Source organism: Candidatus Saccharibacteria bacterium oral taxon 488, from assembly GCA_010202465.1.
Taxonomy (GTDB): domain Bacteria; phylum Patescibacteriota; class Saccharimonadia; order Saccharimonadales; family Saccharimonadaceae; genus Nanosynbacter.
Genome location: CP047919.1, coordinates 57,672 through 115,342, shown reverse-complemented (window position 1 = coordinate 115,342; position 57,671 = coordinate 57,672). Strand labels below are relative to the sequence as shown.

The window sequence follows — 57,671 nt, the reverse complement described above, 5'->3', positions numbered from 1 at the left end:
GCGCCTAACAAAACCATCAGTTTCTGGCGATTATCGTCGGCTGGGTGCTCGCTCAATCCAGCGAATGGTGTCGCACTACGCCCGACTTGCTGGCATCACCAAGCACGTTAGCCCGCACACTATGCGTCATAGCTTTGCCACCGACCTTCTGATGAATGGAGCGGACCTACGGGCGGTACAATCGATGCTCGGTCATAGCAATATCGCCACGACCCAGATTTACACACACGTCACCGACCAGCACCTCAAAGACGTCCACGAGCGCTTTCACAGTGATACGAGATAGACCCCTAAGACACTACGGCCGACAGCTACCCGGCGTTACACTACCCTCAGTCACCGAAAAGTCTTTACAGAGGCTATTCTCAAGATCGATAGCATTTTCAGGATACGGGAAATCGTCACCTATCTGCAGGCGCGCCTCAACCCGCCGAAACACATTACTAGCACGACCAGTCGCATCAACCGCTGGCTGAACACCATCAAACTTGACCGGTTCTGCGCCATTATATAGGGCAATTCGTACGTGTGACATGCGATATAGCGGCGTCAGACGCAAGAATGAATTAACACTGGCGGCAGCCGTAACAGGCGATACATCAATTGTGGCTCGGCACGAATAGCCACTATTCGCAAAATCTGGAGAACAGCTCACCGGTGTCGGAGCATTGTTAAACTGCCCACCACCGCCCGCTCGTGGTAGATTAATTGCCGATACACCTCCGTTCGTCGGCCCGGGGACACTCAGCGTCCGTGGATAGAGGAACATCGTCGCAACGCGAGAGCTATCGAGACTAGCAAGGTCGAATGTATCGCCTGGAAAAATCATCTGAGTGCGTAGTAGCGCGGGTGCGGGACGAGACGGCGACTCATCCCAGTCACCGTACGCTGGCAGCGAGGTTGACGCCGAGGCAGCATTTTTTACTCGCCCAGCGGCCACATTGCCATTCGCATCCTCTTTAGTAAACCACTCGAGGACAATTTTATTAAATTCAGCTTTGGCTTTCAGTGGTACGAGACGAGATGATCCTTCGGGTATGCTAACCAGGAAATCTTCCGTATCCATCGTAATATTGACACAGGTATAGGCTTGGTTGAACTCTTTACCGTCCCCTGAGCGACGCGACTGAATCAGTGTCTCGTTAGCGGCCACATTGCCAGCGACACCTGCGCGTGCGACTACTTTGCAATCATTAGGCAATCGTAACTGCTCGCAAGCCTTACCGCCGTTATCTCCTTTTTGACAGGCACGCACGACTCGCTTGGCGTCTTCAACACCGGACAGGGCCGCATCGTACGCACTTTGTGACAGCTCATTATTCAGGGCCTGTCGCTGATCAACCATTATGAGCCGCATGAAGCCGAGCATCAAAACCGTTAGTAGCAGTGTCGCAAAGATCACTGCAAATAACGACACTGCACCTAATTGATTATTTCTCGCTATTTTATCCATTTGTCCTCACAATCATCTCAAAGCTATTTATTGCGCAAAAGTCGAGATTCTCACTGTTATCCGCCGGCGGCTTACAGGTACCGTTAGCTGTATTGACCGCCTCAAGCTGACTGGTTCCAAGGACAAATTCCAAACGATACAGACTGTCTGCCCCGCTATCACCCGCCACTCGCGCTGCCTTCATTTGATGAATTGCCAGCACCACATCATTCGACCCGGCTGGCTTGAGAAGATGCGTCACTTTATCCGTCGCGACCGTTGACATATACGCCCCCGTTGTTTCATTTTTTTGGCACAGCATGCCATCTGGGTCAATCACTCGAGCAAAATTAATCGGACGACCAGAATGCGGCCCGCCAACTTCGGTAATAATACCCGCACCGGCCTTCACTTCTCCAGAGACAACCTTTGGCACATTCCAGACATATGAATAGTCACCGAGGCAGAGTCGGCCGCTCCGATCAGCACCACCCGCCTGCACCATGACAACGGCCAAATTAGCATTACCACTTATCTTGCCAGCATTAGCCTGCAAAAAGTCGCGCCGCAAGCTATCGCTAATTTCGCGGCCGGACTGATTGATACTTTTGAGCGTGAGGCCTCGATTATACAGCTTGCCGGCCTGGATTGCTATCGTAGCAATCGCCAGTAGCAACACCGACACAAATGCCATCGCCAGCATCAGTTCAACCAAGGTAAATCCATATTGTCTATACCGCCGTGTCATACATCCTCACAATCGTCCCCGTGGTCATCGGCCGGTCAGTCCCCACACTCATCCAGCAGGCCTGAATATACGCATCATAAGCGCGGCCGCCTTCAACACGCACCAGCTGAATTGAAATGCCCTGAGAAATTGGATTCCGGGCAGTTGAAATCTTGGCATATGTCGGCGATAATTCATACTTATTAGTAATCAACTGAAAGGTATTTTTGCTGGGCGCTAGGGCAAATCCCCCACTCGGCATTGCCTCTGGACATCGATTAACATTCAGTAGCGAATTAGCGTGGTCAATAGTCCGACCTTTCATTGCGCCCCAGAGGGTAGCAAATGAGCTACCGGCCTGAGACGACTTGTCGTGAATGTAGCGCAGCATTTCTGCTTGACTATCAATCTGTTGCCGCACAAGCGTCAACTCTAATGATCGCTGCGCCATAGCAATACCGCTATTCATAAGTGCCATGATACCAATCGCCAACATGCTAAACATCGCTACCGCCATCACCACTTCAATGATCGTGTCGCCCCGCGCGCTATGCTGTCGCTTCATTATCGCACCCCTTTGTCGCATGACCAACCGTCACTGCCTCGCTCGAGCCGGCCTTTGCTCCCAAAAAGACTGACAGCCTCTGGCCAACTGACCAGCCAGTATCATAGATACAAAACTCTCGCTGCCGCAGCTGTAAATCAGCCGTATACATACCGCCATTCGGCTGCATATTGCGAATAAAATTATTAATATTAGCTGGTGAATACGGTGCATCATTCGTGCGTACGATAACCTGCCCGCTATCTGGGTCGCGGTATATTAATAAAGCTAATTCTCTACCAATGGTATTGGTTGCCGTGAGCGAGCGTACCTGTGCGCCCCAGCCAACCGTATAGGTATTTGCCTCACTCTCACTATAGCTATACGTCCACACTCCCGAGCGTTTCAGGGCGTACAGCGGATAGGCGGTAAATGAACGTGCCTCGGAATTCGTCGACTTGATATAACGACCAACGACAACGCAATTCGACTGGCCCCGAGCCCCATCGTTTGTTGCACCCTTAACAGGACACGTGTCGCGATCGCCCCGATCATTCTCGATACTAATCACTCGGCTATACTGATCACGAATAAAACCGGCGAACGATTGAACAGCGTCATGATACTGCTGTTGACGCAGCGCAGCGCTCACGCCAGCTAACAAGCCAACGGTCAATAGGCCGGTGATCGCCAAGAACAACACCACTTCAACGATTGTAAACCCGGATTGCCACCGCTTCATATGCTCATTATTATAGCATAAGCACTATCAAATCACGATAAGCCAATCCACGATCCTCACGCCGAAAAACCACGAAATAAGAAAGCCAACGATTAGTAGCGGCCCAAATGGGATTCGCGCTCCACGCTGCACTGTACCCCGAAGCATCCCCGGTAGTACCAGTAGCGTGCCGAGTAAATTCGCTAAAAACAGCGCGAGAAATGCTAGCCGCCAATCCATTAAAAAGAGGGCGAGGCCGAGTGTCAGCTTGACATCACCGAACCCTATCCAGCGACCACTCGACACGACGTAGAGCAATGCGTACATGCCACTGAGGATAACAACCGCCGCTATCAACCCCAGCACTCCGCCCGGCAGCTGGCCAGTTGCTACGTGAATCCCAGCAAATAGCGCCCCCAACATCACGAACGGCCAATTCGCCACGTCCGGAAGCAAAAACCACCGCTTGTCATACACGAACAGGAACGCTAGATACGATAGCCCCATCAACATAATCGCAACCTTCGTTATCACTAGTGGCGCCGTAAACGTCATCATGCCATGCCACGTCACTGCCATAAACAACCCGGCCATCGCCACTTCGAGCCCCAGTTCCATCCAGCCAATCGGTGCCTGGCAGTACCGACAGCGACCTCTAGCAGCCAGCCAGCTCACCACCGGCAACAAATCATACCAGCATAGCTCGTGCCCGCAGGAAAGACACTGCGATCGATCGTCCTTGAGAGGCTTAAGCAGCGGCTTCAGGCGGCGGAGCTCCAGCGTATCAACTGGTTCGCCGGCCTGCTTGTCTTCAACGAGCTGCCGAGCACGGACTCGCCACACCTGAGCACCGATAAAACTTCCCGCCACCGCGCCAAGGATCGCCACGCCCACCAGTATTGCCACTATCATCATACTGTTAATGGTAACAAGAAATTATGAAAAAAGCAGCCCCCTGATAGCAGGAGGCTGCCAACAACGTGTCGTCTCTGGTTAGTTTTGGTTGTCTTTACAAAACGCACCGCTTCCTTCCAACTGCACCTTGACGGCGAACGAGCGCGGCGAACCACTTTTGGCAACAATATTTTCGCCATCACATTGAGCGCTCGTGGCATATACCATCTTCTCGGTCGTTGCCGAACCCTGTTGGGCGACGCCAGTTACCACGCTGTAATTGTTGCCTGTCTGCGGGTCCTTGAATTCACCGTTGCCACGCTTCATATACGAATCGAGGAAGCTATTAATCGACCCCGTATCGGTTTTCGGGATACTTCCTTTGTTGTTCGTCGCGTAACTATTCACCTGCGAGACGAACCGAGTCACGTCACTGCGTCGTTGTGTGTCGCGCTGGCTGCGCTGCAGGGCCGGCCATGCCAAGAATACCATCAAGAATATCAGCCCAGCGATTGCCAGCACCAACACGACCTCGATGATTGTGAATCCTTTATTTGCTTTTTGCTGAGCCATGAAGTTGCCCACCTTTCTGTGACTTAACTTTCTCTTGCTATTATACTGTACTGCTTATGGATTGTCTAGAGGCTAATGTCTCCGACCAGATTATAAATTGGAAAGATTATCGCACCCACCATCACGCCGGCCACGACCGCCAAGACCACCATCAGCACTGGTTCAATGGTCGTCGTGATCGCCTTGATCTCTTCATCCAGCTCATCTTCGTAAATCTGCGCGCACTTGCCCATCATCTCGTCGATTTTACCCGACTGTTCGCCAATCTTGATCATCTGCGGCACCATCGGCAAGATATAATCCTCATTTTTTAAGGACACCGACAGCGCCTTGCCACCCTTCACCTTCTCGCTAGCATGCTCAATGCCTTGACGGATAACTGAATTATTGACCGCCCGAGCGGTAATACGCAGCATGTCCAACATCGCCACCCCGCTATTAAGGAGCGTTTGACCGGTACGAGTAAAACGAGCCATGTACAGCTTGCGGAACATGGCGTCAAACACTGGTATGTTCAGCTTGAACGTATCTTTAGCGCGAATACCAGCCTCGGTTTTGAGATACTGCTGAAAGAAATATAAACCGATGCCAAGTAAAATCACCAACGCCCACCAAAACTGCGCCAAAAAACCAGCGACGCTGACCATGGCCTTCGTTGTAAACGGTAGCTCTTTATGTAAGCTACCATACAGTCCTTCGACCTGCGGCACTACCATCACGAGCATGAATACCACCACCGCGATGATCACTAACAGCACAATCGCCGGATAGACCATGGCGCCACGCACTTTGCTAAGCATCGCTGTATCTTTTTCTTGTTGTGACGCGATGCGCTTAAGCGCTTCATCCAACGTTCCTGATACCTCACCGGCCGCCACCAATGCTACATACACATTGTCAAATACTTCTGGATGCTTCTCGAACGCACTTGATAATTGCCGACCGCCTTCGATATCGGAAATTATCTCCTGAATGATACTCTGCATCCGCTTGTTTTGCGTCTGCTCCAGTACCGTATGCATGCTCTGCGCCAGCGGCAACCCCGCACCAATCAACGTCGCTAGTTGCCGCGTAAAGACGATCTTGTCCTTGGACGATATTTTATTTGACAATCGCTGAAAGAAGCCCTCACGCTCATCCTGCAGCTCAATTTTCAGCGGCACGAAACCCTGAGCGCTCAGCAATTTCGCCGCGGCGACCTCGCTCTCAGCCTGCACAACCGACTTGGTAATCTTTTGCGTGGCTGAATCCCTGGCCTCATAGTAATATTTTTTCATGCGCTATCCCCTGATAAGCCGCTCAAACTCCGCTAGATCGACCGCAAACTCACGAGCACTATCATAGGTAATCGTACCGTTTTGTACCAGATTTACCAGCGTCCGATCCATGGTCTGCATACCCTGATCAGCACCCGTCTGAATGACGGCATCCAGCTGATGGCTCTTGCCTTCGCGAATAATGTTACGCACCGCTGGATTAGCAATCATGATCTCGGCCGCCACCACCCGACCGCCACCGATAGACGGCACCAGCCGCTGCGAACAAATTGCCATCAGGATGTTTGATAGCTGCGCCCGGATTTGCGGCTGTTGATGCGGCGGGAAGACGTCGATCATACGGTCAATCGACTGCGCCGCCGAGTTGGTGTGTAGCGTCGCAAACACCAAGTGCCCGGTCTCGGCAATGGTAATCGCCGCCGAGATTGTCTCGAGGTCGCGCATCTCACCGATCAGCACCACGTCTGGGTCTTGGCGCAGGCTCGAGCGCAGCGCCGCTGAGAACGAATAGGTGTCATAATGAACCTCACGCTGCACCACCACTGATTTTTTTGACTTGTGCGTGAACTCAATCGGGTCTTCGATAGTAATGATGTGCTGCGACTTTTCGGCGTTAATTTTGTCGACCAGCGCCGCCAGCGTCGTCGATTTACCAGAACCAGTCGGCCCCGTCACCAACACCAAACCGCGTGGGAAATCGGCAAATGTATTGACAATTGGCGGCATGCCCAGCTCCTGCGCAGTCTTGATCTCGTTTGGAATTAAGCGCAGCGCCGCTGCCAAATTACCCCTCTCATGAAAGGCATTCACCCGGAATCGTCCCAGTGTACCGAACGCAAACGAAAAGTCAAACTCCTTATCTTTGAGCAAAATTTGCCGCTGATCCTCATCAAGAATCTGAAATACCAGCCGCTCCACGGTTGCCTCATCAAGCGGCTGCGTGCCCGTTGCTGCGACCAACGTTCCGTCAATACGCAGCATCGGTGGCAGGCCCACTTGAATGTGAAGGTCTGAGGCCCGCTTTTTAACCACCTCTTCGAGTAAAATTTCGATGCGTAATTCTTGATTGTTCATAATCGTCCCCCTTTTCTTTTATGCTGTATCGGCTGCTACCCGATTTACTTCTTCTAATGTTGTCACGCCACTGAGCGCCTTGAGATAACCATCTTGACGCATCGTTATCATGCCTTGCTGAATGGCGAGCCGCTGAATCTCGGCGCTCGTTGCCCGCTTGACGATCAGGTTTTGAACCTCCTCAGTGACGTCCATCACCTCGTACAAACCACATCGTCCTGAGTAACCTTGCGGCGTCTGCGGCATATCGCGGCCCCTGACTAAAGTATAAGCGGCTTGACCAGATAATGGCAAGGCCTTGTAGCCCAAATCCTGCGAAACGGTCGGTATATCAGCCTGGGTTTTCGGCAGGAGGTGACCGACCGTTGACTGAATAGTCTCCGTTTCAAGTGGTGACGATTGATATGAGTCATATTTTGGTGCCACCCGCCTGACTAACCGCTGACCAATGATGGTGTTCACGGTACTAGCGATCAAAAACGGTTCAATCCCCATATCCAGCAACCGCGGTAGCACACCCGCTGCCGAATTAGTGTGCAGCGTCGAAAATACTAAATGTCCGGTCAATGCCGCTTGCACCGCCAAGTTCGCTGTCTCGGTATCGCGGATCTCACCGACCATCACCACGTCGGGATCCTGCCGGAGGATTGACCGTAAGCCCGATGCAAACGTCAGTCCAACATCAGCATGCACCTGGATCTGATTAACGCCGTCAATCTTGTACTCCACCGGATCCTCCAGCGTCACAATATTGATCGAGTCGTCCTTAATTTCCTTGATCAGCGCATATAGACTAGTCGACTTACCTGAGCCGGTCGGCCCAGACGTCAAAATCATTCCGCTCGGCCGCTTGATGCCTTTTTGGATAGCCCTCAGTGCCCGCCCAGCATACCCCATATCAGTCAGATCAAACGAGTTACCTGTCTTATCAAGCAGACGAATCACCACCTGCTCTCCCCATACCACCGGCGAAATCGCAATACGCAGGTCAACGTCCTTGCCAGCCACATTGACTGCAAACTGGCCATCCTGCGGAATTCGATGCTCATCAATTTTGAGATTTGATAGAATTTTAATGCGGCTAACCAGCGCTGGTTCGATACTTTTTGGTAGCTGCATAATTTCCCGCAACACGCCATCAACACGGCAGCGAATTTTCAACGCCTTTTCTAACGGCTCAATGTGCACGTCCGAGGCATGGCTCTTTACTGCATACTCTAGGATTGTACTAAGCGCCCGCGAGATCGGCGAATCTTGAACGATCGTCACAATGTTCTGCGACGACTCATCCAGTGCTTCGCGCTGCGAGTCTTCCGCTGCCTCATTGACCGATGATAAGTCTGTTCTGTACTGGCCAAGGACATGACGGATGCTTTCTTCGGAGGCCATAAATACCTTGAGCGGTCGCTGGATACGATTTGCTAGGTAATCAACCGCCTGGACATTATTAGCATCAATCATCGCCACCGCCAAGCGCCCCTGCACCTCGGCCAGCGGTACCGCCATAAATCGCTCGGCAACATCCTCCGGCAGCAGGTTCAAGATGTGCTGCTCAATCACGCTGCTTGCGAGATTAACATACGGCACACCAGACAATTGCGCCACCGCATGCACCAATAATTCATTCTCCAAAAGGTGCTCCTCGGTCAACAGCGACAGTAACGGCTTACCCAACTCGCTGGCACGCTTTTGCGCCTCCTTAACAACCGACCGCTCAATCAAGCCCTCGCTCGTCAGCAAGCCAATCAATTTTCCCTGCATATCATCCGTCAGTAGCGCCATATCACCTCCGCGCTAACTACCAGTCGCTTTACCAACAATTGCTTCCACCGTTGGGTTAATAGCATCGCGATGAAACACTGCCTTATCCGGCTGCTCAATATCTGGACTAATTTTTGATATCGTCTGTACTTCTACACCCGATGATGGTACGCGCAAGAACGGAATACTACTGGCAACGAAATATGCCACTACAACGCCGAGACTGGCTATCAACACAATCATTGCTATATCGCTCTTCTTCATGGCTTGATCACCTTCTTTCCTAATCCAACTTTTTGCGCCGGCTCAAAATAAGCCTTGCCAGAGATATCCATCGTCATCTTGCCGTCCTCGCTGGCCTGCATCTCGATCTCGGTAATATTGATAACCCGAATTGATTTTTCAAAGCGCGTCAATAGCTCCTTGAGGCTCGATGACGTGCCGCTCACTGTCATGGTAAAACTCACCGCCGAGCGACCATCACCAGCGTCCTCTTGCTCCGCACCCGACTCATTAGCCGTATAGTGGACCGAGATACTTTCTAGTGACAGACCGGCGATGCCATTAACGAACTTCTTCTGGATGGATGCACCAAGCGCATCGGCATTCGCACTAGCCGGCAGTGCATCAAGAATCGTCTGCAATGGACTACTACTATCCTTTAACTTCACTGAGTTAAGCGCCTCATTCGCCTCTAGTGAACGCACATTATCTTTGAGCGACTCGGCCGCCTTTTTATTATTCTCCAGTGTGTTGATGGTGTCTTGCTTCGCAAGGACAACTGCGCCATGAAACAAAATCTGCCGCACGAGGAAGAACGACACCACAATCGCTACCCCGCTAACAAATGCCGCACCCGCCACGAACAGAAACATGGTTTTCTTTGATGAATCAATCTGCTGGCGCTTACGGATGGCAACGTCTTTATTTTCAGGCATTAGTTTTTCTCCTTATTTGAAGCGTCTTTTGGCTTCTTGGCAAATAGGCTCTCTGGTACCCCCAGCCGCGAATCAGTCACATCAACTTTACCGTTTGGCGTCGCAATCACCACTGAGCCACTCGTTTTCGAAAACAATTCTGCCGGATAGGTAAACGTGAACGAGAAGCGCAACACCTTCTTACCGTTGGCATCTTCACCAAAGCTGGCCTCACCCGCCTGCAAATTCTCAGCCAGCGGCTGTTTAACCTCTTGCCCATTTTGTGTTGTCTGCACAGTCGTATTAGTAATCGTCTTCTTAAATATCTCCAGCGCAATATAGCCATTCTCAGCTGATCCCTCAATAGTAATTGTCCGTGACTCTGGCTTGAGTTTTAGCGTCGCAATTTTAATACTATTTGGCGCCACCGGATTGACCGCCGTCATCACGTCAAATAGCCGCGAATCGGCCTGACGCTCACTTGATAGTTTGTTAATTGTCGCCAGCTGATGCTGAATGGTCACTAACTTATCGAGATCTTCAATCGACGTCAGCTCGCGCGTCTTACTCTTAATTGTTCCATCATGCAGCGCCTCCAAGGCTATCTGACCACCAAAGATTAAGCCGAGAGCAACCGCCACTCCGACCGCGATCATGCTGACGGTTATCGACATCGCTGTCACGGTGTTGCGCATCATTTTTGCCCGAAGCAGCTCGCGCTTGACATCGGGAATCAAGTTAATCTCAATCACGACCCACTCCTCCGCTGCGCTAGACCAACAACCGTCGCAAACTCCGAGGCAATTGGTGCTAATTTTTGCTGATCGGCCTGCCCAAGACTAACATGCTGCCACGGATCAGCCGTAGTCGCCGGTATACCAGTCTTGTTAGTAATATAATTATCCATCATCGGTATCGCCGCGCCAAAGCCCGATAGTAGAATTCCTGACACGGAAATACTCGGATAGCGCGTCTGAAAGAACTTAATTGATTTGGTCAGCTCGGTCGCAAAGTTATCCAGCACGCCGTCAATCGCCCTGAGGACTTGCCCTTCAAGCCGGTCAGGCGCCAGACCAAACTTGATAATAAACTGGCGAGCCTGATCATCCTGCACGTTGAGATTTTGCACCGCCGCTCGCACCAACGTCTGCAATCCGCTCGGCACCGTGCGCACTAACCGCGGCATATCGCCATAAATGACCGCCAAATCGGTCGAGTGTTCGCCCATATCTAGTACTAACTTTGCGGTCGCTCCATCAGTCGGCGCTAATGCCCGAAGCATCGCGATCGGATCCGGCTCCTCAGCAACCACATTAAAGCCAAGACCTTCGATGAACTCAAGCCGCTCCTCGACATAGCTAATCGCTGCACTCGTCAATAACACCTCATACTGGCCTTGCTCGCGCAAACTGTCACCGAGCAGCGCCCAATCAACCTTGGCATCCTCAATCGCCATAGGAATGTACTGATCGACCTGGTATTTCATGGTCGCCTTTAGCTCTTGGTCTGACACTTTTGGCACATCAATAATCGCCGTAAAGGTCTTGCTCGACGGTAGTCCAATCGCTACATTTTGCGTCTTGATACCGCTCTGTCCGACAGCAGTCATGATCACTTCACCAAGCTTACGCTGCGCCTCTGGCGAATCACTACCCGTAACCTTCGGGTCAACAGGTGCATAACCATAGTGCAGCAGATTCCATCCGTTGCTCGTTCGTGCCAACTGAACGACACGCACCGCATTCGTCCCGATGTCTAATCCGAAAAAGTCGCCCAGCCCTTTAGCTAATTTCATACTATTCTATTATACATAAGCATATCGAAATGTAAAACCCTTAAAATCGTGGCGGTAGCTCTTTTAGATGCATCGTTTTGATAGCCCCCGATTCTTTCGACCGCTCATTTCCCCACAAATATGCATCAGCACGCAAATTCAATATTTCCGCTGGCTCGCCCGGATTATTGCCAGAGGTATCGCCACCCTTGGTAAAGGTACGACGCAAAAAGAGGTGCTTCGCGATAATCGGACCGTTGATCCGCAGCTGTTTTTCACACGTTTTCGCATCCAGCCCCGACAGCCACTGACGACTATCACGAACTATGGTATCACAGGTATTGATTGTACCATTCTTGGCCACCAGCCAAGCATCAAGCTGCGTGACATTCGGCTCAATGATAATATGCCGAGCGCTGATAATCAACTGCGGCAGATCCCGAGCCGCCGAATAGTTACCGCCCTCCTGCTTTACGTCACCCTTGATAGTCACCACGCCGCCCGATTTGATAACAATTTGCCGGCCACGCTTAATTTCTCCACCGGTAATCGTCAGGTTGCCAGCCTGATACACACCACCGGCCACGTCACTCATAGACACCGCCCCGGATAAATTTCCCGTGTTCGTAAAATAGGCATCAGGTGTGCGTACGGTCGGCATCTTGTCGCGAAAATTACCAAACGGGATGTTAGTGTTCTGAAACGTCAGATCATTATATTGCCGTGCCTCAATCGCCCCCGTTCGCCCTGTCGGCGTAGACGATAGTCCTGCTCCCGAAGAGGAAATAATTTGTCCAGGTGCACTAATGGCATATTCCGCCCACGATCCGTACAGCCGCGGCTCCCCCGGTACCGGCTGCCACCCCTTTGGCGCATACACACCGAGCAGCCACCGAGCAGCCGCATTAGCATTGGCGAGGCTAGTTGGAGCAATCGCATCTTGCACCTCTAGAGCAATCACATTATCACCAGCCCGTAAATAATCCGCGATGATTCTCTTCATCTCGACACCAGATGACGCTTTCGGATTGGCAAAGACTGGCTTACCATTAATGTACACCGCAGCATAATCATCAACCGCCAAACGCAAGTATAGTCCTGATCGTCCGTCGTTCAACAAATCCAGCTGACGAATCTCTTCGAGCTGCTGGCTCGTCAGCCGGAATTTCTGCCGAAATAGCGTTACGCCAGACGACTTCACGTAATTTTCACCATTGGTATCAGTTTGCGGCGCATTGTGACGCCGGGTCAGTGTCTCTTTCAACTTTGTCTCGTCCTTACAACGCGCACCCCAGAGCGGCTTCGACTGGCCGCCTTGATCATATAACGGCTGCCGAAACGCTCCATCAGTTGCCCACGTAGATGTTCCTGACTCTTTGATGACCCCGCCGCATTCGGCAAACTCAGCCGCCCCAGCCGCGCCTGATCGCTGGGCAGGTATACCAAACGGCACTTTCGTCGTGGCATTAGCATCCGTCGCCCAGCCACCATACGCTCGTGGATTAACATATGCTCCGCCCGCTAGACCACCGCTATTGGCCGCTACCACGTCGTCAAACCAACTCGGTGCTGGCGTTGCCGAAGATGTGCTATTTTCACCGTCCGGTGCCGTCCATGTTGACACCGATCCGCTACACTTATCCTGACCGACTGTCCGATTACCAGACATCGGTGATGGCATCATCGTAAACCCACCATAATTAAATGTCCCGCCAACACCATCGACCACTGTCGTGGCATTTGCGTTCACACGACAGTCAGATCCACCATCCCCGGCCGTTGGCCAACTACTAATCCGTTCTGGCGTCCCGCCGATCTGCTCTCTCTCGCCAACCGGATATTTCTCCCACGGCATGTGATACGACGTGGCTGGGTCATAACTACTGCCGCCCGGTGGCGTTGTCGTACTTGCTGCTAGCACCGCCCTCTCGACGTGAGTTACGTCAGGTGCTACTTGCGCCGTTACGCTGATATAATGACGCCAGATATACACTCCAAGGCTTCCGAATACCACTAGCCCAACGGCACCGACTCCGATCCACCACCTTTGGGTTTTTAACTGCAGCGCCATCTATCGCCTCACCCTCGTCAGTGATGTCCTGACTTCCGCATTATTATTACCCGCACTACCGTCTATCCCGACACCAACTCGCACATCCGCCCCCCAGAACTGAACTTTTGGCCGTCCAGCGACTCTTGCACAATCTACCGCATAGCGAAACGTACTGGTATTCACATGTTGGTTATATGTACTCACAATAGTCATATAGCACAACTGGTCACCAGTCGTCATTGTCACTCCACTCAAATTATCCTTGCCAAGCGGAATTTCCAGCCCACCTCGCTGGATAATTGTTCCCGCGCCATTACGTGCCAAATTATTTGATGTGCAATCTGCCACCTGCAAACCCGGTCGACTATTTTTAATCGTGTTCTTGGCGATATAACAATCCCAATCGCCCACTAAATTACCCGGCGAACGTCTATCATACGGCACAACAGCTCCCTCACCGCCCGGCACGGTATAATTTCCACCGCCCCTTAACACAAACCGCACCACAGCATAATTTGCCCGATTTGACCGTGTCGATCCTGTATGATTAATCCGCGCGGTCACGCCACTCACCTCAATCGTTCCTTCATTAATATAATCTGGCGCCTGCACCTCCGGCCGCAACTCATAATCATACGGCACCGATGCACAGGCATTCGATGAGACCCCCCAGCCATCAGTATTCCACGCACCCGGCAGCCATAAAATCTTTTGACACACTGTTTTACCGACATCATCCTGCGTCACGATCCCCTCAGCCCCAAAGACATTATTATATGGCTTAACGTCGCTCGGCTCATAAAACGTATTCCACGGGCTAGCACTACGCGTATACGGCGACGCCCACGCATGATGCGTTGTCGTACCATTAACATCCTGATTAATACCTATGCGCTTTAGAGTATAGGGAGGAATTGTATATGAAGAATTATTTCTCAAGTAATGAAAAAATCGTACACGCTGTCCTGGTGCAGCAGTCGTGTTTTGCACTAAACTGCCACCATTGATTGACACTCGCGATTGCCCTTCAACAGTCCATTGGTTTGGCGCCTGCTCACGCTTAATCCACACCTCGACATCTTGTGTCGCACAAGCACCGCTACCGCCTGGACTACTATAGAAACAGCGCCGCACCTGCAAAATGATACGGCCGGAACTTCCTGGCGCAACTACACCAGATATGTCAATTCCATTTACTCGAATGCTGCTACCGCCATCAACCCAGTGGTACGCGCCTGATGGATGCGTCCCCCGATCAAGCGTACCGCCAGACAGTAATGTCCGACCATTCTGACTAACCGTTACATTTGTCGCCCAAACCCGTGCTCGCGACTGACCGTTGCCGTTCACCGACCCCCTCAAGTCAAGTGATAATGACGTCGCATTCCAGCTAACGGTGTTAATAACATCATTCGTATACGACGTCCCAGGCGACGACATCCACATCGCACCGCACCGCGTTCCACCGCCCTTACAGATATATTGCACCGCAAACCGTTCACCATCATTGCGTGCATTAATACACATCAAACGTCGTCGACCGCTCAAACCGCTACAGTCCACCGCCTCTGCTCTATCCGCACCAATAATCGCCAACGTCGATGCGACAATCACAAGTGCCAGCATATAGCCAATAATGAGCCGCAGTCCGACCCTAGCCCTGACCCGGTGTACCATCCTTATTCCCCGCACCCGCATCAGCCTTACCGATCTCGACCAGTGCTTTTACCGTATCCTGATTAATACCCAGTCGATAAAACGGCTCGACCGCCTGGCGCATCTTCATTGAGTTGATCAACCCTTGATGAATCTGATCAATCCGCTGGCGATCATTCCGTAGTGATGCATCGTGAAGCACAACATAGTGACACACCGTATCGTCACCCGGGCCGCCACGCTCTGAAATCTTCTTCACCAGCCCCTCAAGCGCTGTCGGACCATACCCATTCGGTGCAGCGATAATTGATTGATATTCTTTTATCATATCCTCGCCACATATCATCTTAGCGGTTGGCGCGATATCTTGGCTCGGCTCTTTTAATCCAACATGCAATCGCCCCATCACCATCATGATAACGGCGACTATCGCCCCGACACTCAACACGATACCCACTATCATAAATATTCGCGAGACAATAACCTTATTCATACTGCTTATTCTAATACATATTATATACTGAGGCAAGTTTGTATAATTTGTTATAATACACGATATGAGTCTATCAATCGGAATCGTCGGCCTGCCAAATGTCGGTAAGTCGACCATATTTAATGCACTTACTAACAATAATATTCTAGCGGCTAATTACCCGTTTACCACCATTGAACCGAATACTGGCATCGTACCGGTTCCCGATGAGCGGCTCGATGTACTCGCAAAACTGTATGATACGCAAAAAATTATCCCCGCGACCGTAACGTTCGTCGACATCGCTGGATTGGTAGCTGGCGCCTCAAAAGGAGAAGGGCTTGGCAATAAATTCCTGCACAATATTCGCGAATGCGACGCCATTATCCACATCGTTCGCGCCTTTGAAAACTCAGATATATTACGACACGACAATACCCCGATTAACCCTCAAGCCGACATTGATATCATCAATACCGAACTTATCCTTGCCGACATCCAAACCATAGAACATCGTCTGCCTCGTCTCCAAAAAGAAGCCAAAGCCAAGCCGGAGGCACGACAGGTCGCTACACACCTTGAAACACTCCTGACATCACTTAATTCAGGTACGCCGATAGCATCCATAGAAAATATCAAATATGAGATAATTAATGATCTTCATTTACTCACTGCCAAGCCAATTATTTATACATTTAATGTTGACGAGGCGGGGCTCGGCGACCATGCCCTGCAGGAAAAGCTTACCAAACTCGTCGCGCCAGCCCGAGTATTATTTATTTGTGCCAAGCTTGAAGAAGAGCTCAGAGAATTATCAAATAATGACGCATTGGAACTGCTTGATAGCTACGGAGCTTCCGAAACTGGATTGTCGCAGCTTATCCATGCCGCGTACGACACACTTGGTCTACAGAGCTATCTCACGGCAGGTCAGAAGGAAGTTAGAGCATGGACAATACATAAAGGCTGGACGGCGCCACAGGCTGCTGGCGTCATCCACTCAGACTTTGAGCGCGGATTCATCGCTGCACAAGTCATTAGCTACCACGACCTTGTTGCCGCAGGTTCAGAAGCTAAGGCCCGTGAAGCGGGTAAAATACGTACTGAGGGTAAAAATTACATCATGCAACCTAACGATGTCGTCGAATTTCGGTTCAATGTCTAACCTTATTGTATAGTATACTACGTTGCCATAAATACAACGATGCTATTTTTACTACAGTTATTACCTCTGTTATTTTTTCAGTTGTAGCTTATAGAAGCGCTCAACGTTACCCTTACTGCCAGCGACGGTGCTATCCTTTTTATCAAGAACTACAAAATACTGTTTTGCCCATTGCTCAAAATCGGTCAGGATCTTTCGTCGTATAGCAGCATTTTTTACAACACCCTTTTGTACCAAATGACGCCCTGCCTCAAACTGCGGTTTTACCATTGCTACAAGCACCGTCGCACTGCCCATCAGCCGTTTTGCAACGTGTGGTAGAATGTCGCGCAGACTAATAAATGACACGTCTCCCACGATAATGTCTGGTGGACAATCAAGCTCAAAGTCACGAATGTCTGTCTTTTCGTGTAATATTATACGCCGATCGTCACGCAGTCGATGATGCAACTGATTCGTGCCCACATCAACAGCATACACGCGTCGGGCGCCATGACGCAGCGCAAAATCAGTAAATCCACCAGTACTCGACCCTATGTCCAGCACTGTTTTCCCCTGAAAGTCCAACCGAAAACTATCCGCCACACTCGCTAGTTTGAGGCCTGCACGCGAAACGTACCGCTCACGAGTCAGCAATGTAATGTCTGCTGTATCATTAACGAAACATCCGGGACGCGTCGCCACCCTACCATTGACCATGACTTGCCCTAAGCCTATCCAATTCTCTGCTTCTGAACGCGATTCAACCAACCCACGTTCTAGTATCATTTTATCTAATCGCTGCTTCATGTCACTTCTCATTGTAGCCTGAATACATATTTTTCTCAATCACTAGTGACCTATTGTGATAGTAGAACTGCTGTTATAAATACATCAATAATTATTCTTACTTTTACCTATAGGCCGATCTTCGCTATCGTTAATTCTACGTTAACTAAAATACAACGTTGTATACTACACACCAGTGTAATTTATACATCAATAGTTATATTTACCTCTGTAGTGGCCAAGGATACTCTCACCATTATCGCAAATAGACCCATAATTTTCATGAAAACAGTTGTCGTATGTATCACCAAAAACACCCCACCAGCTATACATATATTACGTTGTATTTTTAGCATCAATACCTAAACTCTTGCTCCACTCTTTATCGTTATTTGATGTATTAACAACAACAAAAAGCATCGCCCGAACACCCTGGGCGACGCTTCCGACAAGAAGACCCCTTTGTTATTTTTTGCGCTCTCGATATTCACCCGTCGCTGTGTCAACACTGACAATATCGCCCTGTTTAATGAATGCTGGTACCTTAATAATAAGGCCCGTCTCAAGCGTTGCATCCTTAAGTACGCTTGAGGTTGTATCGCCCTTTACGACATCTTCAGTATATGTAACTTCGAGATAGAGATTTTTTGGTAATTCAACATTAATCACTCGCCCATCAAACACCTGGAGATTCAGCTCACAACCCTCTTTCAAATAATCTTTCGCCTCATCTACCACATCATTAGACAATTCAAATTGTTCAAAATTTTCTGGATCCATGAAGCAGAACATATCTCCGTCATGATATAAATATTGAACAGTCTTGCTAGCCACTTCAGCTGGCTCAATTTTGTCTTGACCCTTAAAGGTCTTCGGGATGACACTTCCATCCAGTAAGTTTTTCAATTTAACGTTCACAATAGAACCTCCACGCCCCATAACCTTCTGTCCATATTCAATGACGCGATATGGCTTACCGTCAATCTGACAAACCGTACCCTTTTTAAGATCTGTCGGCTGATACATATTGTTTTTCCTTTCCTATAACTATTAAGCTACCGTACCTAATTCTAACATTCTTTCGGACGGTAGAGTATTTCTCGCTGACTGAACATATTTTTTACTCAAATACCCCACGGTGGTCTTAGTAACATCATAATACTATCTTGTATCAAAAATAAAAATACGCTGTACAGCCGCCCACAAACAACAGTGGCCCGTGCCTTACCCTGCACAGACCACTCGACTCTCTTTCTTATCTATAAATACGTTCGGGGGCTAGAGAGTTCCCTCAATGTATACTTTTATTGCCCTTGCGATACAAACGGCAGCAATGCTAAGTGCCGAGCACGCTTGATTGCCACTGCCAAGCTACGCTGCTGCTTGACACTGAGACCCGTCTTCGCTATCGGCTCAATTTGACCATACGCATTAACATAGCGCATTAATGTTTTAACATCCTTATAGTCAAAAACCGTTGGGGTGTCCTTCTTTAATCGTTTTGCCATTTTGTTCTCCTTTAGAACGGTATCTCGCTAAGATCGATCGGCTTATCGTCAATATCCGCTACGGTCTCAGCCTGCTTAGTATTAGTATTACGTGGTGCGGTTGTATTCGCGCTATCGCCGCTCGGAGCGTCAAGGAATGTTACATCGGTCGCCGTCACTTCAATACGCGAGCGGCGCTTGCCGGTTTCTTTATCATCCCAGCTGTCCTGTCGCAACCGACCCTGCACCAACACGCGGCGGCCCTTTGACAGGTACTGCATCACCAGTTCGCCCAATTTTTCCCACGCGGTAACGTCGAAGAAATCAGCTTGATCATCCTGTCCGGCACGATCAACCGCGATACTAAAGCTAACAACTGTCCGACCTGATGGCGTTGTCCGCTGCTCTGGATCGCGCGTTAACCGCCCTAGTAAAATAACTTGGTTGATACTTCGTGCCATGATGACCCTCCTTTTTTATTATGTATCGCGTCGAATATTAGGCTTCTTTATCAGCCGCCTCGGTAGCGACCTTAGCTTCGCGCTCTTTCTGCTCAGCAAGCGCTCGACGTGTCTTCTCGTCGGTCTTAACCAACAAATAACGAAGCACCTCGTCGGTGATATTCAGAACATTTGATATCTTGAGCGGCGCACTGCTTGGCAACTTCACCTCAAAGTAAACATACACCGCAAAGTCTTCACGACGAATTGCATAGGCTAGCTTTTTCTTGCCCCAATTGTCTTCTTTAGTAATTTCGCCACCATTGGTAGTGACAAGCGACCGGACCTTGTCTAGGGCCGTATCCAAATTTGCTTCCAAATCTGGGTGAATAAGAACAGTCAGTTCGTATTCGTTCATGTTTCCTCCTTTGGAATCCATTACGGATGGTTATGTTATCGCACATAACCTTAGGTTATTATTCCTCCGTATTATACGGTAATCTAATGCAAAAGTCCAGTGATGCACCCCGCCAGACCATGCTACAATAGGGTCCATGCGTATCGCCATTCAAGGACAAGCTGGGTCATTTCACGAACAAGCGGCAAAACAATGGTATGGATCTGACATCACCATTGTTCCGTGCATGACCTTTGGCGATGTCTTTCAAACCTATGCTCGCAGTAAGGCCGACGCCGTTGTCGTGGCAGTGGAAAATACCATTTACGGCACCATCAACGAAACTTACCGTCACATTGAATCCTGCAGTGCTCCCATCGTCGGGGAAGTAACACTTACCATTCAACAAACACTCATCACCAATCTGGGCACAAAACTTGAAGACATTACCGCTGTCTATTCACATCCTGTCGCCTTGTCACAATGTCAGCGTTTTCTCCAAGAACGCCTACCGCAAGCTGCACAAATTGAATATTTTGATACCGCTGGCGCTGTCGAATTCATCAAGCAACAGGGTTCACCACACCTGGCAGCCATCGCCGGTGAAACCGCTGCCCAACTATACAATATGCCAATTCTCAGGCGGCACATCCAAGACGGTCAGGACAACATCACTCGTTTCCTCGTCCTTGATCCAACCGCCACAGTGACTAACGCTAATCGAGCAACGCTTGTGGTGACCACTGCCCATCAACCAGGCAGCCTCCTTGAAATACTCCGCACATTCGCCGATCAGTCCATTAACCTCACCAGCCTCCAGTCCCAACCCATCATCGGCCAACCATGGAACTACAAATTCTTCATGACCGTTGACGCTGCCGGCCCGTCATTGCATCACGCCATCAATAAAATTACCTCAACTGGTCACAAAGTAACATTACTCGGTGAATATCTGGCGGCACGTTAGTTTACTGAGAAGGCAAGATATCGGATATATCACCATCGGTCGCGAGCCGATCAAATAGGCTTTTTGCCGCATCATATACCTTAGCACTCTCCACGGCCCGACCATTAATCTCTCCCTTAGCCGGTACCGCCGCTATGCTCCATAATCTGGTCTCGATGGCGAGACAGACTTTGGTGAAACGATTGTAATTTCCTTAGTCTCCGACCAACCATCAGCAGTCTGTCTGTGCGACCATTCCACTTTCGTCGGTAACACGCCTTCTAGAGCCGGCAGTAGTGCTTCTGGAGATTCGATATGCTGATGTGCCATAGGTTCTGGAGACAAAAAATCCAACCGCCACGTTATCCGATCCGTCTGTCTACTCTTTGCGCCGACCTCAATTATATCAGTGGTAACTTCTACTGCGATCTCACTTCCACCAAACCTTTTGTCGCCTTGAGCAACATCAACCGATACCACGTGTCCCTTATCATCTGTAATTGTTATTGACTGCTGTTTAGGCCTATTGTGATCATCATAATAATCTTGGCGAACGAGTCGAGCAGCATTACTATCAACCGACTTCCCTGCAGCAGTAAGAACTCGTCCAGCAACATCGCGCGCAGACTGGACTATATTGGGATCCTTTAAAAAGCCCTCTGCTTCTTGACGGCCTTCGGTCTCCGGCAGGGTAAAGGTGATTTCTTCCGCTCTTGAATTATCATTGGACTCTTTGGATGTTCCACCATCGGTATTTTCTACTGATGGTGCGGGCGGAACATCGTGTGACCGACCAAGACTATACCCAAGTATGCCCGATACGGCTAACGTGACCGCGGCAACCCCAGCACAAGAGGCTTTCTTAACTTGTCGCCTCTACTATCAGGAGATAATTCTCCATTATTTCTACAACTTATGTGCGCCATGTAGCCATCCTTCCACATACAAATCAATTTCTCACTTAGAATATTATAACCTATAAAAATAATTATGTCAAGCTAGCTATTGCCCTAGCTCGTCGACACTTGAAACCAAAACATCACGAGCTTTTGAGCCGTTCGCTGGACCGACAATGCCACGCTCTTCCATCTCTTCAATCAGTCGCGCTGCCTTGCCGTAGCCAATCCGTAGCCGTCGCTGCAGATAGCTAGTAGAGGCCTTGCCACCCTCGATCACCACTCGCACCGCGTCCATAAATGCTTCGTCTTCACCACCACCGCCGCTAAAGTCAACTGCCAGGCCGCCCTTGCCATTTAGTTGTACTGGCTGCGCCACCACCTCATCATTGTACTGCGGCGCCGACTGCATCCGCAGGTGATCAGTAATTTTATTGACCTCGTCATCGGTCACCCACGCGCCCTGGATACGTTTTGGCTTACTCATGCTCGGCGTATACAGCAGCATATCACCCTGACCAAGCAGCTTCTCAGCACCAATTTGATCAAGAATGGTCCGCGAGTCAACCTGCGACGCCACGGTAAAGCCGATACGCGCCGGTACATTCGCCTTGATCAATCCGGTAATTACGTCAACACTTGGCCGCTGCGTTGCCAAGACCAGGTGGATGCCCACCGCCCGCGCTTTCTGCGCCAAGCGAACGATCAGCGCCTCGACGTCGCGTGCCGCCACCATCATCAAATCGGCTAGCTCATCAATTACAATAACGATGTACGGCATCGCCCCGTCTTCGTGCTGTTGAATATTGCCATCGGCGTCCGCTACCGGGATTTTTTTAGCTCGCGTAGCTAGCCGTTGATTATACCCTTTAATATCGCGGATCTTCTCCGCCGCCAGTAATTTATAGCGCCGCTCCATCTCATTGACCGCCCATTTCAAGGCCGAAATAGTCTTTTCTGGCTCAGTAATCACCGGGGTCAGCAAATGTGGAATGTCTTCATACGGCGCCATTTCCACCTGCTTTGGGTCAACCAAAATCAACTTCATATCGCTCGGGCTGTTGCGATATAGCAAACTGGTCAGTAGGGTATTAATCATCACCGACTTACCAGAACCAGTCTGTCCAGCGATCAACATATGTGGCATTTTGTTGAGCTCACCGACCACTGCTTCACCAGAGATGTCCTTACCAATCGCAAAGCTCAGCGGCTCGCGAGCATTCTTCCACTGCTTAGAATCCAACACGCCATACAGCCGCACATCAGCGGCCCGGCGGTTCGGCACCTCAATACCAACGGCTTTCTGTCCAGGAATTGGCGCTTCAATCCGCAGGCTCTGCGCCGCCAAATTCAAAGCAATATTCGTCTCCAGCGCCGTGATGCGTGTCAACTTCACACCACTCGGCGGTCGCAAGGTATACTGCGTCACTTTCGGCCCAATATTTGCGTCTTCCATCTCCACATCAATATTGAACTCTGCCAGGGTATCGTGAATAATCTGTGCGTTTTGCCGAATATCACCAGCGTCAGCTGGACTTTGCTTTTTCTCTAGCAGATCAAGGCTCGGCGCCTGCCAGTTCGGGTCGTGTGCCGCCACTAGTGCTGCTTGCTCCTCAGCTGCCTTATCCCGCGCCACGCTACCGCGCAGACTACTCAGCGGTGACGTCCTTCTATCTTTTGGTGTGACGGGATCAACGGTCGGGACGCCAGCATTCAACTTGATGTCGCTCGATGATTTGGCGCTGGCCGCATCCTCGCGAGCCGCCTTCTTCATCACCGCCGCATTGTTATCCTCCTCGGAGTGGTCGCGCTTGAGCGCCTCGGCGATTTTCTTGATCACCATAAACGGCGACGTCTGAGTAATAAATAGCGCCGTGATGATGATGAGGACCACATATATCAAAGCAGCGATGCCCGGGTCGACCATGGCGCTCATCGCCCGATTGGCCGTATCACCGATAAATCCACCAGCATTTGGGCGGGTTGGTGTCTTTAATAATCCAAACAAACCAGACAACCACACCACCTCGAGGATGGCTGCTAATTTCATCGCCAGCGGCAACCGATTATTCTCCGCCCGGAAAATCTCCACAGCAATATATATCAGCAAAATCGGCAGCCCATACATCGCGTAACCAAGCATGCTCAGAGTCGCCTTATGTAGCCACTCCAGCACCGGGCCACCAACACCAAACCACGCCACCATCAGAAGAAGCGACAACACAACGAGCAGTACCGCGCCGACTTGCGCCCAAAAGCCGCTCGGCACATCATGCTTTGGAGCTGTGGAAACTGATTTCTTGCGGGTAGATTTTCGTTTTTTTGGCATACCTGTTTTTATTATATCACTTTACCGACATCCACATTGTAGCATATTTTACAACAAATAGCAAGCGTGAGCTAGTACGCACGCACTCGACCGACCTCCCGAGCCTTGGTGTCATTCGCCTCGGTGTCTGGCACCTGGCGGCGCGGGAAGCGGCGGCGCGGCATAGTTGGCAGAGTCATTTTCGGTTCCGTCGCTGAAGCGGTGGCAGGTTTTCTGCTACGCACCGGTGTCTTTACAGTAGAAGCATTCGAAGCAGTAGTCGATTTTACCGTTTTCAAACCGCCGACTTCGTTAATTACCGGAATAACAATCGGCGTCCGGCGCGTCTGGTCGTACAAAATATGTGTAACTTCGTCCTTGATTTCCTTTTTCACCACGTCAAGGTCGTACTTACCAGCAAAACTGCGCGCTGCCTTCTGTTTCAAATACTGACGAATCATATTCATCAATTCCTCGGAATCACGCAGATAGATGAAACCGCGGGAAATAATGTCTGGGCTGGTCAGTAACCGACCGGTGCCGCGTTGCACCGTCAATACCACCACGAACATTCCCTCTTGAGACATATGAATGCGGTCTTTCAGTACCACCTCGGATACAATAGCACCCGTATCATCATACATCACGCCGCCAACTTGAATTCGACCGGCTTTCTTGGCTTGGCGTTCAATATCAATTTCAATAATGTCACCAGCGTCACACACAAAGATATTCTTCCTCGGAATACCACACTCTTTCTCTGCCAGCCGCGCATTGTGCACCAGCATGTGGAATTCACCGTGAATTGGCATATAGTATGTTGGGTTCAAGGCATTAATCAGCTTAATGTGATCGTCGTAGTAACCATGACCCGACAAGTGCAGCGGCCCGATCCCCGTCAAGTGCGTCTTGCCATTCTGAATCACATCAGAGCCCTCGCGCATTAAGCCATCGACTGTTCGCACCACGTTTTTCTCATTGCCCGGAATCGGATTAGAGCTAAACACCACCACGTCAGAGCCTTTGATCTTCATGTATTTATGCGCGCCAGTCGCCATACGGCTTAGCACGGCATTAAACTCACCCTGCGAGCCAGTACAAACCACGGTAATCTGGCTATCCGGCAGCTTGATGATATCTTCCATCTTCATGACGGTATTTTTCGGGATCTTAATGGTTCCTGAGCGCAGCGCCACTTCCAAGTTCTGAATCATCGAAAATCCGGCAAACGCCACCTTACGCCCATGCTTATGCGCTTCTTCCAAAATTAATTGCAAACGGTGTACCTGTGATGAGAAACAACTTAAAATCACTCGACTATTACTAAATTTATCCATCACCTGACCAATGGAATATTGAATATCAAACTCAGTGTGGGTATGTGTACCGGCCGATTCACAGTTGGTCGATTCGTTCATGAACATCAACACGCCTTCTTTGGACGCCACTTCAGTCATCCGTTTGAGGTCGAACTTCTGACCATCAACCGGACTTTCCTCAAATCGCCAGTCACCAGAGTCAATCACCACGCCCAGCGGCGTCCGAATCACCACCGCCGTTGAATCTGGAATCGAGTGATTCACCCGCACCAATTCTACCGAAAAGTGCTTCGACACCTGAACAACTTCGTGGCTCAATGGGTCCATCACCCGAAAGTCCGGCTGGAAATCAGTATCCGCGTCAGCCAGCGACTTATCTAGCATGCCGATGGTAAATTTCGATGCATAGACCGGTGCTGGAATCCGGTGGATAAAGTGCCGGAATGAACCAATGTGATCAAGGTGCCCGTGGGTGAACACATGCGCCTTGATCTTATGCTTATTTTCTTCTAGCCACGTGATATCTGGCGTGATGTAATTAATACCTGGATAATCGCTCCCCGGAAACAGGAAACCCATGTCCACAATGATAATCTCATCGTCATACTCAATGGCGTTCATGTTTTTACCGATACCCATTTCGCCGACACCGCCGATTGGGATAATCCTCAACTTCGGTTTGCCGCCGCGAGTGCGTTTTGGCTGCATTTTGGCGCTAAATTGCTCGCCGCCATAGCCGTTGTAAACTGATTTGTTGACCGGAATATCGATCACGTGCTGCGACGCCCTGAGATTAACGTTCTCACTCGTGCGCCGCTGCGCCCGAAACACCTCACCCTTGCGAGTAGTAGTGCTATTCATCACCGCTGTGTTACTTTTTTTTGTAGCTGGTCGTTTTGACTGATCATCGCCCTTCGGCGTCGCAAGTCGTCTCTGGCCCATGCGTATTGTTCTCCTTTTATAAAAATAAATACCTTGCAAAATTAGAATGACAGGCGATAGACATGGGGGCAACGTACGACAAATCTATCCCCTAACAATTGCGTTCATTATAGCACGGGGTGCCAGCTCTTGTCAAAAATAGCTCAGGCGCTCGCCTGGACGGCCAATTGCGCCGCCCGCACAAAATCGTCAATTAACGTCTGCCGCAACGCCCCGTTATATAGCGCCGCTGCCGGATGATACAGCGGAATCACCAAGAACTTCAAACCGTTGAACTGTGCCCAGCGCGGATTGCCATGATCACGCGAGATCGCCAAGTCAGGAATAAATGCCATGCCGCTATGCCGACCCAGTGTGATGACTACCTTTGGTTGAATAATTTGCAATTGGCGCATCAAATACGGCCAAAAAGCGCGCTTCTCCTCCGGCAGCGGGTCACGATTGTTTGGCGGCCGATATTTAACGATATTGGTGATATAGACATCTTGACGACGTAACTGGGCTGCGGCTAACATCTCGTCAAGAAATGTACCAGCTGCCCCAACGAATGGTTTGCCCTGAAGATCTTCGTTTTTTCCTGGCGCTTCACCGATAAATACAATGTCTGCGTCAGCCCGACCATCACCTATCACCAGCTGCGTCGCCTGCAGCGCCAAGTCATGACAAATATCACCAGCGATAATCTCTGCCGCCAAAACCTCCAGTTGCGCTGCCTCATCCATATTTCTATTATACAAAACACCTCGTCACTATGCGAGGTGTTTTGCTTGATGCTGAGGCGAAAATTACTTTTCAGCTTTTTCTTTCACTAAGTTGATGAATTCTCGCTCGTGTTTCTGTAGGTTTGACTCTTGAATCTTTTTAGCAAAGCCGGCCAGTGGATTTGAGCTACCCGACGGTAGACGCGGTACCCGAGTAGTGTAGTCTTTATTAGCGCGTGCCACGAAGTAATCACCCAGCAACTTGTAATACTCTTTCATTTGCTTGCCAAAGTCCTGTGCTTCTTTCTGTTCTGATTTGGCAACGTTATCGAGCAGCTTATAGCAGTCGCTCATCTTTTCATCGTAGAGCTTCTTTACTTCGTCTCCTGACTTACCGACATAGCCGAAGAAGCTTGGTGTGCACTTCTTAGAAAAGTCCTTCATATCTCCTATCAGACTGGCAATGGCAAGCAAATTCGGGCGTACTTTTTCGTAGGCAGTCTTGTATTCACCGAAAGATTTTTTGGTCTCCTCGTTGCGCATAATCTTTGATGCATCAAGTTTTTTCATCATTGTATCAGCACGCTCCACCGCCTCTTCAATCAGCTTCTTTGCGTTATCAGCATTCGACGACTTGAGTGCCGAGTTGAGGCTGTTGCCGTCAAACTCTTTCATGGCCTTAGCAGCTTCTTGGTAATCAGCCTTTGATGGCCCACCAAGGAATATAACTGCCAACACGATACCAACGACAATGACTATCAAACCAATTGAGCCACCGATGATACCCCATAGCGCACCCTTGCTCAAGCCCTTTTTGGGCTGCATTGGCACACCCTGCTGCAGCGGCTGCTGCGATTGTGGAGCCGATGGTACTGGCTGTGGTACTACTGGAGCAGCCTGCTCATTTGCTGCTGGCGGTGTTGCTGTCGGTTGTGGTACGTTTTTATTATTCTTATCGTCCATAATCCCCCTCAATTAGTCTTATATTCTCCTATTGTAGCGTACTTTGCTAAAAAGCAAAAGTTACAACCCGATCATCGTCAAGTTAATCTTACCGCGCTCATCAATACCAGTGATTTTCACGCGAACGGTTTGTCCTTCCTTGACCACATCAGTCACCTTAGCCACGCGATGATCGGCCAGCTTCGAGATATGCACCATCCCGTCAACTCCCGGCAGAATATTCACGAAGGCTCCGAAATCTTTGATACTGACCACCTTGCCCTCATAGATTTTGCCAACTTCCGGCTCCTCAACCAGGCTCTTGATCCAATTGAGAGCTTTCTCGATCGATTCGCCATTCGGGCTGGCGATGGTGATCAAGCCGTCTTCCTTAATATCAACCTCGGCGCCAGTCTCGCTGGTGATCTTGTTAATCACCTCGCCGCCCTTGCCAATGACCGCGCCGATTTTATCTGGGTCAATTTTTAGCTTTTCAATCCGCGGCGCGTATGGGCTGAGTGCTTCGCGCGGCGCTGGCAAAATACTTAGCATATGGTCAAGGATAAATGCCCGGCCAGCCTTACTCTGCTCAATCGCTTGGCGCAGCACTGCCACCGGCAAACCATGCACCTTCATATCCATCTGCAGCGCCGTGATGCCCTTGGCTGTACCAGTCACCTTGAAGTCCATGTCACCGGCAAAGTCCTCGGCATCGGCAATATCGCTCAATACGTACGGTATATCACCGTCCATCATCAGACCCATGGCGATACCGCTAACTGGTGCCGAGAGAGGCACGCCAGCATCCATCAACGCCAGACAGCTCGAACAGGTCGCTGCCATCGACGTCGAACCGTTCTGGCTCATAATTTCGGTAACGCTGCGAATGGCGTACGGGAAGTCTTCTTCGCTCGGCAACACCGGCGTCAAGGCTCGCTCCGCCAAGTAGCCGTGGCCAATCTCGCGGCGGCCCGGGCTACCCATCCGCTTAACCTCACCAACCGTATAACCTGGCGCATTGTAATGATGCATGTAGCGCCGTTCGCCGTCGTTGACCTCCATGGTATCAACCAGCTGCGCGTAACTCAGCGGTGCCAAGGTCACGATATTCATGCCCTGCGTCACCCCGCGAGTAAACAAGCTCGAACCGTGCGCTCGCGGCAGCAAGCCAACCTCTGAGCTGAGCGGGCGGATTTCCGTCAAGGCACGGCCATCTGGGCGCTTCCCTTCCTCAACGATACCGCGGCGCACATCTTTGTGTAGCGCCAATGTGAACGCCTCATCATAATCATTGCGAACTTCACTATATTCTTCTTCGTCTATGCCAAGTTTTTTGGCCATCGCTTCATGAAATTCAGCGCAAATATTGCTAATCATTTCGTTGCGCTCCGGATATGGTCGGCGAATTTTCTCGCCCAGCTTGCCATCAACCCACGCATCAGCCGTCTGCTGAATTGCTTCATCAGGTAAAACTAATTCATATTCTTGTGCGGCTGGCGCCACTTTGGCTGCCAACTCTCGCTGCACCTGAATCGCTGGCTGCATCATCTGGTGCGCCCACACCATCGCATCGACGATCACCTCTTCTGACACCTCCCGAGCGCCGGCCTCCACCATGGTGATACCACTCTCGATACCAGCCACCACCAGATCCAAATCAGATTGCTCACGCTCCTCCGGCGTCAAAAAGGCCTTAAACTCGCCGTTCACACGACCCACCCGCAGGCCCGCCACCGGCCCGTCAAACGGCGTGCCGGTCAGCATCAAGGCACTCGACGCTGCAATCATCGCCACCACGTCCGGGCGGAAATCCGGATCCATGCTTAAGACTGTCGCCACTACTTGCACTTCTTGGCGGTAGCCCTTTGGAAACAGCGGCCGAATCGGACGGTCGATCAACCGGCCGATCAGCACCGCCTCGTCGCTCGGCCGACCCTCGCGCTTAATAAACCGCGAGCCAGAAATTTTACCCGCCGCATAAAACCGCTCTTCATAATCAATCGACAGCGGGAAATAATCTAGCTGCACCGGCCGGCTGCCCACCTGAGCACTGCCCAAAACCACCGTATCGCCGTAACGCACCAGCACACTACCGGTCGTCCGGAAGCCGACCCGGTTGACCTCCAGCGTCAACGGCCGCCCGCATAATTCCGTCGTAACCGAAAAAATCTCCTTACCACTTGGATTAATAATTGCCATAGATCCTCTCTTTCTCGCAAAGACAGTAACAGGTGTATGCATGCTGGTTTACTATCAACACACCACACATCCATCACCGTCTGCGGGTTATATTCGCACTTTCTATTATATCACAGGGCCGCATACTTTATAGGAAGCCGGCCCGACCAAACGCATCCCGAACCGCAGCGAGCTGCTCACTTACTCGGTCCAAAACCTTTGGCGTTGGTAACAACACCTCCGGTGAGCTACCGCCAGCCGCACCAATGACTTGTTGTATCACATTAAAACTCTCCATTCCCGGCAGCATAGCAGTCCACTCATACGGCTGCTCACTAGTTGGCGCTGTCGGTTGCCTCTGAGATACTGGCACAAAGGATAGCATCAGCTCTTCCGGATCAATTTCATACAGTATATCCCGAAAGGCACGTTCTGTCGGTAACCCTCGCCTCGATACTCCCCAAACCGCCATCAGCTCAGCAATCTTAGCTTCGGGCTTACCTGCCAACAATTCAAACGCGACGGCTACGCGCACCCTACTATCATCACCCAAATCCGAAGAGACTCCCGTGCCTATCACTGCTCGCTCAGAATGACCGGCCTTACGAAGTAGCGCACCCCCCGTCATAAAACCACGCCTACCTCCGTCTCGAGAGACAGATACCGACGTGGGCGGTGGCAATATCGGCGGTATCTCACTCGTAAACACGGGCGCCTCCTCAATACATTGCCGAAACATATCACGGGCTTGGCCATATATCTCATACGCCCAATCAAGATCAAGCTTTGAAGCATTCGTCTCTACCGATAGTATCCGTTGACTTTCATCGCCACAGTTCATAAGTAACCCACCAGCTATAGCCGCCGCTGTCCCAACCGCACCACATAATAGACCGCGCCGACTTATTGGACTCTTTTTTTCCGATTGTTCATGACTCGTCATATGAAGCTCCTACAGACATAAATAAGCATGTGCGCTCGGACACCCAGCCCCAGCAGCATCTTGTTGAGTAACCGTATGTAGTGCCAGCACATAGAGCATAAACATTGCCTCCTTAAGATCGGTAAGGTGCTCTTCACCAGCTGCTGACTCCAGGGTAGCAAGTTTGTGGCTATCAATATTGGTATCCTCAAATAACATCCCAAACAACTGCTGAACCGATGTGAGGAGTTCTCCTCCTGTTTCTTTAAGCAGTTTTCGCGGCGGTTTATTTAGGACCGTTGGCCCCAATAAGTCATCCTCAAACATTTTATCCGGAAAGAAGTACTGCCAAAAATTATTAACAAATTTACTCGGCAGTTTTTCAGACGTATCAGAGCCGTCTTGCGACGGATTTGCTCGCGACGGATCCATGCCGTTTTTCCAAAAATCATCTGCATTCGTAAACCTTGGGCTATGGTCATCAGCGCTCGGCTCTTCCAACTTCTCAAGATGCAGCGGGCCATCACTTAATCGTCCCCCGTCCGGACTAAGCTGCTTCTTAACAGCAGCCACAACTTCACCAATCTTTGTCGCTTGTTCAGCCGCATCTGGCGGTAATTTATCAGCCCGCGGTGCGTATTCGTTCATACTCTGTAATTTAGCATAAAAACTATAAAAAGTCAATTTAATACCCCTAAATAGATCAACTCACTCCGGTAAGGCAACAACCCATACTGCCAGAAAAACCCGCTCATGCTACAATATAACAAGTGAAGCAGATACCCCACGCCAAAAACCGCCGCCGATGGCTCGGTATGAGTCTGGCCATCCTCATGCTCGCTGGTGGCGGCTACACACTCATCACGGCGCTTAGTCCATTCTTTCGCGCCCAGCTCATTAACCCAACGCGCAACCAAACCACCCAGCTTCTCGCCGCTACGCCAGAAACCAACATCACCGAGAATCGTCTCTACATCCCCAAAATTGACATTAACGTGCCGTACGCTACTGGCGGCGCCGAAATTATGGAGCGGGGTGCCTGGTGGCGCCAACCAGAGAATGGCGATCCAGTTGATGGCGGTAATTTTGTCTTGTCGGCCCACCGATTTATCATGGGCCTGACACCGCAGCAAACCATCCAAAAATCACCATTCTACAACATTGATAAGTTGCGCACTGGTGATGAAATAATCATTGATTACCGCGGCAAGCGCTATACCTATGTCATATCCCGGCTATTTGACGTCAAGCCGGATGCCGTTCACATCGAAAGCCGAACCAACAAACCACAGCTTACCCTCTATTCATGCACCCTCGGCGGCGCGGCTGACGGCCGGACGGTTTTTGTAGCTACGCCACGTTAAATCAAAATACCCACCTCGTGATATATCAAGGTGGATATCCGTACAACTACCCGGCGCGACTATTTACGCAGACCCAGGGCAGCCACAACCGCTTTATAACTCTCAAAATCAGTTCGCTCCAGGTATCTGAGCAGGCGCTTACGCTTGCCAACCATCTGGATTAAGCCACGACGTGCCATGAAGTCGTGCTTATTCGCCTTCAGGTGCTTGGTGACCTCTTTGATACGAGCCGTCAAGATCGACACCTGCGCCTGCGGGCTGCCAACGTCGTCCTTGCTGACCTGAGTCAAAGCAATTGCTTTCGCTTTATCGTCTTTGCTAATCATAGCCTCGTCATTATACCAATGCTACGCTAAAAACGCAAATCAACCGCATTTACTAAAAGGTCTGCACGTAGTTATAGGCTGGTCTACCCGTAGTCGGCACAGCTGCACCCGGAATGTTGCAGGTCGCCTTGACCGCGTTAACTTGAGCCGACTCCTGCGGCTTGGCAGAATTAAGGGCCGCAAATACCGCAATACCTGTTATCTTACCAGAGGTATCTTTGCACGGATACCAGACAAAAATATCATCCGGACCAGACGCGTTCTTGCTGCTGACGCCCTCGCGATACCCCGGCTGGATATACTGCGGCACAAGCGAGTCAACACTATTCGCACTATTGAACGTCCCCTGTCCTGACGGCAGCGTTCGTCTCTGCGTTTCATATACCTGCAGCGCGTCCCCGGCGATCTTGACGATGGAACGAATCTTAGTATCAGTAGCATCCTGGTGCACGCCTGAATATGACACAATACCGATGGTCGCCAAAATCGCGATCACGACCATCACAATTAATAACTCAACGATTGTAAAACCTGTCTGCCTACCCATAATTTGATAATAGCACTTCAAGACAAAATCCCAAAATCCGCTAATGGTTTTGCCTGGGCAACGTCATATTCAGCGATAGCCTGGCGGCGCAGCTGGTGACAATAGGCCCCCGTTCCCAGTTTTTGACCAATGTCAACCGCTAGGCTCCGAATGTACGTACCGCTCGAAACATGCGCTCGAATCACCAGGCGAGGATACGCATAGGTGACAAGCTCCAAGGCATAGATCGACACGGTGCGCTCCGGCATATCGACTAGCTGACCCTGACGCGCCAGCTGATAGGCCCGGCGGCCATTGATCTTGATGGCGCTAAACACTGGCGGTCGTTGTTTGATTTCACCCACCAATGTACCGAGTACCGCTTCAACCTCACTGCGAGATGGCTGCCGCGTCGACACGCGAGTCAGTTCACCCTCAGGATCACCAGTCGTCGATACCTCGCCAAGCATGATTTCTGCTTCATACCACTTATCGAGCTTGGTAAAGGTATCGGCCTCGCGACACTTCTTGCCCGTCACAATAATCATCAGTCCCGTAGCAAACGGATCGAGCGTACCAGTATGGCCAACTTTCACTTTCTTGCCCGCCGCCTGGCTGAGCACTCGCCGCAGCCGCGCTACCACGCCGAAACTGGTCATGCCAGCCGGCTTATCAATGAGCAACACCTCGTCCATGGGCTATTTTTGCCCCGGGATCTGGAACTGGGACGGATTAAAGGTGCGCGGCTGTGTAGAGGCGGACGGTGCTGAAGGCGATGTGTTCAACGCTGGTAGCCCCCCGTCTGCAGCACCGACCGGAGCTGGTGGCAGCGGTGGCAAACCTGATCCTGAGAAGTCAGAGAAATCAGGCAGCGGTGGCAGGCCATGCATTACATTAGACTCAATATCAGCGAGCGTAGCCGGAGCAGACGACACTGTCGGTAGCGGCGAAGATGAAACTACCGGAGCGGGCGAAGCCGCAGATTCAAGCGGCGGTGCAGCAGCCAGCGCCTCGGTAATTGCCGCGCGGGCGTCGCGCTCAGAATCTGGTAGCGATGGCAGCGAGGTAGATTGAGTCTGCTTGTCAGCCAGCGCCTGCGTCTCCTCTTTTAGCGCGGCAATGACCGCTTCGTCTTTATTGGTGGTCGCAAACGGGTCAACGCTCGGCGGTTCATCAGACTTCCCCATGGCGGCATTCAACGGCGATTCGCCGAGGGCCGGCCGCGACGCACCGACGTAGGTGCCGTGATGCAAGATAGTCTTGTTTTGATCAGTGTCAAGATCGCGGCGCTTATCCTCAGCCGCCCGCTCCGTCGTTGCGTTCAACGTTCCACCTAGTAGTGGCGTGGCCGTTTCTGGCTCAGCCGACACCGACGCACTGATTGGTTGCGATGTCGATGGCGCACTGCTCCGTCCGCTCGTCACTGACGCCGCTCGAAGGCGATCAAGCTGCGCCGTAGCCACACGAGCCGCTGCATCCTGCTCTTCGGCCCGAGTCTGCTTGGCCACATCATCAAGGCTACCCCGCCGCTCATGGCTGATTGACAACGCGCCATCATCTCTTTTTGACTCAGCCGGCTTTGAGCGTTTTCCCCGCTCGACCTTAAAATTAGCACCATCCTGGCCGTCATTATCGTGCATCTCATCATCAGCTGCATCGGCCGCTTGCTTTGATTGCTCTAGCTCTGAGTGCTCCTCGGCTTTAATCGCCTGCCCCTCGGCCAACTTAGTAGCAATCAATTGCTGGTTCGCGCCAACCGCCATCAGCTCTGCCGCCAACGTCATCACCCGCGACGAGGTTAGGTTATTACTGAACCGCTCCGTCGCCGCCACAACACCGGTCAGCAGTGCTGTTGCGATCTGCTCATCCATGGTCACTTTCGGTGTTCGTAACTCATCAATCAGGTCAACCAGCATCTCGCTCACGCCTGATGCCTTATCATCATGCCAATCAACCGTCCCGAGACTACTCCTCACCATACCAGCAGTCACCGTCGACACCACCGCATCATGCAAAATCTTGCCATGGGCCGTCAGCGCCTTGTCGAGATGATCCTGACTCTCAACATTAAGCGCAAGCACCAGTTCAATGTTATAATCGCCCTGCGAAAACTCTAGATCAGCCTCGGTAATTGTCGCCCGGTACGGCGTGATAAAAATCTTCACCGCATCATCAACCACCTTGTAGCGCAGATGGTCGGCTTTTTCCTTATCAAGCGCGATGATAAAATCACGCAGGCTGTCCGCCGTGGCCTCAAACGTCTCATCCGGCTCGAGGAACGAAATCGCCGGCGGGACTTTGCCACTAAAAACAGCCGTGGCGTGCTTGCCCAGTTTATTGAGGAAAATTGTCAGCCCCAACGCTGCCGATAGCTCGTCCACCGATGGATCAGCGCTTACCGTCACCAAGATATTAGTCACATCTTTGATGCTCTGAATGATCTGCTGCTTTTGTGACTGGCTCGCCATTGTTGTGTCCCTGTTTATTTTTGTTTATACCGTTGAGTCACATTATACATAAGCATTTCAGGAAAGTCAATAGATTATCGTCAATGCGAGCCACTCTTTACTTTTATTGGGTTTTTCTGTATAATCCATCCTTGATTAGCGAAACAAATTTATAGAGGTAAAGGAAATCTATGCCAATCATCAAATCCGCCATCAAACGGGCAAAACAAACCCTAAAACGCCGCGAGCGCAATATCGGTATCAAGCGCGACATCAAGTCAGCTGTCAAGGCCTTCATGGCCGAGCCAAGCGCCACAACACTGGCCACTGCTCACAGTGAGCTTGACACCGCTGTTAAGAAGAACTTGCTGAAGAAAAACACTGCCGCTCGGCGCAAGAGTGCCCTCTCAGCTATCGCCAAAAAAGCCGGCGTTAAGCTTGAAGCGACCAAAAAGCCAGCAGCCAAAGCCCCAGCAAAGACGGCGGCAAAAACCACGGCGAAATCAACCACCGCAAAAAAACCAGCTGCCAAAGAAGCTAAATAGCCATTCAGTTTGCATCAATAATTACTCCCGTCGACTGGCGGGAGTAATTTACAATTTGTGAGCCCTAGTACCGAGAAAGTCTAGTGCTTGTTCGCGGGCCAAGATCCTCCTTTATTCTATGGAACAAGTCATCCATATTAACTCGCTCCAACAGAACCCCTTGTGGCAAGCCCTTATCTACCTCGAGCGTTGTTATCATCCGAGTTACGAGCTGTGGGTAATAATTGTCCGTCTCACAAAAAACTCCACGAATCACATGCTCTTTTTTCCCTATAACCAGCTTTACCGCATCATAAAGACTTTCATCAGCAATTCTCAGTGTTTGCTCCTGTAGCTCATCAATGTCAGACACTCGCCCTGAGTTAAGTCGCATTTGTTGATATATCTGACTCTGCGGAGAGTCTGGGTGATAAACATAATTAAAATGAACGGATGCCACGGCCATTTTGTCAAAAAATTCCTTAGGAAGCCCGTTTCCCATCATACTTTCATACAAATACTGAGTTTTATAACCGTCACCACGTGGACCTCTTGAGCCAATTGGCGGTGCAGCCCTTCCCTCTGCCCATGTATCATAGTTATCCTTGATCTCCCCGGCAATCTCATGCAATTCTTCGGGTCTTGTTTCATTTAACCTTATATCTATATCTGCTGCTAATGAGCTCAGGTGTTTGTCAGATAGTTGCATACGTTTAGTCTCCTCAAATATCTGAACGAGATGAGGACACTCTTCACCAACATACTTTGCCATCTCGGCGATCACTAACGCAGGCTCATTGTCAATAGCTTCTCGGCTAATCTCTGTTTCTTTTCTAGCCATTTTCTCCTCGAGTCCCAGCTCCATCCATTGCTTTTGCCGTTCGTCTAAAGACTGTTGTTTATCAGACCCCTGCGTATCAAGCTCCGTATCTTTGAAGACCATGGCTAATTCCTTTTTACCTTTCTAGTAAACTAATAGTAGTTTGCGTTGTACTATACCATACTTATTTTGTCAAGTGTATAAACAGCTTATATTGACTTAGTGATCTCTTCTAATCACACCAGCCAGCGCTACCTCAACCAACAACCACGGCGACACGCGGGTTGTCTTCATATGTTCATCAGCCTGCGCCAAGGCAGAATTAATTACCGCAAGTTGCGCCGGTTTCATCCGCGCTGCATACGGTGCTACCTTTCGCAGTGCATACGGATGGGCCGCAAAATCACGAGCCACCACCCCCGTGTCACCGCCAGATAGCACCAGCGCGTTCAGCTGCACCAATTGTGAAACTAACAGCCCCAGCGTCTGGTACGCCCCATCATCACCACTCTCTGCCTCGAGATAGGCAATGATTGCGCGCACTTTTCCCCGGTCGCCATCCAGCATTGCCGCAAACAACTCAAACGCACTTTCAGCCGGAGCCAGCGGCACCAGTGCATCGATTAGCTCATCATTCAATTCACCGGCCAACGCCAACTGCTGCAACACCAGATCAAGTCGCAGTTGATCAAACCCCAGCCGATCGATCAACGTTGTTGCCTGTGCCGCTGTCAACACTGCCCCATGCACCTTGGCTCGCTCAATACACCACGCACTTAGCTGCGGCTTTTGACGTTCAGTGAAATGAGCGCATTTCCTTACCTCGGCATGGCTTTGCAGCCACTTATACGTCTTTGTGCGCTTGTCGAGTTTTGTCTCCACAAGGACAACCGTGGTCGCCGCGCCGCTGAGTAGCTCCGGCAAATCACGCCACAGGGTCACATTCTGACTCGCATCAGTAATGACCACCGCCTGCTCTAGCGTGAACAGGCTCTGCCCCATCACTACCTCAGAGATCCCAGCCGCCGTCAGTTCTTCACCATCGCACCGCACTACCTCCATATCACCAACCAGCGCCGCAAGCGCCGCCCGTTTCTCAAACTCGTTGTCGCCATAAAAGAGATATATCACGACTTAATTATACCAAATACCCCCTTAAGCCATGCCTTTCGGTATACTGACTTATTCTTCCGCGTTATTCGGCTTTTGCATAATCTCTTTATATGCAGCTATCAACGTAGTTATTTGCTCATTAGATAAACCATTACGCTGCAATTTCTCTATGCAGTATGCGTATTCCCCGCCACTAGCCTGATCAGTCATCTCTTTCATAGCAAGGCCAGCAATATCATACGCTACCAATGCTGTTTGCACCGCAGAAAGCCCACCGCCAGTTTCCATAAATATGCGGTCATAAAACTCACGAGATTTCTCATATGGATCGCCTGTTTTATTAGCAGCAGCCTGAGCATCCATTACCCGCTCCACCTGTTCTGGTGAAACATCCTCACCACCAAGTGCTTCATTGAGAAAACCAAACCAAGGCGAGCGGGACGTCTCATCAAGCACCAGCAGATGGTCTGCGATCATGTCTGTTTTATCGGTGCCATCCATCACGCGTTGAGAACCCTGCTCAGGTGACGCACACATTATCACAAATATTTCACCCGCAATACGCTTTGCAAGGTAAACCCGTAGCTGAAAATCAATCGCCGCAGCCAGTGCTAACTTATCACCTCGACACTCATCAAGAGCTGAAATATCTAGCTTGCTAAAATCACCGTTTTCTACATCTTGTCGGTAGACCTCAAAGACAGCATCCTCTCTTTTGGACGACTCTTCATCACTCAATCCCAGCTGATAAATTGTGTTCACGCCATGCCTAATCAACATGTCGTTAATCTGTGAATAACGTCAGAAATACGCTCTGATTTCTCTACGAGGGCCGCCAGTTCAGCATCCACGTCATCTGGATCGCCCAATATCTCCGAGCACTCCCAATCCGACTCTTTACCAAATTGACCATTGCGTGGTGGTTGATCTATTCCTGCCATATTCCTGTAGCATACACTATAAACCACTATTTGTCAAATATCGGTGGCTTCTGGCACACCGGACAAATATGTGTGCCGCGGCCGCCAACTTTTAGCTTGATAATTTCTTGGTCGGGGTGGCGATGGCAAGCCTGGCCTTCGCGGCGAAACACACGAGCAAATGTCAGATAATTGCCTTTCTGGCCCTCAGCATCAACATAATTTTTATCCGTCGAGCCGCCCTGGTCAATACTGAGCTGCAAGATGCGCCGCAACTCATTAAATAATGTATTCAACTGCTGATCATTAACCTTTTTTACCCGCGTTTGCGGATGAATCTGTGCTGCCCACAGCGCCTCGTCCGCATAAATATTACCAACGCCTGCGATCACCGTCTGGTCAAGAAAAGCCGGCTTGATCATCGAATTCTGGCGGCGGCGAATCCGCTGGATGAAATCCTCGGCGCGTGTATTGGGATCAAGCGGCTCCGGCCCAACTTTTTGCATGAACGGCAGGTTTTTCACTTCGTCAGTCGGCAGCAATTTTACCCAGCCAAACTTGCGCTGATCATTAAAAAACAGCCGCGACCCGTCCACAAAATCAATCTGCACCCGCGTCGACCGATCCGGCAGCTCGCCGATTAAGCTATCGTTCGGATGGCCGCCAGCGAAGTCGTCGATCTCGCGAGCGGTATCCGCAGAAAAATTGTGGGCAACTTTACGTGGGCCCCGAGATTTTTTTGGGGATACCCGAGCGCCATGGCGAGAGCGTTGGCGAAACACCAACTGCCCCGTCATCTTCAAATGCACCACCAGCGAATAGCGCGTATCCAAATCAATCATCAGCACCTTTGCCCGCCGCCGCACCGCCGTCACGCGCGCGCCATACAAAAATTGTTCGACATCAGCCGGCGCATTCGGAAAACTCTTCGGCGAGTCAAACACTGCCACTCGCGCCACCACTCGGCCCGGCAGTAACTCTGCCAACCCGCGGCGAACCGTCTCGACTTCGGGAAGTTCCGGCATAAGACGCTCCTAAAACTTGAACAGCGTATCCCGCTGGTACAGCCCGATAGAGGTGGCCATTTTGCTACCGTCAGGGATTTGCTTGATAAACATATCGACGATTTCCTCGACATTAGCAACGGCTGATCCCTTGGAGCCGCCACAATCTGACGTCCATAGTGCCTTGATCGCTGTTCCATTCATCAACAATTCAAATTTATACACCTTGCCCGTCGCACAAATACCGCGCAGGTCATTCTGCTCATCGCTCAGTTGCCGGCCCTCCATCATCTTGCGCTTATCCAGTGCGTACACCAATTCTTCATAAGCCTTGGCGTTATTATTCAGCTGCTTGGTGTTCAGCTGCTTCTCGACATAGCCTTCATACGTCGTCATCACCCGCGACGACGGCGCAATAGTTATTTGATACGAACGGAATTTCTCATTAGCGACAATCGGGCCACGCACTGTCAGTCTGACCGCTCGGCTCTCGTCGGTTTGTAGCAAGTCGCTTTTTTTCTGCTCGGTCGTCTCCTGCTGCTGTTTTTGCTCGTCGCCACCAAATATCGACCGGCTGATACTGATAATCGCGACGATTGTCACGATGGTGATGATAATGACTAGTAAAATCGGCACAAACCGAGAAAAGGAATTAAAAGAATTATACGTACGCCTCATGGGTTGATTATACCATATTCTGTCAGTTTTGCACTCACCGCCCCGGCTACACCTCGTCCCAGTGCAACCCCACGCCGACATCAACTTTTAGCGCAATCGGTAGTTCCGGACAAATGCCTTCCATTTCTCTGCGCATGATTTCGCCGACTTGCTCGGCGTCTTCCGGCGCGCATTCCACCAAAATCGAATCATGAACCTGCAGAACCGGCTCGGCCAGCCCAGCCAACTTGTCCTCCAGCCGAATCATCGCCAGCTTCATCAAATCCGCTTCCGTTCCCTGAATCGGCATGTTCATCGCCGCCCGCTCCGCCGCTGAACGCACCATAAAGTTGCTCGACTTAACGTCGGGCGTTGGTCGGCGCCGACCAAAATAGGTCTCGACAAAACCTCGTTCACGCGCTTGAACTAAAATTGTGTCCAAATACTGGCGGATTGGCTGGCGTACCGCAAAATAGTGTTCAATAAACTGTTTCGCCTCAGTAAAGGTCATGCCGGTAGCTGCCGCCAAGCCGTGCGGACTCATGCCGTACAGCACACCAAAGTTGATCACCTTGGCCGCGCGCCGCTGCAATTTTGTCACCTCAGCCATTGGCACGCCGTAGGTCTCGGCCGCCGTCTTGGTATGAATATCCACGTCGCTATTAAAATCATCAATCAGCTGCTCATCACCCGCCAACACCGCCGCCAGCCGCAGCTCAAATTGTGAATAATCCACACCAACAAACACCTTGCCCTGACTGGGCACAAACGCCTGACGAATCTTCCGGCCCAGTTCTGTGCGCACCGGAATATTCTGTAGGTTGGGATTGGTACTACTCAACCGCCCGGTGCTGGTGACGTCTTGATTAAAGGTGGTGTGAATCCGACCGTCCTCGGCCACCAATTTCGGCAGCGCTTCAATGTAGGTACTGATCAATTTAGTCAGCTCCCGATACCGCTCAATCAGCTCAATGATCGGGTGTCGCCCGCGCAGCTTATCCAGCTCTTTCTGCCCCGTCGAATAGCCGGTTTTACCTTTTTTGATACCGGTCGTCGGCAGCTGAAGTTTGGTAAATAACACCTCAGACAGCTGTGCCGGGCTGGCGGCATTGAATTCACGCCCAGCCATCGTATACATTTGTTGTTCAAGCTGGCTCACCTCCGCCCTCAGCTCCTCACCCATCTGTTCAAGGAGCGCCGTGTCCAGCTTCATGCCGCGCTTTTCCATCTGAAACAGCGGCCAAATCACTGGAAAATCAAACTCGTGAAGCACCCTGGCAATCTGCTGATGCGTCGCCATATAATCCTGCTGCTGGCGGTAAATCTGACGAAGCCGCGCCAACTGCCGCAACGCGGAATTATCCTCAGAAAAATCGCCCGCCAGCGCCGCTAAACGACGGTCGCGCCTCAGTGGATCAATCAAAAACGCCGCCTGCCCAATATCCCAGACCTCGTGAAACCGCACCGTCACACCGTGAGCGTCCAGCGCATGATACAGCTCCTTGACATCCGCCGCGATCACCACGCCCTGCGCCAACAGCTGCCAAACCGACCAGCCAATTTCACTAACCTTCGCTCGCCACGCCACGTCAGGCTTGGAATTAATATAGACTATGTCCGGCTCCGATGGATCAATATAGATAATATTTTCTGTCTCAAACAGTGGCTCAGTCGGCAGATTTTCGACGCGCGGCAATTCCAACTCCGCCGTCTCCACTGCCTCATCCGCCGCCTGCATTGTCTTTGGCAGCCGCCCAATCAGCGAATGAAACTCCAATTTCCGCAAAATCTCCGCCACCCGCGCAAAGTCGCAGTCGTTAACATCCGCCACCTCCCAATCCAGCTCCACTGGCGCATCCGTCCACAGCTCCGCCACTTGCTTGGTCAAATATGCCGACTCGCGACCATTTTCCAGCTTTGTCCGTAGAGCGCCTGTTTGCTCATCTACATGCGCATACACGCCGTCCAGCGTGTCATACGCTTGCAATAATTTCACTGCTGTCTTTTCACCAACGCCCGGCACGCCCGGCAAATTGTCGCTGGAATCGCCCTTCAGCGCCTTCAAATCCAAAAACTGATCCGTCCGAATGCCATATTTTTGTTCAAAATATTCCGCGGTAAATTCCTCGATATTCCTCAGGCCATTTTTCATGGCGTAGACTTTGGTGAGGGGCGACACCAATTGCAGCGCATCCAAATCCGACGTCAGCAGACAGGTTTGCACGCCGCGCGCTTCCGCTTGCCTGGCAAACGCACCCATGATATCGTCCGCCTCATAGTCATCCAACTCATACAGCGGCCAGCCAAAGGCATCCAAAAGTTCCATCAAAATCGGAATTTGCTGATAAAAATCATCGGGCGCTGGCTTGCGACCCGCCTTGTACTCTGGGTATAATTCCCGCCGCTTACGGATGTTAGTGCCGCGCTTGTCCCACGCCACCGCCACATAATCCGGCTCCAATTTCTTGATCAGCTCAATTGCCAAACTCACAAATCCATACACGCCGCCAGTCGGCGTACCGTCCGCCGTACTGAGACCTGGCATGGCATAATACCCTCGGTAAAACACTGATTTTCCGTCGATGACCGCCAAACGCTTCATATACTCAGTATAGCAAATTTGCTATACTAACAACATGACACAACCACATGCAAACATTATCGCCCTCGTCGGTCTGGCTGGTAGCGGCAAAAGTTCGGCGGTCGAATATTTCACCAAAAAGGGTATTCCGAAAATCTATTTTGGCGGCATCATCTACAAGGCCATGGAAGAAGCTGGCATTGAACCAACGTGGGACAATCAGCAAAAATTCCGCGAGGAAATTCGCCGACGCGAAGGCAAAGATTTCGTGGTCAAGCGCGTCGTTAAATCCGCACATGACTTGATTGACGCTGGCCAAAAACTGATCGTCCTGGACGGCTTGTATACCTGGAGTGAATATAAAATTCTCAAGCACGAATTCCCTGGCCAAATGTCCGTCATCGCCGTTGTCACGCCAAAACACCTGCGTTATCAACGTATGGCCAAACGCCCTGAGCGACCGATGCAACCACGCGAAGTTGACCAACGCGATTGGTCGGAAATTGAAAACCTGGAAAAAGGCGGACCAATTGCCATCGCCGATTATTTTGTGATGAACGACCACGGACTGGACGAGCTATACGCGCAGTTAGAAGCCGTCACTCACCACGAACATTTTTGTAAGGCGCCTGAGCAGTGCTGAGTCACAACGCATCAAAAAGGCCAGACATATCCGCCTGGCCTTTTTATTATCGCCCGTCAATCTAGCTCAAATACTCATATAACTTTTTAGCGTCTTTGTGCTTCCGTAGCTTCGCCAAAGCCTTCGCTTCAATCTGGCGAATTCGTTCGCGCGTCACAGCAAATTGCTGGCCGACTTCCTCGAGCGTATGGCTTTTGCCGCCATTGTCCAGCCCAAACCGCATGCGCACAATCTTTTGCTCGCGATCAGACAGACTCGACAGCACCTCAGCCACCTTTTCCTTCAGCAGCTGATTGGTCGCTGATTCTTCTGGCGAAATCGTATCTTCATCCTCGATGAAATCACCCAACACTGAATCTTCCTCATCACCATCACGCCCAATGCCAGCATCCAAACTCGACGTCTCTTGCCGAATTTTATTGATATATTCAATCTTTTCTGGCTCCATGTCCATTTCCTTGGACAATTCTTCCATCGTCGGCTCGCGGTTCAGCTCCTGGGTAAGCCGTCGCTGCGTCCGCACCAGCTTGTTAATCGTCTCGATCATGTGCACGGGAATGCGAATCGTCCGCGCCTGATCAGCGATCGCCCGGGTAATCGCCTGGCGAATCCACCACGTCGCGTAGGTCGAAAACTTAAAGCCCTTGTCCGGATCAAACTTCTCCACGGCGCGCAGCAAGCCAGTATTGCCCTCCTGGATCAAGTCCAGAAAATCCAACCCACGGCCCGAATACCGCTTGGCAATCGACACCACCAAACGCATGTTCGCCTCAGCCATCTTGTCCTTAGCCTTCTTATCGCCCTCGATGATTCGCCGCGCCAGCTCCATTTCCTCATCCGAACTTAACAGCGGTATCTTACCGATCTCACGCAAATACAACCGCACCGAATCGTCCGAAATATCATCCAGATACTGGCCAGCGTTCAACGCCTCGAGATCTTCTATCTCCTCGTCATCATGTACCGCCGTCAAATCTGGCTCGAGTGGATCGTCATTGGTCGGGGTGTATTGCTGGTCGTTGTTCACGCATTCTCCTTAATCAGTGCGTTCAGCTGCTGCCGCAAGGTGCGCGCCCGCGCCTCATCGCTGAGCTCCTCAGCCTCACGCAAATTGTCTAATAATTGTTGTTTTTTTGTGTCGCGGTGTTTACGTATCAATTGCTTTACCAAACGCGCCATTTCACTGTCCAGAGCCTCCGGCTCCCAGTCCATGTAGCGGCGTTCACTTTTTAACTGTACTATTTTCACATACTGCTCAAATTTTTGCAAGGGACAGGGTAATTTTTCTACGTCAAGTAGCGGCTCAGCCTGCAGCGACGTCACCACTGCTCGAGCTGGCTCGTCCAAGCTTGCCGCCTCGAGCGCCCCAACCCAGCGCCGCGTCGACGGCTGACTAAGCGCTAGACCGACGATGATGTCCGCTAATTCGTCACGAGGTTTACTTGGAGTCGCCTTTTCAATCTTTGGTTTTTTGAGCTGAGCGGGCGGCGTTGATCTCTCAGCGCCAAGCTTTGCCCGCAAGGCCGCGAGACTAGCGCCAGTTTCTTTAGAAATCACCGCCAAATAATGCTCTTGCTCCACTGGATCTTTTAAGCCGCGCACAATTCTCAGCGCGGTTGTTGAAAATCGCCGCTTGCCTTCGGCCGTCGCCAAATCTTCCATCCCGGCATGCCGAGCAATTACCCAATCCACCGCCGGCTGCGCCCGCTCAACCGCCAGCTGCCATAATGCCGCATCCTTTTGGATCAATTCGTCTGGATCTTTCACACCATCCGGCAAGCTCACCACCTCTAATTCCACACCAATTTCTTGCGCCAAATTGATCGCCCGCTCTGTTGCGCTCACGCCCGCCTGGTCGCCATCAAACGCCACACGAATCCGCCCCGCCAGCCGGCTCAGCGCCTTCAGATGCTGTAGGGTCATCGCCGTACCTGCCGTCGCCACCACGTTTTTGACGCCAGCTTGGTGGCTGCTAACTACGTCCAAATTCCCCTCGACGATCACCGCCGCGTCACTTTTACGAATCGCCTCTTTCGCCTGATACAGCCCAAAAATGTGGCGCGATTTATCAAATAGCAGTGTCTGCGGCGTGTTCAGATACTTTGGCGCCCTGGGGTCATCACGAATAATTCGCCCTGTAAAGCCGACCACCTCGCCACTGCTATCGCTCAAGGCCACCATCATCCGCCCCCGAAACAAGTCGCCGCCAAACCGATTAACCAGCCCCGCATCAGCCAGTTCCCGGCGCGAAAATCCCCGCTTCTCCAGCGCTTTCGTCAGCGCATCGCCCTGATCTGGCGCATAACCGATGATAAAATCGCCGATCGTCTGCCGATTCAGCCGCCGTTTTTTCACCGCGTATTCTCGTGCTGCCGAATTTTTCACCAAATTTTGCTGATAGAAATTCGCGGCCAATTTCAGCGCCTCCCCTGCCCGCGCCCGCCGCTTGGCCGTGCGCCCATCACCACCAGAAAACAAACTCAAATCCACGCCTGCCTTGCGCGCCAAATGTTCCAACGCCTGCCGGAAATCCATCCCCTCCACCAGCATCACGAACGTAAAAATATCGCCTCCCTTGCCCGAAGAAAAATCATGCCAAATCTGCTTTTCTGGACTGACCATAAAACTCGGCGTCCGCTCATCAGTGAATGGACTCAGTCCCTTCAAATTACGACCCGCCCGCTTCAGCTGAACATATTCGCCGATCACGTCCTCGATATTTAGCCGCGCCCGCACTTCTTCCTTGGCATCTTGCATGGTTTTTATTATATCACTCTTTACCTCTGTTGTTGTTTATGCTTTAATGGGTATATGCAGCCACACGATGACTATGACGTGCCAACCGGTATTGATTATCTCAATCAGATTTCTGCACCACCAGCGCCGCAGGGCTTTGATAAAAAGTCAAAAATTATCTTGCTCGTTCTCGGCATCATTGGACTACTCGGCCTGGCCTTTATCATCAACGCCACCCAAAACGCCTCCCGCGGCCCTTCATTAAATAACCTCATTGCTCGTCTACAAAAACTCCAAACCGTCTCCGAGAAATTTACTTCCCGCCTCAAATCCAGCCAGCTCCAAGACGCTAATAGCTCGCTCACAGCCGTACTCACCACTGCCAATAAGTCCATCGAGACGCCGGCCGCCGCCCAGAACATCGACGTCAAAAAAGACCTCAAAAACATCACCGCGCTCGACCCACCGACAAAACTCGAGGAAAAATTTGAGGAGGCCTATCTCAATGCCGACCTCGACAACACCTATGCCTACACCATGAATACCGAACTGGCTGATACGCTCTTGATGATGAATCGTATCAAAGAGGGTTCGCGCAGCAAAAGCACAATTGACTTTCTTGAGAAAACCATTTCCGACCTCACCAACGTACGCAAGCAGCTCATGGCGATCACCGGTGATTCGGACAAGTCATAACCACGCACGATGCGGCACAAGTCGGTCGGAGCAGCACTATTTCTCCCGGCACTCAGTTTATGCTGTTTTACTCACTCCGCCACCAGCTGATAACTTAGCCGCACCAAATCAAAAATTTCTTCATCACTCAATTGCCCCGAGCAAATGATGGTATTCCAATGCTTCTTATTCAGATGATACCCCGGCAGCACCGTCTCGTACTTCTCGCGGAGATTCTCAGCCAGTAGTGGGTCGCACTTCAGACTAACCCTGAGCGGCTTCGAGCCCTCAGCCACCAGGGCTACCATCTTCCCTGCGCCGTCATTATTCTTACCAAACTTATACACCGCAACATCCTCGCCAAACGGATAATCCAGCCACACACCGGGCAAACTCAGGATAAACTCTTCAAATTGTTTATGGGTCATGCTCTCAGTATACAATCACAATGTCTTGAGAGCAATTTTCTCAGCCATGCCCCGCGTCGCGCCAAATCGGCTCGCAGCATTTACCGCCACGGCCGCCATACCACGAAGCGCCGCTCGTGTTCGCGCCCTGAGAACATCTCGCCCAGTCAAGCCCTTTTGTTGATCCCGCTCTGATTGCCGAGCCAATCGAATTGCCCGGCCCGCCAGCGCCAAGCCTCGCTGCTTGTCACCCACTAGACTTTCAACCATACCCCAGCGGGATGCCATATTTATCTCGTACTGGTCAGCGTCCTCTTCTTTAGAAAGCTGGTTTACTTTTGCCATGTCCTGCTCGGCCTGCCGCGTCATGAGCCGCGCCTTGTCCGCCAACGCTTCATCCCGACCCTCCGCTAACAGATACGCCTTTAAAGCAAACACACCAACATACGATGCCGTGGCTGACCGCTCGCGTAGCGTCTCAATCCCGGGGTCATTGTTAGTTGCTATATCATGGATGTCATATGCCTGATCGATATAGTTAAGCGCCGCGTCAGTTCGGCCCAAACGATCACTTACGGCGGCCATATTGCGGTACACCTCCCCTAGTAGTGACTCGTTACCCTCACCATGCAGCTCCTCCATTATCAGCGCTTTCTCGCCAAGCCGCACAGCCTCATCAAAATGACCGCGCGAAATCTCATTCGTTAGCCCGGTCATATATTGCTGTAACTCAGAACTTACTGCATGCATTTTCCAACTCCTTTTCTCAGGAGATTATCAGATAAGTACACTCTTGTCAAATAACTCAGCAGCCGTGAATATGCCGACTGGTAAACCTAGCTTTTCACCTTCTTCAAATAATATTGTAATTCTTGAATACTACCGCGGATGTCCTCCAGCGCTCGATGATCCTCTGGCTTAGCGAACTTTTTGCCGTATTTGCCCTCAAACACCACTTTCCAGGCACTGACATCTAGCATCCGGTAGTGGAGGCGTTTCGAAAATTTCTTGAACCAATGGTCGATAAAGCGCCGGTCTTGATGAATTGAATTGCCCGCCAATAAAATTGGTGCATCATCAAAATACTCATCCAGAAATGCCAAGATATCGCGCTCGAGCTGCGCCTTGGTTGTCTTGGTGGCTTTGTTTTGCGCCATCAACTGCTCACGCGCAGCCGCACCATCGCCATACCAAAATGATTTATTCTTATCAAATCGTGCTTGCATTTTCTTGCTACACCAGTGCGCTGCACCCTCAAAATGAGCAATTTCCGTAAACCCCCAGTCGGTCACAATCATCGCCACCTCAATCGGAAAATCCTCCACCGGATCTAGCCCGGTCATTTCCATATCCAGCCATAAAATTCGTTGTGGCTTGAATTTCGCTTTCATGTTTCTATTTTACCACTTCCTTGCAGCATGCTACACTAAAGTTATGGCAAAACGTATCCTTCTCAAATTATCCGGCGAGCAGCTCCAGGGCGAGTTCGCCAGCGGCTTCGATCCTAAGCGGGCTCGTTGGATCGCCGAACAAATCAAACCGGCCTTGAGCAGCGGCGCCGAAGTCGTCATCATGGTCGGCGGCGGCAATTACGTCCGCGGCAACCAAATCATGGGGCATGGCATCCAGCCTGTCTCAGCCCACAATATCGGCATGCTCTCTACTCTAATGAACGCCATCGCTCTAGCCGATGTATTCAACGACGCTGACCTACCGACCCGCGCCCTGTCCACCGTCGAGATTAATCAATTCATCGACCAATACACCTTCCGCCGCGCCCTTAGTCATATCAAGAAGGGCCGCATCGTCATCGTTGCCTGCGGCACTGGCCGGCCCTTCCTGACTACCGACACCGCCGCTCTCAACCTCGCCCTCGAGATGCAGTGCGACGTTGTGATCAAAACGACGAAAGTCGACGGTGTATACGACAAAGACCCAGCTAAATTCCCTGACGCCGTTAAATTTGACCATCTTAACTACGACCAAATCCTCACCAATCCTGACATCACTGTTATGGACAAGGCCGCCATTGGACTGGCCGCCGAGGAGAACAAACCGGTCATCATCTGCGACCTGCTCACCGACGGCAACATCGCCCGGGCCGCTCGCGGCGAGACGGTCGGCACACTAATTTCCTAGCCCACTAAGCACCATACTCTCGCGCTAGGAGCGGTACGCCTTGTTCTAGCATAAACCGTTTCATATAAAAATCCGCCGTCATTTATCCGGCGGATCTGTTTTTAAGGCCCAATTAGTCTTTTTTCTTGTCTAATTTATCCAGCTTCAAGAAGTGAATAATCGCATACACCACAAAGGCCACCGCCAACAAAGTGATGAGCGAGCTAACAAACGCGCCGTACAGAAACTCACCCTTACGACCGGCAATTTCAACAGAGAATGATGCCGCCTGCAGACCTTCCTGCGAGCCGACAATCAACTGCACCAGCGGGTCGATGAACGCCGTCACTAATTTCTTGACGGTATCGCCAGCCGCTGTACCGATTGCCAGACCGACAGCCAGGCCAACCACACCCTGCTCGCGAATAAACGTCATGAAACCACCGCCATGACCTTTGACTGCTGCTGCCTTTTCTTTCAGTGCCGCCACGCTTGGTTTTTTCACAATTGATTTCTTAGTAGTCGTCTGTTTAGTAGTCGCCTTCTTGGCTACTTTTTTCTCTGCCATAAAAACTCCTTTATGTTAAGTAGTACCTTGATTGTAGCATAAAACTTTACAAATTATCTAAAAGTTTTATGGCTGCAGCAAGCTTGCCGTTGCGCAGGCTATTTGGCGGTTTCGCCTCATATAGTGCAATGGCTTCTTGGGCAAGTCTCTTGTCGCCCTTCTGTTTGGCAATTTTTCGCATGACATCTGGCAAAAATAGCTTATTTTTCGATTTGTCGTCTGGAACCAAGCTCTCGTCCACCATAGTCGCCAAATCAATTGCTTCGTCATATTTTCCCGCCGATATTAGCCGACGGCACAACTCATCAACTTCTTTCAGGCCATTTCGCGAATCAACATCAAGATATATCCCTGATAATTCTGACAGCTCTTCACTTGCTGCTTCAATGTCGCCCGACCCCGCTCGTCGGGCAGCATTATACTGCTGAATCAACAACATACGCCCCGGTACTGAGGGTAATGTTAAGAACTGTAATATCCGATTTCGGGGCTTATATTCGTGAGATTGTGCCGCATCAATAGCATCAAATGACAGCCATGGCCTTGAGCTCATAAACTTTTGCCTATCAATCGACGGCGGTAGTCGTTTCAAGAGTTCCTCTGAAAAAAACGCATTCACTGCCCGCAACTCACCCATCGCCAACTGGTCAAGCGGGTTGGGCGCACCGCTGCCAATTACGCCAGTCATATCACAGCACAACTCCTCCGTCGCTACATCCAGCAAAAAAGCTCGCTCACTGCTCCGATCAAATAGTGTCACCATGGCGTGCTGATTCGCATAACTGACAAAATGCTCAATGCCGAGCTGCTCCAGACATTCTGAGGCAATAATGACATGGCCAAAACAGTTTGTAGCCTCACGATTGGCAACTTCAACTGCATTGAGTAGCGGTGAATCAGCCGAAGTCGGAGCAAAATCCACCGTTTGTCGCACCACCTGTGCTATATTAACTGCCGCCTTCGTTGCAGCATCATACGTCTGCGGAGACTGTTCATACACCACACGAATCAACTTCAGCTGCTGCGAGTCTAATAAAAGTTCACGTCGTAGTCCTGGCTCAGCCTTAACTAATTGCCGTTTAGGCGTCATCAAATTAGCAGAAAGATGCTCTTCCATCTCTGCTGTATCATACAATATTTACTAATATTTTACAATTTATCAGGGGCAACGATACCAAGAATGGTGAGTCCCGCCTTCAAAATATCCGCGTACACTGCCACCAAACCGACGCGGTGCGCTTCTTTATCGCTGCCGACAACTTGGTTTTTCTCGTAGTAGCGGTTGAATTCTTGCGCCAGCTCAAACAGGTAGGCGCAGACATGATGCGGCTCCAAACTTTCGGTAGCGCGGTTAACCGCCTCGGCGTATTCACTCATTTTCCTGACTAACAGCCGATCTTCGTCGAACAATTCTGTCGGAAATGCAACTGCTTGCTCAGATTTTGCCAAAATTCCTCGCGCCCGAGCGTGTGCATATTGCAGGTAGCTACCAGTGTTACCCGTCAAACTAACCGCGTCGTTAATGTCAAACACTACGTCGCTACCGATTTTTACCTTCAGGAATTGATAGCGCAACGCGCCCGCCACTACTTCGTCGGTCGGCTCGCCGCCAGCTTGCTTGATGGCTTTTTTGAACTCGTTAAACAACCAATCAATGGTAATCACCTCGCCAGTACGCGAACTCATTTTACCAGTCGTTAGTTTAACTAGTCCAGTCGCATAATTAAATAATTTACCTTTCAGCTCTAGGATTGCGAGTTCACTAGCAGCGATCACCCCGCGGAAATACGCCGCCTGCTCTTCGCCATTGACGGTAACTGACAAATCTAAGTTCGGATAATCCTGATGTTTCAACTGAATCAGCCCCATGTCGTGTGCGCCATACAGCCCGTTGCCGTGCGAACCGATAAACACATTATCAAACGCACCATACTGGCTACCCTTGAAGATATATGCGCCATCCGACTTGGTAAAGATCTCTGGGGTTTTTTCTTTGATCAAGGCCTTGCCTGGTACTTCAGTCTCGCTCTCGACATAACGCCGCTCAATTGGCACATTTCCCAGCCGCGCCACATTGGCGTCAATTTCATCAAAGCTCCAGGCCTTACAAATCTCGTACACCTGCTTGTACAGCGGATCGTCCAACACAAACGATTGCTTGGCCAGCTCATCAATTTTCACCCGTGCCTCTGGTGATTCCTTGGCTGCCCGCGCCCCTTCAACGTACATACGGCTCATAAACTCGTTGCGCTTATCAGCCGGAATAGCGTTTAATTTGCTGACATCGCCGTCAATTTCGCGAAGAATCGCCCACATACTCTTGCCGACATGCGTACCGACATCACCGTGGTAACTGACCCGGTGTACCGCCGCGCCGTCCACCGCCAGTAAGTTCGCCATGGTGTCTGCCAAAATCGCATTCAAAGCGTGACCAATGTGCATGGCTTTGAACGGATTCGGGCAGTTGGTCTCAATAACGACCGTTTGACCTGAACGATTGGTGGCTGGTCGCACTTTCAACGACTCAAGCACCGCTTGATCGCTCAATTTCACATTGATAAAGCCTGGCCCAGCCACACTGACCTCGCTAAACTCCTGGCGGCCACGCAGCTCTTTGGCAATCGCCTCGGCAATCTCGCGCGGACTTTTGCCCAGTGGTTTCGCCAACTGCAGCGCCACATTCGTCGCAAAATCACCAAATTTTGGATCAGGGCGCGTCAACTGCACCGATACATCCTGATCAAAAAGTTGCTTCACCGCCTGAGAAATAATCTGCTCCATACCTTTCAGTATAGCAGACAACAAGCAGTTTTACTCTTGACTCATTTCTTCCAGCTGCAGCAGCGTCACCGAGCTCGGACTCGAGCCCTTGACATGACGCAAAACATACCCAAGCGCCGAGGCATCGTCATGACTTAACGTCGTCCCATCAAGCGGATCATGTGTTTCAATTGTTTCTTCAGCCATTTTTATTCCTTTTTATGTTAGGTACTATCTGGCCGTATGTTAGCATAAGTTTTTTACTTTGTCAAGCTGGCTCGAATCAGCCCGTCAAATAGTGGATGCGGGCGGAACGGGCGCGACTTAAATTCAGGATGAGCTTGCGTGGCCACGAAATACCGATGATGCGGCGCTTCGATAAATTCCACCAGCTGACCGTTCGGCGACGTGCCAGAAATCACCAGGCCGCCCCTCTCAATCGCTTGAACAAAATCTTGATTCACTTCGTAGCGATGGCGATGCCGCTCAATTACCTCTGTTTTACCATAAATTTTAGCAACAAGCGAACCAGATTTCAGCACCGCCGGATAATCGCCGAGGCGCATCGTGCCGCCAGTCGACTGCTTGCCCTGCTGGCCGTCCATAATGTACACCACATTCGCGCCAGGCTCAGCGCCAAACTCTTCGCTGTTAGCATTCGCTACGCCGCCCAAACGCGCCGCCGCAATGACCGCCGCCTGCAAACCCAGGCAAATTCCTAGATACGGCTTGTTGTTTTTTATACAATATTCAGCTGCTTTAATCTTCCCCTCCACGCCGCGCGTGCCAAAACCGCCCGGCACCACGATAGCGTCAACGCTGGCAAAATCAGCTTCACTGGCTGTCTCAGCGTTAATCCACTTGATAGAAATCTCGCTTTTGTTCGCCCAAGCGGCAGACTTTAGCGCCTCGGTCACTGATAAGTAGGTATCAGAATTATCAATGTATTTAGCCACCAAGCCGACGGTTACCCGCTTGGCATACTCAGTAGTATCACGCTGAGCTAGACGTTTCCATCGCTGTAAATTTGGCTCCACTGAATTGTCGGTAAATTCGCCCAATAACTTGCCCAGATCGCGATACACCGTCAATGGCACTTCATACACGGTGTCAACATTTGGCATCATAATGATTCCCTCGCGGCGTACGCCAGACGAAATAGCAATTTTTTCGCCGATACTGCGCGGCGGCTTGTCATGACCCTCAGTCCGCACCGCCACCACATCCGGCATAATTCCAAAACCGCGAAGATCCGCCAGCGCATTCTGAGCCGGCTTAGTCTTATATTCATGCGATGCCTCCAAAAATGGTACATATACCACATGCACGAATAGGCAATTCTCCCGCCCCACATCCAGCGCAAAACCGCGGATCGCCTCGATAAAGCTCAGGCCCTCGTAGTCGCCGACTGTACCGCCAATTTCCACGATATGAACGTCGCCTTCGGCCGCCTCGCGGATAGCTGCCTTGATAGAATTAGTCAAATGCGGCACCATCTGTACCGTCTGGCCGCCAAACTTACCAGCCCGCTCATCGGCGATCAAATCGCGCAGCAATCGGCCTGACAGCGTGGTGTTTTTCCGCGTCAATTCTAAATCCAAAAATCGCTCATAATGTCCCAAATCCAAATCGGTCTCGGCGCCGTCTCTGGTCACAAAGCACTCGCCGTGCTCTTTGGGATTTAGCAGCCCAGCATCAACATTCAGATATGGATCGCACTTTTGGGCCGACACGGCGATGCCCTTGGCCTGCAGCACTGCACCGATACTCGCCGCCGTGATGCCCTTGCCAACGCCTGACAGCACGCCACCAGTAACAAAAATATACTTCTTCGTCATCACTTCTCCAACTTATCAAAAGAGGCGTCGAATTGACACCTCTGTTGTTTTATTCACAACCATCACAGACCGTCAAGCTTGCGGGGTCGAGCGGCGCCGCAATACCACCAGATTTTTTTGCCTGGTCATCAGCTGCCTGCTGCACTGCTTTCATCGCCGCATCAATAGCACTCAGCTTTTCTTCCAGAGACATGTCATCAGTAATAATTTGGGCTGCATTCATTCTTATTTTCCCCTATATTTAGTATAGCCTTATGGTTATTGTACGCTAGTGATAGCGCTTACGCAATAAAATGCGGCCAATTTTCCGTTGTGGTTTTTTCATCAAGCTGGCCAATCGGCATAGCGTAAAACTGCGGCCTGTCAACTTGGGGCATAAAGTTACTGAGCTTCTTGGCGTACGCCTTCTGAGCAGCTGCCAACTCCGCTTCATCAACGATTTCCCGGACAGTTGTTGTCAAGAATACCGCGTTTTTCTGCTCATCCCAAACCACAAACTCTGCCTTGCCGGTACGAAAGGCATTGTGCGCGTGACGTGATGTTGGATCTGACACCCAAATAATCATGTCATCCAGCCGCGCAAAATGCAGCGCCGTTACCAGCGGTGTGCGGTCACGATTGACCGTCGCAAGCGCCCCTACCTCTACCGTATCTAAAATCTTTATTGCTAATTTGTTCATCGTGACACCCTCATCAACCTTATTTCGTGGTATTTACTTCATAGCTAGTATTAGTACTCTCAAAGAAATTAACCAATTCCAACGTGTCATTTGCCGTAGCCATCCATTTGGCTGGGTTGGCTACGTTGTACTCCGGCTCAAATCCAAGTTCAACCAAGCGGCGGTCAGTCATATGCATGACGTACTGATTGACATAATCAGCGTTTAAGCCGAGGATTCCCTTTGGCAGCATATCCTTGTTGTACTCTTTCTCCAGCTCAACTGCCTGCAAAATCAAATTGCGAATTTCCTCGGCAAACTCCTGGGTTTGCAGTTCTGGATTTTCATCCAAAATGGTCAGTAACAAATTGATGCCAAAGGTCAAATGCAAGTTCTCATCCTTGGTGATCCAGTCCAGCAACGTACCGACATTACGCAATAAGTTACGCTGACGGAAGCTCATGCCGACCATAAAGCCCGAGTAGAACCAAATGCCCTCCAGCACAATGTTATAGGCCACCAGCGAGCGGACAAAGTCTTTTTTGCCCTCCAATGTATAGATGTCGAGGTTTGGATCCAGCATGACATCGAGGTGCTTGTTCTGGAAGTCTGCCTTGTCTGCCAGCGATTTTTTACCAAAGCCCGCCGCGTAAATCTCCTCGCGATCAAACGGAAACGTCTCGATAATATATTCAAAGGTCATGAAGTGATTAGCCTCTTCCCACATCTGTTTTGACAGATAGAGCTGCGCTTCAGCAGCGTTGACGTACGGGTAAATGCCAAACGCCAGCGACTTGTTGATCAGTAGCTCGTTTGGATTGAGATAACTAATAACAGTTTTTAGTGCGTGCTTTTCCTCGTCCGATAATTTTTCAAAATCCGCCAAATCCTGCACCAACTGGACCTCGTTAGGGAACCAGGTGTTAGCCACTGCTTGGTTGTATAGGTCGTATGCCCACGGGTAGCGGATTGGGTGCAGTGATAAACCGTCGCGTAGTCCTGAACCTAAAATACCCATTAATATTTCCCTCCTTTTATTTATTAACCTTGGCAAACCCAAACCCGCGCGTTTTAGCACCAGTTCGAATCTTCTGTTCTGCTAATTTTTCCACCGACACCGTGGTCTGCTCTGATTGATGACGCGGCTTAACATGCAAGTAGTAGGTGGTTTTTAGGCCACGTCGCCAGGCTTCAGAATAAATTTCCACATATTCATCAATATCACGAGTCTCAAGATACATATTGCGGCTAATCGCCTGATCCACCCACTTCTGCGCCCGCGCTGCCGCCTCGATAAAGGCGTAGGGGCTAAGCTGGAAGCTAGTCTTGTAGACATCGCGCAGCTTTTGCGGAATGGCGTCGATGTGCTGAATATCACCCTGTGCTGCAAATATTTCATCCTTCAGACGATCCCACAAATTCAGCTCTTTCAAGTCACGAACCAGATTATGATTTACCTCCAAAAACTTACCATTTAAGGTCGAGCGGCTAAAAATCTGCGCAAACTGCGGATCAATCCCCGGCGTTGTACCCGCCACGTGACCGATGTTAGCGGTCGGGGCGATAGCCATCAGCGTCGCATTACGCATACCTTTTTTCACTTTTTTGCGCAAACTATCCCAGTCCAGGCGCGTTTTGCGATCAATCTTTACCTTTAGCTTGCGATCATCAGACAATGCATCCAATGTATCAACTGGCA

Annotated in this window: 62 protein-coding genes (2 of these 62 cut by a window edge); 8 read left to right on the top strand and 54 right to left on the bottom strand. The window is 50.8% G+C overall.

Features of this window, described 5'->3' with window-relative positions:
* Nucleotides 1-286: the end of a tyrosine-type recombinase/integrase gene (locus GWK76_00590; protein ID QHU91840.1), read on the top strand. It extends 635 nt beyond the left edge of the window; 286 of the gene's 921 nt are visible here — the last part of the coding sequence; the start codon falls outside the window, past its left edge; it ends in the stop codon at nt 284-286.
* 12 nt (nt 287-298) lie between these two features.
* On the opposite strand, the gene GWK76_00585 is transcribed toward GWK76_00590, so the two are convergent.
* The 16 genes from GWK76_00585 to GWK76_00510 all read right to left on the bottom strand — a co-directional run bounded on the left by GWK76_00585 (nt 299) and on the right by GWK76_00510 (nt 15,896).
* The gene (locus GWK76_00585; GenBank protein ID QHU91839.1) at nt 299-1,453 is read right to left on the bottom strand and encodes a hypothetical protein; all 1,155 of its coding nucleotides are present in this window, start codon (nt 1,451-1,453) and stop codon (nt 299-301) included.
* Nucleotides 1,446-2,180: a prepilin-type N-terminal cleavage/methylation domain-containing protein gene (locus GWK76_00580; protein QHU91838.1), complete on the bottom strand. Its 735-nt coding sequence runs from the start codon at nt 2,178-2,180 to the stop codon at nt 1,446-1,448. Before GWK76_00580 ends, GWK76_00585 begins: the two co-directional genes overlap by 8 nt.
* Nucleotides 2,164-2,724 carry a hypothetical protein gene (locus tag GWK76_00575; protein ID QHU91837.1) on the bottom strand — a complete coding sequence of 187 codons (561 nt, stop codon included), beginning with the start codon at nt 2,722-2,724 and terminating at the stop codon, nt 2,164-2,166. The genes GWK76_00580 and GWK76_00575 overlap by 17 nt, the downstream gene beginning before the upstream one ends.
* Nucleotides 2,708-3,445 (bottom strand): hypothetical protein, encoded by a 738-nt coding sequence (locus tag GWK76_00570; GenBank protein QHU91836.1) that lies wholly within the window; start codon nt 3,443-3,445, stop codon nt 2,708-2,710. The genes GWK76_00575 and GWK76_00570 overlap by 17 nt, the downstream gene beginning before the upstream one ends.
* A gap of 27 nt (nt 3,446-3,472) precedes the next feature.
* Nucleotides 3,473-4,339 (bottom strand): hypothetical protein, encoded by an 867-nt coding sequence (locus GWK76_00565; GenBank protein ID QHU91835.1) that lies wholly within the window; start codon nt 4,337-4,339, stop codon nt 3,473-3,475.
* A 78-nt stretch (nt 4,340-4,417) separates the two neighbouring features.
* Complete coding sequence (locus GWK76_00560) at nt 4,418-4,891, bottom strand: prepilin-type N-terminal cleavage/methylation domain-containing protein (GenBank protein ID QHU91834.1); 474 nt, start codon at nt 4,889-4,891, stop codon at nt 4,418-4,420.
* A gap of 65 nt (nt 4,892-4,956) precedes the next feature.
* Complete coding sequence (locus GWK76_00555) at nt 4,957-6,168, bottom strand: type II secretion system F family protein (GenBank protein QHU91833.1); 1,212 nt, start codon at nt 6,166-6,168, stop codon at nt 4,957-4,959.
* Nucleotides 6,169-6,171: 3 nt separating this feature from the next.
* Nucleotides 6,172-7,242, bottom strand: coding sequence for a PilT/PilU family type 4a pilus ATPase (locus GWK76_00550; GenBank protein ID QHU91832.1), 1,071 nt, complete (start codon nt 7,240-7,242; stop codon nt 6,172-6,174).
* A gap of 18 nt (nt 7,243-7,260) precedes the next feature.
* Entirely contained in the window at nt 7,261-9,024 is a 1,764-nt protein-coding gene (locus GWK76_00545) for a type II/IV secretion system protein (protein ID QHU91831.1), read from the bottom strand.
* Between the two features lie 12 nt (nt 9,025-9,036).
* Nucleotides 9,037-9,267, bottom strand: coding sequence for a hypothetical protein (locus GWK76_00540; protein QHU91830.1), 231 nt, complete (start codon nt 9,265-9,267; stop codon nt 9,037-9,039).
* Nucleotides 9,264-9,941 carry a hypothetical protein gene (locus GWK76_00535; GenBank protein QHU91829.1) on the bottom strand — a complete coding sequence of 226 codons (678 nt, stop codon included), beginning with the start codon at nt 9,939-9,941 and terminating at the stop codon, nt 9,264-9,266. Before GWK76_00535 ends, GWK76_00540 begins: the two co-directional genes overlap by 4 nt.
* Nucleotides 9,941-10,672 carry a hypothetical protein gene (locus GWK76_00530; protein ID QHU91828.1) on the bottom strand — a complete coding sequence of 244 codons (732 nt, stop codon included), beginning with the start codon at nt 10,670-10,672 and terminating at the stop codon, nt 9,941-9,943. Before GWK76_00530 ends, GWK76_00535 begins: the two co-directional genes overlap by 1 nt.
* On the bottom strand, nt 10,669-11,715 hold the full coding sequence (gene pilM / locus GWK76_00525) for a type IV pilus assembly protein PilM (protein ID QHU91827.1): 1,047 nt from the start codon (nt 11,713-11,715) through the stop codon (nt 10,669-10,671). The genes GWK76_00530 and pilM overlap by 4 nt, the downstream gene beginning before the upstream one ends.
* A gap of 40 nt (nt 11,716-11,755) precedes the next feature.
* Nucleotides 11,756-13,687 carry a hypothetical protein gene (locus GWK76_00520; GenBank protein ID QHU91826.1) on the bottom strand — a complete coding sequence of 644 codons (1,932 nt, stop codon included), beginning with the start codon at nt 13,685-13,687 and terminating at the stop codon, nt 11,756-11,758.
* A 78-nt stretch (nt 13,688-13,765) separates the two neighbouring features.
* Entirely contained in the window at nt 13,766-15,424 is a 1,659-nt protein-coding gene (locus GWK76_00515; protein QHU91825.1) for a hypothetical protein, read from the bottom strand.
* Nucleotides 15,402-15,896 (bottom strand): hypothetical protein, encoded by a 495-nt coding sequence (locus GWK76_00510; protein ID QHU91824.1) that lies wholly within the window; start codon nt 15,894-15,896, stop codon nt 15,402-15,404. The genes GWK76_00515 and GWK76_00510 overlap by 23 nt, the downstream gene beginning before the upstream one ends.
* A 64-nt stretch (nt 15,897-15,960) precedes the next feature.
* Here GWK76_00510 and ychF point away from each other — a divergent pair, with 64 nt between their 5' ends.
* Nucleotides 15,961-17,040: a redox-regulated ATPase YchF gene (gene ychF, locus GWK76_00505; GenBank protein QHU91823.1), complete on the top strand. Its 1,080-nt coding sequence runs from the start codon at nt 15,961-15,963 to the stop codon at nt 17,038-17,040.
* A 69-nt stretch (nt 17,041-17,109) separates the two neighbouring features.
* On the opposite strand, the gene GWK76_00500 is transcribed toward ychF, so the two are convergent.
* The 5 genes from GWK76_00500 to rpsF form a co-directional block, all read right to left on the bottom strand.
* On the bottom strand, nt 17,110-17,829 hold the full coding sequence (locus tag GWK76_00500; GenBank protein ID QHU91822.1) for a TlyA family rRNA (cytidine-2'-O)-methyltransferase: 720 nt from the start codon (nt 17,827-17,829) through the stop codon (nt 17,110-17,112).
* A 444-nt stretch (nt 17,830-18,273) separates the two neighbouring features.
* Complete coding sequence (efp, locus tag GWK76_00495; GenBank protein ID QHU91821.1) at nt 18,274-18,834, bottom strand: elongation factor P; 561 nt, start codon at nt 18,832-18,834, stop codon at nt 18,274-18,276.
* Nucleotides 18,835-19,112: 278 nt separating this feature from the next.
* Nucleotides 19,113-19,316, bottom strand: coding sequence for a 30S ribosomal protein S18 (rpsR, locus tag GWK76_00490; GenBank protein QHU91820.1), 204 nt, complete (start codon nt 19,314-19,316; stop codon nt 19,113-19,115).
* Nucleotides 19,317-19,327: 11 nt separating this feature from the next.
* Nucleotides 19,328-19,756 (bottom strand): single-stranded DNA-binding protein, encoded by a 429-nt coding sequence (gene ssb, locus GWK76_00485; GenBank protein QHU91819.1) that lies wholly within the window; start codon nt 19,754-19,756, stop codon nt 19,328-19,330.
* A gap of 37 nt (nt 19,757-19,793) precedes the next feature.
* A complete protein-coding gene (gene rpsF, locus GWK76_00480; GenBank protein QHU91818.1) occupies nt 19,794-20,153 on the bottom strand; it encodes a 30S ribosomal protein S6 in 360 nt (119 codons plus the stop codon).
* Nucleotides 20,154-20,289: 136 nt separating this feature from the next.
* Here rpsF and GWK76_00475 point away from each other — a divergent pair, with 136 nt between their 5' ends.
* On the top strand, nt 20,290-21,099 hold the full coding sequence (locus tag GWK76_00475; GenBank protein ID QHU91817.1) for a prephenate dehydratase: 810 nt from the start codon (nt 20,290-20,292) through the stop codon (nt 21,097-21,099).
* Nucleotides 21,100-21,231: 132 nt separating this feature from the next.
* Here the strand turns inward: GWK76_00475 and GWK76_00470 are convergent, their stop codons facing one another.
* The 8 genes from GWK76_00470 to GWK76_00435 form a co-directional block, all read right to left on the bottom strand.
* On the bottom strand, nt 21,232-21,408 hold the full coding sequence (locus tag GWK76_00470) for a hypothetical protein (GenBank protein QHU91816.1): 177 nt from the start codon (nt 21,406-21,408) through the stop codon (nt 21,232-21,234).
* Between the two features lie 672 nt (nt 21,409-22,080).
* Nucleotides 22,081-24,303: a hypothetical protein gene (locus GWK76_00465; GenBank protein ID QHU91815.1), complete on the bottom strand. Its 2,223-nt coding sequence runs from the start codon at nt 24,301-24,303 to the stop codon at nt 22,081-22,083.
* A 71-nt stretch (nt 24,304-24,374) separates the two neighbouring features.
* A complete protein-coding gene (locus GWK76_00460) occupies nt 24,375-26,543 on the bottom strand; it encodes an RNase J family beta-CASP ribonuclease (GenBank protein QHU91814.1) in 2,169 nt (722 codons plus the stop codon).
* A 143-nt stretch (nt 26,544-26,686) separates the two neighbouring features.
* A complete protein-coding gene (locus tag GWK76_00455; GenBank protein QHU91813.1) occupies nt 26,687-27,265 on the bottom strand; it encodes a uracil-DNA glycosylase in 579 nt (192 codons plus the stop codon).
* 63 nt (nt 27,266-27,328) lie between these two features.
* A complete protein-coding gene (locus tag GWK76_00450; GenBank protein ID QHU91812.1) occupies nt 27,329-28,207 on the bottom strand; it encodes a hypothetical protein in 879 nt (292 codons plus the stop codon).
* Between the two features lie 60 nt (nt 28,208-28,267).
* Entirely contained in the window at nt 28,268-30,385 is a 2,118-nt protein-coding gene (gene pnp, locus GWK76_00445) for a polyribonucleotide nucleotidyltransferase (protein ID QHU91811.1), read from the bottom strand.
* 127 nt (nt 30,386-30,512) lie between these two features.
* Entirely contained in the window at nt 30,513-31,307 is a 795-nt protein-coding gene (locus GWK76_00440) for a hypothetical protein (GenBank protein ID QHU91810.1), read from the bottom strand.
* Nucleotides 31,308-31,316: 9 nt separating this feature from the next.
* Nucleotides 31,317-31,934: a hypothetical protein gene (locus tag GWK76_00435; protein ID QHU91809.1), complete on the bottom strand. Its 618-nt coding sequence runs from the start codon at nt 31,932-31,934 to the stop codon at nt 31,317-31,319.
* A gap of 122 nt (nt 31,935-32,056) precedes the next feature.
* Between GWK76_00435 and GWK76_00430 the strand changes: the two genes are divergently transcribed.
* Nucleotides 32,057-32,650: a sortase gene (locus tag GWK76_00430; protein QHU91808.1), complete on the top strand. Its 594-nt coding sequence runs from the start codon at nt 32,057-32,059 to the stop codon at nt 32,648-32,650.
* A 59-nt stretch (nt 32,651-32,709) separates the two neighbouring features.
* On the opposite strand, the gene rpsO is transcribed toward GWK76_00430, so the two are convergent.
* Genes rpsO through GWK76_00410 form a run of 4 tightly spaced genes read right to left on the bottom strand, consistent with a single transcriptional unit; the run spans nt 32,710 to nt 35,970 of the window.
* A complete protein-coding gene (rpsO, locus tag GWK76_00425; protein ID QHU91807.1) occupies nt 32,710-32,976 on the bottom strand; it encodes a 30S ribosomal protein S15 in 267 nt (88 codons plus the stop codon).
* Between the two features lie 52 nt (nt 32,977-33,028).
* Complete coding sequence (locus GWK76_00420; GenBank protein ID QHU91806.1) at nt 33,029-33,523, bottom strand: prepilin-type N-terminal cleavage/methylation domain-containing protein; 495 nt, start codon at nt 33,521-33,523, stop codon at nt 33,029-33,031.
* 17 nt (nt 33,524-33,540) lie between these two features.
* The gene (gene truB / locus GWK76_00415) at nt 33,541-34,197 is read right to left on the bottom strand and encodes a tRNA pseudouridine(55) synthase TruB (GenBank protein QHU91805.1); all 657 of its coding nucleotides are present in this window, start codon (nt 34,195-34,197) and stop codon (nt 33,541-33,543) included.
* Between the two features lie 3 nt (nt 34,198-34,200).
* Nucleotides 34,201-35,970 carry a hypothetical protein gene (locus GWK76_00410; GenBank protein ID QHU91804.1) on the bottom strand — a complete coding sequence of 590 codons (1,770 nt, stop codon included), beginning with the start codon at nt 35,968-35,970 and terminating at the stop codon, nt 34,201-34,203.
* A gap of 170 nt (nt 35,971-36,140) precedes the next feature.
* On the opposite strand from GWK76_00410, the gene rpsT reads away from it, so the two are divergent.
* A complete protein-coding gene (gene rpsT, locus GWK76_00405; GenBank protein QHU91803.1) occupies nt 36,141-36,494 on the top strand; it encodes a 30S ribosomal protein S20 in 354 nt (117 codons plus the stop codon).
* A 64-nt stretch (nt 36,495-36,558) separates the two neighbouring features.
* On the opposite strand, the gene GWK76_00400 is transcribed toward rpsT, so the two are convergent.
* From GWK76_00400 to GWK76_00370, 7 genes are all read right to left on the bottom strand, one after another.
* Nucleotides 36,559-37,416, bottom strand: coding sequence for a hypothetical protein (locus GWK76_00400; protein QHU91802.1), 858 nt, complete (start codon nt 37,414-37,416; stop codon nt 36,559-36,561).
* Between the two features lie 96 nt (nt 37,417-37,512).
* Nucleotides 37,513-38,424: a hypothetical protein gene (locus GWK76_00395; protein QHU91801.1), complete on the bottom strand. Its 912-nt coding sequence runs from the start codon at nt 38,422-38,424 to the stop codon at nt 37,513-37,515.
* A 51-nt stretch (nt 38,425-38,475) separates the two neighbouring features.
* A complete protein-coding gene (locus tag GWK76_00390) occupies nt 38,476-39,168 on the bottom strand; it encodes a hypothetical protein (protein ID QHU91800.1) in 693 nt (230 codons plus the stop codon).
* Nucleotides 39,169-39,179: 11 nt separating this feature from the next.
* Complete coding sequence (locus tag GWK76_00385) at nt 39,180-39,347, bottom strand: hypothetical protein (protein QHU91799.1); 168 nt, start codon at nt 39,345-39,347, stop codon at nt 39,180-39,182.
* Nucleotides 39,348-39,373: 26 nt separating this feature from the next.
* Nucleotides 39,374-40,351: a bifunctional DNA-formamidopyrimidine glycosylase/DNA-(apurinic or apyrimidinic site) lyase gene (gene mutM, locus GWK76_00380; protein ID QHU91798.1), complete on the bottom strand. Its 978-nt coding sequence runs from the start codon at nt 40,349-40,351 to the stop codon at nt 39,374-39,376.
* A gap of 9 nt (nt 40,352-40,360) precedes the next feature.
* Nucleotides 40,361-41,008, bottom strand: a complete 648-nt coding sequence (locus GWK76_00375) for a hypothetical protein (GenBank protein QHU91797.1) — start codon at nt 41,006-41,008, stop codon at nt 40,361-40,363.
* Nucleotides 41,009-41,054: 46 nt separating this feature from the next.
* Nucleotides 41,055-43,589 carry a hypothetical protein gene (locus tag GWK76_00370; protein ID QHU91796.1) on the bottom strand — a complete coding sequence of 845 codons (2,535 nt, stop codon included), beginning with the start codon at nt 43,587-43,589 and terminating at the stop codon, nt 41,055-41,057.
* Between the two features lie 34 nt (nt 43,590-43,623).
* Here GWK76_00370 and GWK76_00365 point away from each other — a divergent pair, with 34 nt between their 5' ends.
* Nucleotides 43,624-44,211, top strand: a complete 588-nt coding sequence (locus GWK76_00365) for an AAA family ATPase (GenBank protein QHU91795.1) — start codon at nt 43,624-43,626, stop codon at nt 44,209-44,211.
* 61 nt (nt 44,212-44,272) lie between these two features.
* On the opposite strand, the gene rpoD is transcribed toward GWK76_00365, so the two are convergent.
* Both rpoD and GWK76_00355 read right to left on the bottom strand, forming a co-directional pair.
* Nucleotides 44,273-45,238 carry an RNA polymerase sigma factor RpoD gene (gene rpoD, locus GWK76_00360; protein QHU91794.1) on the bottom strand — a complete coding sequence of 322 codons (966 nt, stop codon included), beginning with the start codon at nt 45,236-45,238 and terminating at the stop codon, nt 44,273-44,275.
* Nucleotides 45,235-46,968: a DNA primase gene (locus tag GWK76_00355; GenBank protein ID QHU91793.1), complete on the bottom strand. Its 1,734-nt coding sequence runs from the start codon at nt 46,966-46,968 to the stop codon at nt 45,235-45,237. Before GWK76_00355 ends, rpoD begins: the two co-directional genes overlap by 4 nt.
* 54 nt (nt 46,969-47,022) lie before the next feature.
* On the opposite strand from GWK76_00355, the gene GWK76_00350 reads away from it, so the two are divergent.
* Complete coding sequence (locus GWK76_00350; GenBank protein QHU91792.1) at nt 47,023-47,643, top strand: hypothetical protein; 621 nt, start codon at nt 47,023-47,025, stop codon at nt 47,641-47,643.
* A gap of 71 nt (nt 47,644-47,714) precedes the next feature.
* Here the strand turns inward: GWK76_00350 and GWK76_00345 are convergent, their stop codons facing one another.
* The 3 genes from GWK76_00345 to GWK76_00335 all read right to left on the bottom strand — a co-directional run bounded on the left by GWK76_00345 (nt 47,715) and on the right by GWK76_00335 (nt 49,420).
* On the bottom strand, nt 47,715-48,050 hold the full coding sequence (locus tag GWK76_00345) for an MmcQ/YjbR family DNA-binding protein (protein ID QHU91791.1): 336 nt from the start codon (nt 48,048-48,050) through the stop codon (nt 47,715-47,717).
* A 15-nt stretch (nt 48,051-48,065) separates the two neighbouring features.
* Entirely contained in the window at nt 48,066-48,779 is a 714-nt protein-coding gene (locus tag GWK76_00340; GenBank protein QHU91790.1) for a hypothetical protein, read from the bottom strand.
* 86 nt (nt 48,780-48,865) lie between these two features.
* Nucleotides 48,866-49,420, bottom strand: a complete 555-nt coding sequence (locus tag GWK76_00335) for an oligoribonuclease (protein ID QHU91789.1) — start codon at nt 49,418-49,420, stop codon at nt 48,866-48,868.
* Nucleotides 49,421-49,463: 43 nt separating this feature from the next.
* On the opposite strand from GWK76_00335, the gene pyrH reads away from it, so the two are divergent.
* Nucleotides 49,464-50,168 (top strand): UMP kinase, encoded by a 705-nt coding sequence (gene pyrH / locus GWK76_00330; GenBank protein ID QHU91788.1) that lies wholly within the window; start codon nt 49,464-49,466, stop codon nt 50,166-50,168.
* A gap of 112 nt (nt 50,169-50,280) precedes the next feature.
* Here the strand turns inward: pyrH and GWK76_00325 are convergent, their stop codons facing one another.
* The 9 genes in view from GWK76_00325 to GWK76_00285 are tightly spaced (at most 59 nt apart) and all read right to left on the bottom strand, a layout consistent with a single transcriptional unit that may run on beyond the window.
* A complete protein-coding gene (locus GWK76_00325; protein ID QHU91787.1) occupies nt 50,281-50,715 on the bottom strand; it encodes a hypothetical protein in 435 nt (144 codons plus the stop codon).
* 46 nt (nt 50,716-50,761) lie between these two features.
* On the bottom strand, nt 50,762-51,805 hold the full coding sequence (locus tag GWK76_00320) for a hypothetical protein (protein QHU91786.1): 1,044 nt from the start codon (nt 51,803-51,805) through the stop codon (nt 50,762-50,764).
* Between the two features lie 59 nt (nt 51,806-51,864).
* Nucleotides 51,865-53,496, bottom strand: a complete 1,632-nt coding sequence (argS, locus tag GWK76_00315) for an arginine--tRNA ligase (protein QHU91785.1) — start codon at nt 53,494-53,496, stop codon at nt 51,865-51,867.
* Nucleotides 53,497-53,526: 30 nt separating this feature from the next.
* A complete protein-coding gene (locus tag GWK76_00310) occupies nt 53,527-53,682 on the bottom strand; it encodes a hypothetical protein (GenBank protein ID QHU91784.1) in 156 nt (51 codons plus the stop codon).
* 53 nt (nt 53,683-53,735) lie between these two features.
* A complete protein-coding gene (locus GWK76_00305; GenBank protein QHU91783.1) occupies nt 53,736-55,313 on the bottom strand; it encodes a CTP synthase in 1,578 nt (525 codons plus the stop codon).
* 49 nt (nt 55,314-55,362) lie between these two features.
* The gene (locus tag GWK76_00300; protein QHU91782.1) at nt 55,363-55,536 is read right to left on the bottom strand and encodes a hypothetical protein; all 174 of its coding nucleotides are present in this window, start codon (nt 55,534-55,536) and stop codon (nt 55,363-55,365) included.
* Between the two features lie 58 nt (nt 55,537-55,594).
* On the bottom strand, nt 55,595-55,993 hold the full coding sequence (locus tag GWK76_00295) for a hypothetical protein (GenBank protein ID QHU91781.1): 399 nt from the start codon (nt 55,991-55,993) through the stop codon (nt 55,595-55,597).
* 19 nt (nt 55,994-56,012) lie between these two features.
* A complete protein-coding gene (locus GWK76_00290) occupies nt 56,013-56,990 on the bottom strand; it encodes a ribonucleotide-diphosphate reductase subunit beta (protein ID QHU91780.1) in 978 nt (325 codons plus the stop codon).
* 16 nt (nt 56,991-57,006) lie between these two features.
* Nucleotides 57,007-57,671 carry the 3' portion of a ribonucleoside-diphosphate reductase subunit alpha gene (locus GWK76_00285; GenBank protein QHU92544.1) on the bottom strand. The gene runs 1,720 nt beyond the window's last position, so the window shows 665 of its 2,385 coding nt (coding positions 1,721-2,385); the start codon falls outside the window, past its right edge — the gene reads right to left on this strand; the stop codon is at nt 57,007-57,009.

Excerpts from the sequence above, each read along its gene's own strand:
- rpsR (QHU91820.1), bottom strand. The coding sequence starts at position 19,316 with ATGGCAAAACGATTAAAGAAGGACACCCCAACGGTTTTTGACTATAAG.
- GWK76_00465 (QHU91815.1), bottom strand. The coding sequence starts at position 24,303 with ATGCCAAAAAAACGAAAATCTACCCGCAAGAAATCAGTTTCCACAGCT.
- GWK76_00470 (QHU91816.1), bottom strand. The coding sequence starts at position 21,408 with ATGGCACATCAGCATATCGAATCTCCAGAAGCACTACTGCCGGCTCTA.
- GWK76_00340 (QHU91790.1), bottom strand. The coding sequence starts at position 48,779 with ATGCATGCAGTAAGTTCTGAGTTACAGCAATATATGACCGGGCTAACG.
- GWK76_00570 (QHU91836.1), bottom strand. The coding sequence starts at position 3,445 with ATGAAGCGGTGGCAATCCGGGTTTACAATCGTTGAAGTGGTGTTGTTC.
- GWK76_00350 (QHU91792.1), top strand. The coding sequence starts at position 47,023 with ATGCAGCCACACGATGACTATGACGTGCCAACCGGTATTGATTATCTC.
- GWK76_00400 (QHU91802.1), bottom strand. The coding sequence starts at position 37,416 with ATGGTCTTCAAAGATACGGAGCTTGATACGCAGGGGTCTGATAAACAA.
- GWK76_00560 (QHU91834.1), bottom strand. The coding sequence starts at position 4,891 with ATGGCTCAGCAAAAAGCAAATAAAGGATTCACAATCATCGAGGTCGTG.
- GWK76_00410 (QHU91804.1), bottom strand. The coding sequence starts at position 35,970 with ATGGCGAGCCAGTCACAAAAGCAGCAGATCATTCAGAGCATCAAAGAT.
- GWK76_00290 (QHU91780.1), bottom strand. The coding sequence starts at position 56,990 with ATGGGTATTTTAGGTTCAGGACTACGCGACGGTTTATCACTGCACCCA.
- GWK76_00550 (QHU91832.1), bottom strand. The coding sequence starts at position 7,242 with ATGAACAATCAAGAATTACGCATCGAAATTTTACTCGAAGAGGTGGTT.
- GWK76_00450 (QHU91812.1), bottom strand. The coding sequence starts at position 28,207 with ATGGACGATAAGAATAATAAAAACGTACCACAACCGACAGCAACACCG.
- GWK76_00460 (QHU91814.1), bottom strand. The coding sequence starts at position 26,543 with ATGGGCCAGAGACGACTTGCGACGCCGAAGGGCGATGATCAGTCAAAA.
- GWK76_00325 (QHU91787.1), bottom strand. The coding sequence starts at position 50,715 with ATGGCAGAGAAAAAAGTAGCCAAGAAGGCGACTACTAAACAGACGACT.
- mutM (QHU91798.1), bottom strand. The coding sequence starts at position 40,351 with ATGCCGGAACTTCCCGAAGTCGAGACGGTTCGCCGCGGGTTGGCAGAG.
- GWK76_00355 (QHU91793.1), bottom strand. The coding sequence starts at position 46,968 with ATGCAAGATGCCAAGGAAGAAGTGCGGGCGCGGCTAAATATCGAGGAC.
- GWK76_00440 (QHU91810.1), bottom strand. The coding sequence starts at position 31,307 with ATGACGAGTCATGAACAATCGGAAAAAAAGAGTCCAATAAGTCGGCGC.
- GWK76_00565 (QHU91835.1), bottom strand. The coding sequence starts at position 4,339 with ATGATGATAGTGGCAATACTGGTGGGCGTGGCGATCCTTGGCGCGGTG.
- GWK76_00540 (QHU91830.1), bottom strand. The coding sequence starts at position 9,267 with ATGAAGAAGAGCGATATAGCAATGATTGTGTTGATAGCCAGTCTCGGC.
- rpsO (QHU91807.1), bottom strand. The coding sequence starts at position 32,976 with ATGATTAGCAAAGACGATAAAGCGAAAGCAATTGCTTTGACTCAGGTC.
- pilM (QHU91827.1), bottom strand. The coding sequence starts at position 11,715 with ATGAAATTAGCTAAAGGGCTGGGCGACTTTTTCGGATTAGACATCGGG.
- GWK76_00310 (QHU91784.1), bottom strand. The coding sequence starts at position 53,682 with ATGGCTGAAGAAACAATTGAAACACATGATCCGCTTGATGGGACGACG.
- GWK76_00365 (QHU91795.1), top strand. The coding sequence starts at position 43,624 with ATGACACAACCACATGCAAACATTATCGCCCTCGTCGGTCTGGCTGGT.
- truB (QHU91805.1), bottom strand. The coding sequence starts at position 34,197 with ATGGACGAGGTGTTGCTCATTGATAAGCCGGCTGGCATGACCAGTTTC.
- GWK76_00510 (QHU91824.1), bottom strand. The coding sequence starts at position 15,896 with ATGAATAAGGTTATTGTCTCGCGAATATTTATGATAGTGGGTATCGTG.
- rpsF (QHU91818.1), bottom strand. The coding sequence starts at position 20,153 with ATGAACGAATACGAACTGACTGTTCTTATTCACCCAGATTTGGAAGCA.
- GWK76_00375 (QHU91797.1), bottom strand. The coding sequence starts at position 41,008 with ATGAGGCGTACGTATAATTCTTTTAATTCCTTTTCTCGGTTTGTGCCG.
- efp (QHU91821.1), bottom strand. The coding sequence starts at position 18,834 with ATGTATCAGCCGACAGATCTTAAAAAGGGTACGGTTTGTCAGATTGAC.
- GWK76_00555 (QHU91833.1), bottom strand. The coding sequence starts at position 6,168 with ATGAAAAAATATTACTATGAGGCCAGGGATTCAGCCACGCAAAAGATT.
- GWK76_00515 (QHU91825.1), bottom strand. The coding sequence starts at position 15,424 with ATGGTACACCGGGTCAGGGCTAGGGTCGGACTGCGGCTCATTATTGGC.
- GWK76_00345 (QHU91791.1), bottom strand. The coding sequence starts at position 48,050 with ATGACCCATAAACAATTTGAAGAGTTTATCCTGAGTTTGCCCGGTGTG.
- GWK76_00320 (QHU91786.1), bottom strand. The coding sequence starts at position 51,805 with ATGACGCCTAAACGGCAATTAGTTAAGGCTGAGCCAGGACTACGACGT.
- GWK76_00575 (QHU91837.1), bottom strand. The coding sequence starts at position 2,724 with ATGAAGCGACAGCATAGCGCGCGGGGCGACACGATCATTGAAGTGGTG.
- argS (QHU91785.1), bottom strand. The coding sequence starts at position 53,496 with ATGGAGCAGATTATTTCTCAGGCGGTGAAGCAACTTTTTGATCAGGAT.
- GWK76_00300 (QHU91782.1), bottom strand. The coding sequence starts at position 55,536 with ATGAATGCAGCCCAAATTATTACTGATGACATGTCTCTGGAAGAAAAG.
- GWK76_00535 (QHU91829.1), bottom strand. The coding sequence starts at position 9,941 with ATGCCTGAAAATAAAGACGTTGCCATCCGTAAGCGCCAGCAGATTGAT.
- ssb (QHU91819.1), bottom strand. The coding sequence starts at position 19,756 with ATGGCACGAAGTATCAACCAAGTTATTTTACTAGGGCGGTTAACGCGC.
- GWK76_00585 (QHU91839.1), bottom strand. The coding sequence starts at position 1,453 with ATGGATAAAATAGCGAGAAATAATCAATTAGGTGCAGTGTCGTTATTT.
- GWK76_00420 (QHU91806.1), bottom strand. The coding sequence starts at position 33,523 with ATGGGTAGGCAGACAGGTTTTACAATCGTTGAGTTATTAATTGTGATG.
- GWK76_00580 (QHU91838.1), bottom strand. The coding sequence starts at position 2,180 with ATGACACGGCGGTATAGACAATATGGATTTACCTTGGTTGAACTGATG.
- ychF (QHU91823.1), top strand. The coding sequence starts at position 15,961 with ATGAGTCTATCAATCGGAATCGTCGGCCTGCCAAATGTCGGTAAGTCG.
- GWK76_00435 (QHU91809.1), bottom strand. The coding sequence starts at position 31,934 with ATGAACGAATACGCACCGCGGGCTGATAAATTACCGCCAGATGCGGCT.
- GWK76_00295 (QHU91781.1), bottom strand. The coding sequence starts at position 55,993 with ATGAACAAATTAGCAATAAAGATTTTAGATACGGTAGAGGTAGGGGCG.
- GWK76_00335 (QHU91789.1), bottom strand. The coding sequence starts at position 49,420 with ATGAAAGCGAAATTCAAGCCACAACGAATTTTATGGCTGGATATGGAA.
- pnp (QHU91811.1), bottom strand. The coding sequence starts at position 30,385 with ATGGCAATTATTAATCCAAGTGGTAAGGAGATTTTTTCGGTTACGACG.
- GWK76_00475 (QHU91817.1), top strand. The coding sequence starts at position 20,290 with ATGCGTATCGCCATTCAAGGACAAGCTGGGTCATTTCACGAACAAGCG.
- GWK76_00545 (QHU91831.1), bottom strand. The coding sequence starts at position 9,024 with ATGGCGCTACTGACGGATGATATGCAGGGAAAATTGATTGGCTTGCTG.
- GWK76_00370 (QHU91796.1), bottom strand. The coding sequence starts at position 43,589 with ATGAAGCGTTTGGCGGTCATCGACGGAAAATCAGTGTTTTACCGAGGG.
- GWK76_00500 (QHU91822.1), bottom strand. The coding sequence starts at position 17,829 with ATGAAGCAGCGATTAGATAAAATGATACTAGAACGTGGGTTGGTTGAA.
- GWK76_00305 (QHU91783.1), bottom strand. The coding sequence starts at position 55,313 with ATGACGAAGAAGTATATTTTTGTTACTGGTGGCGTGCTGTCAGGCGTT.
- pyrH (QHU91788.1), top strand. The coding sequence starts at position 49,464 with ATGGCAAAACGTATCCTTCTCAAATTATCCGGCGAGCAGCTCCAGGGC.
- GWK76_00455 (QHU91813.1), bottom strand. The coding sequence starts at position 27,265 with ATGGATGAGGCAGCGCAACTGGAGGTTTTGGCGGCAGAGATTATCGCT.
- GWK76_00385 (QHU91799.1), bottom strand. The coding sequence starts at position 39,347 with ATGGCAGGAATAGATCAACCACCACGCAATGGTCAATTTGGTAAAGAG.
- rpsT (QHU91803.1), top strand. The coding sequence starts at position 36,141 with ATGCCAATCATCAAATCCGCCATCAAACGGGCAAAACAAACCCTAAAA.